The 54810-nt window shown below is 67.3% G+C and carries 68 protein-coding genes (1 of these 68 running past the window's edge); 43 read left to right on the forward strand and 25 right to left on the reverse strand.

The annotated features are described in order from the left end of the window. Nucleotides 1–135: 135 nt before the first annotated feature. The 8 genes from BW971_RS14805 to BW971_RS14840 form a co-directional block, all read right to left on the reverse strand. Nucleotides 136–873: a GntR family transcriptional regulator gene (locus BW971_RS14805; protein WP_076480942.1), complete on the reverse strand. Its 738-nt coding sequence runs from the start codon at nt 871–873 to the stop codon at nt 136–138. Next, nucleotides 870–2837: an alpha/beta hydrolase family protein gene (locus BW971_RS14810; RefSeq protein WP_234974415.1), complete on the reverse strand. Its 1968-nt coding sequence runs from the start codon at nt 2835–2837 to the stop codon at nt 870–872. The genes BW971_RS14805 and BW971_RS14810 overlap by 4 nt, the downstream gene beginning before the upstream one ends. Further along, nucleotides 2804–4594: an N-acetylglutaminylglutamine amidotransferase gene (locus tag BW971_RS14815; protein ID WP_076480946.1), complete on the reverse strand. Its 1791-nt coding sequence runs from the start codon at nt 4592–4594 to the stop codon at nt 2804–2806. Before BW971_RS14815 ends, BW971_RS14810 begins: the two co-directional genes overlap by 34 nt. A gap of 84 nt (nt 4595–4678) precedes the next feature. Beyond that, the gene (locus BW971_RS14820) at nt 4679–7264 is read right to left on the reverse strand and encodes a carboxylate--amine ligase/circularly permuted type 2 ATP-grasp protein (RefSeq protein ID WP_076480948.1); all 2586 of its coding nucleotides are present in this window, start codon (nt 7262–7264) and stop codon (nt 4679–4681) included. Nucleotides 7265–7327: 63 nt separating this feature from the next. Next, the gene (locus BW971_RS14825; protein ID WP_076480951.1) at nt 7328–7819 is read right to left on the reverse strand and encodes a hotdog fold domain-containing protein; all 492 of its coding nucleotides are present in this window, start codon (nt 7817–7819) and stop codon (nt 7328–7330) included. A gap of 35 nt (nt 7820–7854) precedes the next feature. After that, nucleotides 7855–9303: a DUF4153 domain-containing protein gene (locus BW971_RS14830; RefSeq protein ID WP_076480954.1), complete on the reverse strand. Its 1449-nt coding sequence runs from the start codon at nt 9301–9303 to the stop codon at nt 7855–7857. A gap of 180 nt (nt 9304–9483) precedes the next feature. Beyond that, entirely contained in the window at nt 9484–10551 is a 1068-nt protein-coding gene (locus BW971_RS14835) for a HAMP domain-containing sensor histidine kinase (RefSeq protein WP_234974416.1), read from the reverse strand. Further along, on the reverse strand, nt 10548–11270 hold the full coding sequence (locus BW971_RS14840) for a response regulator transcription factor (protein ID WP_076480957.1): 723 nt from the start codon (nt 11268–11270) through the stop codon (nt 10548–10550). The genes BW971_RS14835 and BW971_RS14840 overlap by 4 nt, the downstream gene beginning before the upstream one ends. Before the next feature lie 574 nt (nt 11271–11844). Between BW971_RS14840 and rpsJ the strand changes: the two genes are divergently transcribed. From rpsJ to rpsQ, 11 genes are read left to right on the forward strand one after another with little or no spacing between them, the layout of a single operon-like run. Then, nucleotides 11845–12150 carry a 30S ribosomal protein S10 gene (gene rpsJ / locus BW971_RS14845; protein WP_003938093.1) on the forward strand — a complete coding sequence of 102 codons (306 nt, stop codon included), beginning with the start codon at nt 11845–11847 and terminating at the stop codon, nt 12148–12150. 37 nt (nt 12151–12187) lie between these two features. Then, nucleotides 12188–12844 (forward strand): 50S ribosomal protein L3, encoded by a 657-nt coding sequence (rplC, locus tag BW971_RS14850; protein WP_076480960.1) that lies wholly within the window; start codon nt 12188–12190, stop codon nt 12842–12844. Continuing rightward, on the forward strand, nt 12841–13515 hold the full coding sequence (gene rplD, locus BW971_RS14855; RefSeq protein ID WP_076480963.1) for a 50S ribosomal protein L4: 675 nt from the start codon (nt 12841–12843) through the stop codon (nt 13513–13515). Before rplC ends, rplD begins: the two co-directional genes overlap by 4 nt. Before the next feature lie 2 nt (nt 13516–13517). Then, complete coding sequence (gene rplW, locus BW971_RS14860; protein WP_076480965.1) at nt 13518–13823, forward strand: 50S ribosomal protein L23; 306 nt, start codon at nt 13518–13520, stop codon at nt 13821–13823. Nucleotides 13824–13863: 40 nt separating this feature from the next. Further along, the gene (gene rplB / locus BW971_RS14865) at nt 13864–14700 is read left to right on the forward strand and encodes a 50S ribosomal protein L2 (protein WP_076480967.1); all 837 of its coding nucleotides are present in this window, start codon (nt 13864–13866) and stop codon (nt 14698–14700) included. 17 nt (nt 14701–14717) lie between these two features. Beyond that, nucleotides 14718–14999 (forward strand): 30S ribosomal protein S19, encoded by a 282-nt coding sequence (gene rpsS, locus BW971_RS14870; RefSeq protein ID WP_026917259.1) that lies wholly within the window; start codon nt 14718–14720, stop codon nt 14997–14999. A gap of 2 nt (nt 15000–15001) precedes the next feature. Continuing rightward, on the forward strand, nt 15002–15433 hold the full coding sequence (gene rplV / locus BW971_RS14875; protein WP_076480969.1) for a 50S ribosomal protein L22: 432 nt from the start codon (nt 15002–15004) through the stop codon (nt 15431–15433). Next, entirely contained in the window at nt 15433–16239 is an 807-nt protein-coding gene (gene rpsC, locus BW971_RS14880; protein WP_076480971.1) for a 30S ribosomal protein S3, read from the forward strand. The genes rplV and rpsC overlap by 1 nt, the downstream gene beginning before the upstream one ends. 2 nt (nt 16240–16241) lie before the next feature. Further along, a complete protein-coding gene (rplP, locus tag BW971_RS14885; protein WP_076480973.1) occupies nt 16242–16658 on the forward strand; it encodes a 50S ribosomal protein L16 in 417 nt (138 codons plus the stop codon). Beyond that, nucleotides 16658–16891, forward strand: a complete 234-nt coding sequence (gene rpmC / locus BW971_RS14890; RefSeq protein ID WP_076480975.1) for a 50S ribosomal protein L29 — start codon at nt 16658–16660, stop codon at nt 16889–16891. Before rplP ends, rpmC begins: the two co-directional genes overlap by 1 nt. Next, nucleotides 16888–17199, forward strand: a complete 312-nt coding sequence (rpsQ, locus tag BW971_RS14895) for a 30S ribosomal protein S17 (protein WP_076480977.1) — start codon at nt 16888–16890, stop codon at nt 17197–17199. Before rpmC ends, rpsQ begins: the two co-directional genes overlap by 4 nt. A 110-nt stretch (nt 17200–17309) precedes the next feature. Here rpsQ and BW971_RS14900 read toward each other — a convergent pair whose 3' ends face one another. From BW971_RS14900 to BW971_RS22090, 11 genes are all read right to left on the reverse strand, one after another. Further along, entirely contained in the window at nt 17310–17627 is a 318-nt protein-coding gene (locus BW971_RS14900) for a hypothetical protein (RefSeq protein ID WP_076480979.1), read from the reverse strand. Between the two features lie 151 nt (nt 17628–17778). Further along, nucleotides 17779–18891 (reverse strand): oxygenase MpaB family protein, encoded by a 1113-nt coding sequence (locus BW971_RS14905; protein ID WP_083710076.1) that lies wholly within the window; start codon nt 18889–18891, stop codon nt 17779–17781. Continuing rightward, on the reverse strand, nt 18884–19540 hold the full coding sequence (locus tag BW971_RS14910) for a TetR/AcrR family transcriptional regulator (RefSeq protein ID WP_076480981.1): 657 nt from the start codon (nt 19538–19540) through the stop codon (nt 18884–18886). Before BW971_RS14910 ends, BW971_RS14905 begins: the two co-directional genes overlap by 8 nt. Before the next feature lie 159 nt (nt 19541–19699). Beyond that, nucleotides 19700–20980 carry a competence/damage-inducible protein A gene (locus BW971_RS14915; protein WP_076480983.1) on the reverse strand — a complete coding sequence of 427 codons (1281 nt, stop codon included), beginning with the start codon at nt 20978–20980 and terminating at the stop codon, nt 19700–19702. Nucleotides 20981–21014: 34 nt separating this feature from the next. After that, on the reverse strand, nt 21015–21821 hold the full coding sequence (locus BW971_RS14920) for a heme ABC transporter ATP-binding protein (RefSeq protein WP_076481195.1): 807 nt from the start codon (nt 21819–21821) through the stop codon (nt 21015–21017). Beyond that, nucleotides 21818–22882, reverse strand: coding sequence for a FecCD family ABC transporter permease (locus tag BW971_RS14925; protein ID WP_076481198.1), 1065 nt, complete (start codon nt 22880–22882; stop codon nt 21818–21820). Before BW971_RS14925 ends, BW971_RS14920 begins: the two co-directional genes overlap by 4 nt. A 32-nt stretch (nt 22883–22914) precedes the next feature. Beyond that, nucleotides 22915–23907, reverse strand: a complete 993-nt coding sequence (locus BW971_RS14930) for a heme/hemin ABC transporter substrate-binding protein (protein ID WP_234974417.1) — start codon at nt 23905–23907, stop codon at nt 22915–22917. Nucleotides 23908–23942: 35 nt separating this feature from the next. Continuing rightward, nucleotides 23943–24476 (reverse strand): MTB12 C-terminal domain-containing protein, encoded by a 534-nt coding sequence (locus BW971_RS14935; protein ID WP_076481204.1) that lies wholly within the window; start codon nt 24474–24476, stop codon nt 23943–23945. Between the two features lie 117 nt (nt 24477–24593). Then, nucleotides 24594–25013: a PPOX class F420-dependent oxidoreductase gene (locus BW971_RS14940; RefSeq protein WP_076480985.1), complete on the reverse strand. Its 420-nt coding sequence runs from the start codon at nt 25011–25013 to the stop codon at nt 24594–24596. 33 nt (nt 25014–25046) lie between these two features. Beyond that, nucleotides 25047–25952 (reverse strand): CE1 family esterase, encoded by a 906-nt coding sequence (locus BW971_RS14945; RefSeq protein ID WP_159441871.1) that lies wholly within the window; start codon nt 25950–25952, stop codon nt 25047–25049. A gap of 195 nt (nt 25953–26147) precedes the next feature. Next, nucleotides 26148–26807, reverse strand: coding sequence for a DUF4190 domain-containing protein (locus tag BW971_RS22090; RefSeq protein WP_076480987.1), 660 nt, complete (start codon nt 26805–26807; stop codon nt 26148–26150). A gap of 135 nt (nt 26808–26942) precedes the next feature. On the opposite strand from BW971_RS22090, the gene BW971_RS14955 reads away from it, so the two are divergent. The 7 genes from BW971_RS14955 to BW971_RS14985 all read left to right on the forward strand — a co-directional run bounded on the left by BW971_RS14955 (nt 26943) and on the right by BW971_RS14985 (nt 31350). Then, nucleotides 26943–28037, forward strand: a complete 1095-nt coding sequence (locus BW971_RS14955; RefSeq protein ID WP_076480989.1) for an LLM class flavin-dependent oxidoreductase — start codon at nt 26943–26945, stop codon at nt 28035–28037. Then, on the forward strand, nt 28034–28711 hold the full coding sequence (locus tag BW971_RS14960) for an FMN reductase (RefSeq protein ID WP_076480991.1): 678 nt from the start codon (nt 28034–28036) through the stop codon (nt 28709–28711). The genes BW971_RS14955 and BW971_RS14960 overlap by 4 nt, the downstream gene beginning before the upstream one ends. Nucleotides 28712–29014: 303 nt before the next feature. Continuing rightward, nucleotides 29015–29383, forward strand: a complete 369-nt coding sequence (gene rplN / locus BW971_RS14965; RefSeq protein ID WP_076480993.1) for a 50S ribosomal protein L14 — start codon at nt 29015–29017, stop codon at nt 29381–29383. Nucleotide 29384: 1 nt separating this feature from the next. Then, nucleotides 29385–29702 (forward strand): 50S ribosomal protein L24, encoded by a 318-nt coding sequence (rplX, locus tag BW971_RS14970; protein WP_076480995.1) that lies wholly within the window; start codon nt 29385–29387, stop codon nt 29700–29702. A 1-nt stretch (nt 29703) separates the two neighbouring features. Next, on the forward strand, nt 29704–30282 hold the full coding sequence (gene rplE, locus BW971_RS14975; protein ID WP_076480997.1) for a 50S ribosomal protein L5: 579 nt from the start codon (nt 29704–29706) through the stop codon (nt 30280–30282). Nucleotide 30283: 1 nt separating this feature from the next. Further along, nucleotides 30284–30469 carry a type Z 30S ribosomal protein S14 gene (locus BW971_RS14980; RefSeq protein ID WP_076480999.1) on the forward strand — a complete coding sequence of 62 codons (186 nt, stop codon included), beginning with the start codon at nt 30284–30286 and terminating at the stop codon, nt 30467–30469. Nucleotides 30470–30678: 209 nt separating this feature from the next. Beyond that, on the forward strand, nt 30679–31350 hold the full coding sequence (locus BW971_RS14985) for a hypothetical protein (RefSeq protein WP_076481210.1): 672 nt from the start codon (nt 30679–30681) through the stop codon (nt 31348–31350). Here BW971_RS14985 and BW971_RS14990 read toward each other — a convergent pair. Both BW971_RS14990 and BW971_RS14995 read right to left on the reverse strand, forming a co-directional pair. Next, nucleotides 31347–32726 carry an AIM24 family protein gene (locus BW971_RS14990; protein WP_076481213.1) on the reverse strand — a complete coding sequence of 460 codons (1380 nt, stop codon included), beginning with the start codon at nt 32724–32726 and terminating at the stop codon, nt 31347–31349. The genes BW971_RS14985 and BW971_RS14990 overlap by 4 nt on opposite strands. Nucleotides 32727–32783: 57 nt before the next feature. Next, a complete protein-coding gene (locus tag BW971_RS14995) occupies nt 32784–33692 on the reverse strand; it encodes an SDR family oxidoreductase (RefSeq protein ID WP_076481215.1) in 909 nt (302 codons plus the stop codon). Nucleotides 33693–33797: 105 nt separating this feature from the next. On the opposite strand from BW971_RS14995, the gene BW971_RS15000 reads away from it, so the two are divergent. From BW971_RS15000 to BW971_RS15070, 15 genes are all read left to right on the forward strand, one after another. Beyond that, nucleotides 33798–34370 carry a TetR family transcriptional regulator gene (locus tag BW971_RS15000; protein WP_076481001.1) on the forward strand — a complete coding sequence of 191 codons (573 nt, stop codon included), beginning with the start codon at nt 33798–33800 and terminating at the stop codon, nt 34368–34370. A gap of 333 nt (nt 34371–34703) precedes the next feature. Continuing rightward, complete coding sequence (gene rpsH, locus BW971_RS15005) at nt 34704–35102, forward strand: 30S ribosomal protein S8 (RefSeq protein WP_076481003.1); 399 nt, start codon at nt 34704–34706, stop codon at nt 35100–35102. A 13-nt stretch (nt 35103–35115) separates the two neighbouring features. Continuing rightward, entirely contained in the window at nt 35116–35652 is a 537-nt protein-coding gene (gene rplF / locus BW971_RS15010) for a 50S ribosomal protein L6 (protein ID WP_076481006.1), read from the forward strand. Between the two features lies 1 nt (nt 35653). Then, nucleotides 35654–36067, forward strand: coding sequence for a 50S ribosomal protein L18 (gene rplR / locus BW971_RS15015; protein ID WP_076481008.1), 414 nt, complete (start codon nt 35654–35656; stop codon nt 36065–36067). A gap of 37 nt (nt 36068–36104) precedes the next feature. Beyond that, the gene (gene rpsE / locus BW971_RS15020) at nt 36105–36761 is read left to right on the forward strand and encodes a 30S ribosomal protein S5 (RefSeq protein ID WP_076481009.1); all 657 of its coding nucleotides are present in this window, start codon (nt 36105–36107) and stop codon (nt 36759–36761) included. A 4-nt stretch (nt 36762–36765) separates the two neighbouring features. Then, on the forward strand, nt 36766–36948 hold the full coding sequence (gene rpmD / locus BW971_RS15025; RefSeq protein WP_076481011.1) for a 50S ribosomal protein L30: 183 nt from the start codon (nt 36766–36768) through the stop codon (nt 36946–36948). Nucleotide 36949: 1 nt separating this feature from the next. Then, complete coding sequence (gene rplO / locus BW971_RS15030) at nt 36950–37390, forward strand: 50S ribosomal protein L15 (RefSeq protein ID WP_076481013.1); 441 nt, start codon at nt 36950–36952, stop codon at nt 37388–37390. A gap of 168 nt (nt 37391–37558) precedes the next feature. Continuing rightward, entirely contained in the window at nt 37559–38884 is a 1326-nt protein-coding gene (secY, locus tag BW971_RS15035) for a preprotein translocase subunit SecY (RefSeq protein ID WP_076481015.1), read from the forward strand. Next, nucleotides 38881–39441: an adenylate kinase gene (locus tag BW971_RS15040; RefSeq protein WP_076481018.1), complete on the forward strand. Its 561-nt coding sequence runs from the start codon at nt 38881–38883 to the stop codon at nt 39439–39441. Before secY ends, BW971_RS15040 begins: the two co-directional genes overlap by 4 nt. 3 nt (nt 39442–39444) lie before the next feature. After that, complete coding sequence (gene map, locus BW971_RS15045; protein ID WP_076481020.1) at nt 39445–40236, forward strand: type I methionyl aminopeptidase; 792 nt, start codon at nt 39445–39447, stop codon at nt 40234–40236. A 19-nt stretch (nt 40237–40255) separates the two neighbouring features. After that, the gene (locus tag BW971_RS15050; RefSeq protein WP_076481023.1) at nt 40256–40930 is read left to right on the forward strand and encodes a GOLPH3/VPS74 family protein; all 675 of its coding nucleotides are present in this window, start codon (nt 40256–40258) and stop codon (nt 40928–40930) included. A gap of 162 nt (nt 40931–41092) precedes the next feature. After that, the gene (locus BW971_RS15055; protein WP_200799450.1) at nt 41093–41977 is read left to right on the forward strand and encodes a carbohydrate ABC transporter permease; all 885 of its coding nucleotides are present in this window, start codon (nt 41093–41095) and stop codon (nt 41975–41977) included. A 59-nt stretch (nt 41978–42036) separates the two neighbouring features. Continuing rightward, a complete protein-coding gene (locus tag BW971_RS15060; protein ID WP_083710103.1) occupies nt 42037–42822 on the forward strand; it encodes a carbohydrate ABC transporter permease in 786 nt (261 codons plus the stop codon). Nucleotides 42823–42876: 54 nt separating this feature from the next. Continuing rightward, a complete protein-coding gene (locus tag BW971_RS15065) occupies nt 42877–44193 on the forward strand; it encodes an ABC transporter substrate-binding protein (RefSeq protein WP_076481030.1) in 1317 nt (438 codons plus the stop codon). A gap of 18 nt (nt 44194–44211) precedes the next feature. Next, a complete protein-coding gene (locus BW971_RS15070) occupies nt 44212–45294 on the forward strand; it encodes an ABC transporter ATP-binding protein (RefSeq protein ID WP_076481032.1) in 1083 nt (360 codons plus the stop codon). An 8-nt stretch (nt 45295–45302) separates the two neighbouring features. Here BW971_RS15070 and dtd read toward each other — a convergent pair whose 3' ends face one another. Beyond that, a complete protein-coding gene (gene dtd / locus BW971_RS15075) occupies nt 45303–45755 on the reverse strand; it encodes a D-aminoacyl-tRNA deacylase (protein WP_076481035.1) in 453 nt (150 codons plus the stop codon). A gap of 74 nt (nt 45756–45829) precedes the next feature. Then, entirely contained in the window at nt 45830–46219 is a 390-nt protein-coding gene (locus tag BW971_RS21950; RefSeq protein ID WP_234974418.1) for a hypothetical protein, read from the reverse strand. Nucleotides 46220–46646: 427 nt separating this feature from the next. Between BW971_RS21950 and BW971_RS15085 the strand changes: the two genes are divergently transcribed. The 4 genes from BW971_RS15085 (at nt 46647) to BW971_RS15100 (ending at nt 50603) form a co-directional block, all read left to right on the forward strand. Then, nucleotides 46647–47489, forward strand: a complete 843-nt coding sequence (locus tag BW971_RS15085; protein ID WP_076481041.1) for a class I SAM-dependent methyltransferase — start codon at nt 46647–46649, stop codon at nt 47487–47489. 104 nt (nt 47490–47593) lie between these two features. After that, nucleotides 47594–48469 (forward strand): LLM class F420-dependent oxidoreductase, encoded by an 876-nt coding sequence (locus BW971_RS15090; RefSeq protein WP_143690403.1) that lies wholly within the window; start codon nt 47594–47596, stop codon nt 48467–48469. A gap of 13 nt (nt 48470–48482) precedes the next feature. Further along, entirely contained in the window at nt 48483–48992 is a 510-nt protein-coding gene (locus BW971_RS15095) for a putative immunity protein (RefSeq protein WP_076481047.1), read from the forward strand. Between the two features lie 81 nt (nt 48993–49073). Then, nucleotides 49074–50603: an HNH endonuclease signature motif containing protein gene (locus BW971_RS15100; RefSeq protein ID WP_076481050.1), complete on the forward strand. Its 1530-nt coding sequence runs from the start codon at nt 49074–49076 to the stop codon at nt 50601–50603. Nucleotides 50604–50616: 13 nt separating this feature from the next. On the opposite strand, the gene BW971_RS15105 is transcribed toward BW971_RS15100, so the two are convergent. Together BW971_RS15105 and BW971_RS15110 are read right to left on the reverse strand one after the other, a co-directional pair. After that, nucleotides 50617–51066: a PPOX class F420-dependent oxidoreductase gene (locus BW971_RS15105; RefSeq protein ID WP_076481052.1), complete on the reverse strand. Its 450-nt coding sequence runs from the start codon at nt 51064–51066 to the stop codon at nt 50617–50619. A 9-nt stretch (nt 51067–51075) separates the two neighbouring features. Next, nucleotides 51076–51468, reverse strand: coding sequence for a phage holin family protein (locus tag BW971_RS15110; RefSeq protein ID WP_076481220.1), 393 nt, complete (start codon nt 51466–51468; stop codon nt 51076–51078). A 208-nt stretch (nt 51469–51676) separates the two neighbouring features. On the opposite strand from BW971_RS15110, the gene infA reads away from it, so the two are divergent. The 6 genes from infA to BW971_RS15140 all read left to right on the forward strand — a co-directional run. After that, complete coding sequence (infA, locus tag BW971_RS15115) at nt 51677–51898, forward strand: translation initiation factor IF-1 (protein WP_007616247.1); 222 nt, start codon at nt 51677–51679, stop codon at nt 51896–51898. Nucleotides 51899–51986: 88 nt separating this feature from the next. Then, nucleotides 51987–52100, forward strand: coding sequence for a 50S ribosomal protein L36 (gene rpmJ / locus BW971_RS15120; RefSeq protein ID WP_040515091.1), 114 nt, complete (start codon nt 51987–51989; stop codon nt 52098–52100). Between the two features lie 178 nt (nt 52101–52278). Continuing rightward, the gene (gene rpsM, locus BW971_RS15125) at nt 52279–52647 is read left to right on the forward strand and encodes a 30S ribosomal protein S13 (protein ID WP_076481054.1); all 369 of its coding nucleotides are present in this window, start codon (nt 52279–52281) and stop codon (nt 52645–52647) included. 3 nt (nt 52648–52650) lie between these two features. Continuing rightward, nucleotides 52651–53058 (forward strand): 30S ribosomal protein S11, encoded by a 408-nt coding sequence (gene rpsK / locus BW971_RS15130; protein ID WP_076481056.1) that lies wholly within the window; start codon nt 52651–52653, stop codon nt 53056–53058. Nucleotides 53059–53081: 23 nt separating this feature from the next. Continuing rightward, a complete protein-coding gene (gene rpsD / locus BW971_RS15135) occupies nt 53082–53687 on the forward strand; it encodes a 30S ribosomal protein S4 (RefSeq protein WP_076481059.1) in 606 nt (201 codons plus the stop codon). A 99-nt stretch (nt 53688–53786) separates the two neighbouring features. Further along, nucleotides 53787–54810, forward strand: the 5' portion of a protein-coding gene (locus BW971_RS15140) for a DNA-directed RNA polymerase subunit alpha (RefSeq protein WP_076481062.1). The gene runs 32 nt beyond the window's last position; 1024 of the gene's 1056 nt are visible here — the first part of the coding sequence; it begins with the start codon at nt 53787–53789; the stop codon falls past the right edge of the window.

The following is a 54810-nucleotide window of genomic DNA, read 5'->3' on the forward strand; positions in this document are numbered from 1 at the left end:
AACTCCCGGGGAATGGGCGACGCCGGTGTCCGGCTGTTGTAGAGCGGCCGGTGTCCGGCTTGGGGCAAATGTAGGCCCGCGTTGTTACCCGAGAATTACGCCGAACATATATTTTGGGCGGTTGCGCCGACCCGGTCATTCGTGCTCGGTGGACCGCTCTCCGTGCCGGTCGTCCCCGCGCCGGTTGTCGGTGCCCGCCCCGATGACCACCGACTCCAACCGCTCGTGGTGACGCCGGGCGGCGGCGACCAATGCCGCGGCGTCCCGCTCGGCCATCGCGGCGATCATCTTCTCGTGGTCGGCGTGGAGCTGTAACTGCATGGCCGTGGTGACGGTGCGCATCACCTGGAACGGCTCGGTGATGTTCCAGGTGGAGTCGAACATGGTCAGCAACCGGGGCATCGCGCACGGCGTGACCAGCGCGGTGTGGAACATCCGCGAATGGTGGTGATAGGCGACGCGGTCGTCGGTGATCGTCGCCTCCTGCAGGGCCTGGTGTTCCCGGCGCGCCGCGGCGATGTCGGCGTCGGTCACCGCGGACACCGCCTGTGACAACGCCGCCTGTTCCAGAATCCCACGCACGAAATAGATCTCGCGGAGCTCATTGATGGTCAGGTCGGAGACGAAGTAGCCGCTGTTGACCCGGTGGGTCACCAGGCCCTCGCCGATCAACGTCTTGAGCGCCTCACGCACAGGAATGGGGCTGACCCCGAACACCCGCGCGACCTCCCCGACCGGGATCCCTGAGCCGGGCGCGGCGGTGCCGGCCAGGATCACCCGGCGCAGTTCCTCCAACACGTCGGTCTGGGCGCTGCCCGAGTGGGTGCCCGCCAACTGGCCCACGATCCCGTGACCGCGACGATGGCCGGTCACGGCCGGTCCTCCGTCCGTGCGATGGCGTCGGACCAGGCGACCGCCCGGCGGATCATGGTCTGCTGGTTCTCCCACCGGACGATCTCGTGCCCCTCGTCGGGAAACATCAACAGTTCCGCCCGACCACCCTGGGCGACCACCTGCTCGACCATCCGCTGCGATTCGCTGACCGGCACGTTGGTGTCGTGGGCTCCGTGGATCACCAGCAGCGGCGCCACGATCCGGTCGATGCGGTGGATGGGCGACAGGTCACGCAGGAGTTCGCGATCGGTGTCGGGGTGGCCGTACTTGGTGTACGCCGCGACCGCGATCCACGGTTCGGTGTTGCGGTAGAACGCCTCGAGGTCGCTCATCCCGCAGATCGCCACTCCACCGGCGAACAGCGTCGGGTGGAACGTCAGGCACGCGAGGGTCAGGTAACCGCCGTAGGACCGGCCCGCGCAGAACACCCGATCCGGGTCGGCGACGGCCTCGTCGACCAGGAAGTCGACACAGTCGGCGGCGTCGTCGATACCCGCGTAGCGGCCGTACCGGTCGTCGGCGTGACCGAAGAGCCTGCCGAACCCACCCGACCCGCGCACGTTCGCCGCGAACACGGTGTACCCGGCCGCGACGAGCCCGTTGACGAAGAAGTTGTACTCGGGCCGGGCCTGCGCCTCCGGGCCGCCGTGGAAGTACAGGAACGTCGGCGCCGGCCCCTCGGGGTTCGCGGTCGGCCGGTGCAGCCAGCCCGACAGCGGCATGCCGTCGCGGGCGGAGAACTCCACCTGTATCGGTTCGGGCCGGGCATCGGTCGGCACGGCCTCGTCGTCGACCGGGGTCACCCGACCCAGACGGGTCTGCACCAGATGTACTCGCGGCGGTGAGTCGGGGGACTGCACGGTCAACGTGATCAGCGACCCGGCGGCGCTGATGGACAGTTCCGACGCCACCGCACCGGGCAATTCGATCGGCCCGAGGTTGGTCTGGTCGGGCAACGACAGGATCTCCAGTTCGGACCGCCCGTGGTTGTTCCACAACAACGCCACCGTGCTCTGGTCGTTGCTGACCGCGAACTCCTCGAGGTCGCAGTGCGTGCGCTCCGCCAGCACCTGGAAACGCACCCCACCACTGCTCACCTCCACACCGAGCAGGCGGGCGTACTTGGCGTCGAAGTCGCTGCGCACCAGAGCCTGCACGCTGTCGAGGTCGCGCAACTGTTGCAGATGCGGCGGCCGGGTGAACACCCGCGACGGGTGTGCGAACCCCTGGTCCAGGATGGCGCCGGCGTCGGTGGTCGCGCCGGGATCGTTGGGCAGCAGCTGGGTGACCCGGCCGCGCCGCGCCAACAGCATGTCGCGGTATCCGCGGGGACCCACCCGCAGCAGCGCGGCACCCTTCCACGAGTCCACCAGATGTCCACCGACCCGGGCGTCGAGGTCGATGGTCGCACCGGTCTTCGGGTTCACCTGCAGCGCGTGCGCGGTGCCGTCGGACTCGGTCGCGGTGATCAGCACCAGGTTCGCGTCCCAGCCGACCAACTCGACGGTGGCGTACGCGGTGCCGTCGGCCTGCACCGCGGCGATGCGGTAGGCGGTGTCGTCTTCCGCGTCGGTGGTGACCGCCCACACCTGATGGTGTTCACCGCCGCTGGGCGCGATCTCCACCGCCAGCCATCGACCGTTGGCCGAGTGCACCACGGTCCGCGCGGGCCCGGCCGCGGGGATCCGCACCCATCGCATGGGGCCGACCCCGGTCTTGCGGGACAGTGACCGCTGAGCCGCCCGCGGATATCCCGTGCCGTCGTCGACGATGTAGGCGAACGCGGAGTTGTCGGGCGATACCGAGGATCCGTAGGAACGCCAGGTCGGCGGTGCGTCCCCCGACCGGGCGTCACCGTCGGCGGCAGCGGCCGCGAGGTCGACGGATGCGCGGCCGGCGGCTGCGCCGGTCACGATCCGTTCGAGTCCATCGTCTGTAGCCACATCTCCAGCATCGCAACCTGCCACAGCGCATTGGACCCGAGGGTGGTGCGGATGCCGTTCGGATCGGCCATCAGCTCGGCCACCGCGTCGTCGGCGTACAACGCGCGGTCCTTGGCCGATCGCGAGGCCAGGGTGTCGGCGACCAGGTCGAACACCTCGCCCTCGAGGTGCCGGATCCCCGGCACCGGGAAGTGCCCCTTGGTGCGGTCGATGACCGCGGACGGCAGCAGCGATCGACTGGCCTCCTTGAGCACACCCTTGCCGCCGTGTGCGAGCTTGAGCTCCGGCGGGCAGGTCGCGGCGAGTTCCACGAACTCGTGGTCGAGGAACGGCACCCGCGCCTCCAGCCCCCAGGCCATCGTCATGGTGTCGACCCGCTTCACCGGGTCGTCGACCAGCATGATCGTGGTGTCCAGTCGCAGTGCCGCGTCCACCGCACTGTCGGCGCCCGGGGCGGACTGATGCGCGGACGCGAACTCCCAGCTCGGATCGTGGTCGAGGCGGTAGTCGGGCGTCAGCAGCCGGTTGACGTCGTCGTGCCCGCGGTCGAAGAACACCCGTGCGTACGCCTGGGTCGTCTCCGGTCGCGGCACCCCGGCCAGCGGCGGGTACCAGTCGTAGCCGCCGAGGATCTCGTCGGCGCCCTGCCCGGACTGCACCACCTTGATGCTCTTGCTGACCTCCTGGCTGAGCAGATAGAAGGCCACGCAGTCGTGGCTGACCATGGGTTCGCTCATCGCGGCGATCGTGTCGCCGATCGCGGGCAGCAGGCGGTCGGTGCCGATGTGGATCTTGTGGTGGTCGGTACCGAAAGTGTCGGCGACGAGATCGGAATATGCGTACTCGTCACCGGATTCGCCACCCGCGGAGTCGAATCCGATGCTGAACGTGGCCAGGTCGGACTGCCCCTGCTCGGCCAGCAGGGCGACCACCAGCGACGAGTCGATCCCCCCGGACAGCAGCACCCCGACCGGGACGTCGGCGACCATCCGTCGGCGGACCGCGGTGCGCAGCGACTCCATCAGCGCTGCCTGCCACTGCCGCGCATCCCAGTCCACGCGGTCCCGGTCGGGGGCGAACATCGGTGTCCAGTAGGTGCGTTCGGTGCTGCGGCCGTCGGGCTGGATCACCTTCACCGTGGCGGGCGGCAGTTTGCGGATGCCGTTGTAGATGGTGTGCGGCGCCGGGACCACCGAGTGGAAGGTCAGGTAGTGGTGCAGGGCCACCCGGTCGATGGAGGTGTCGACGTCACCACCCGCCAACAACGCGGGGATCGACGACGCGAATCGCAGCCTGCCGGGGGTCGCGGCCAGGTAGAGCGGTTTGATGCCCAATCGGTCGCGGGCCAACACGGTCACCCCGGTGTCGGTGTCGGTGATCGCGAACGCGAACATGCCGATCAGATGGTCGACACAATCGGGTCCCCAGGCGTGGAACGCCTTGATGATCACCTCGCTGTCGGCGTGTGAGAAGAAGCGATAACCCTTGGCCTGCAACTCGGTCCGGAGCTGTTCGTAGTTGTAGATGCAGCCGTTGAACACCAGCGACAGTGCCAGTTCGGCATCGATCATGGGCTGCGCACCGCGCTCGGAGAGGTCGATGATCCGTAATCGTCGGTGTCCCAACGCGACCCGACCGTGCGCGACGACGCCGGCTCCGTCGGGTCCGCGACGGTCCATCGTCGCGGTCATCGCGGCGACCGCGGCCACGTCGGGGGTGGCGGTGTCGAACCGGATCTCACCGCAGATGCCGCACATGGAGGTCTCCTGGTGTTCGGGTGGTGTACGAGGGCGGTGGGCGTGGCCCGGGCATGGGCTCTGGCGGTGGCGATGCTGCTGCGGTCAGGGGCTGCCGGTACCGAGGATCCAGGTGTCCTTGCCCCCGCCGCCTCGCGAGGAGTTCACGATGAGGCTGCCGGTGGGCGCGACCCTGGTCAGTGCGGCGGGGGCGACCGTCGCCGCCACCCGGTCACCCGTCCCCCGGAGGTGGACGAAGGCGCGCAGATCCACGTGGTGCGGCCAGAAGCCGTCGTCGTCGAAGGTCGGGTGGGTGGACAACTGCACCACCTCCTGGGCGACGAACCGTTCCGGATGGGTCAGCAACTCCTTGCGCCGCTCGTCGAGCACCTTGTCAGTGGCCTCCGGCCCGATGGTGATCCCCGACCCGCCCAGGCCGTCGATGGGTTTGACCACCAGTTCCTCCAATCGACTGAGCACGTGGTCGCGCTGCTCACGCTCGGCGCACAACCAGGTGGGCACCTGATCGAGCAGGGGTCGTTCGCCCAGGTAGTACTCGATCATCGCCGGTACGTAGGCGTAGACGGCTTTGTCGTCGCCGACCCCGTTGCCCAATGCGTTGGCGATGGTCAGTGTGCCCGCCTCGAGCGCCGAGACCACGCCGGCGCGCAGCGGTTGCTCGTCGACGCCGAACGACGACAGCAGCATGTCCTCGTCCATCCGCGCGTAGATGGTGTTGACCGGCGCCGAATGGCGGCCGCGGTGCAGGTGGACGCGGTCTCCGTCGGTGGACAGGTCCTCCGGCTGGGCCAGGTGCAGACCCGCGCCGTCGGCGACGAGCTTGTGTTCGAACCAGGCGCTGTCGGTCCACCCCGAACTCAGCAACACGTCGACCCCGTCGTCGGCGGCGTGCGGTGGTCGAGCCAGGGCGATGGTCTCGCCGATCATCGCCGGCACCCCATCGATGGGCAACACCGAGTCGGGCATCGGGATCTCGGGCAGGAACTGCGACATCAGGTCGCGGTTGGCCATCGCGTACGCCACCCCCGACGGGACCCGAAGGTTGTCCTCGAGCACCACGAACCGCCCGGGTTCGGTGGCGATCAGATCGGTACCGCAGATGTGGGTGCGCACCGGTTGTCGCCGGGGGAAGCCGCCGGACCGCCGATAACCGGGCGCGCGGTCGAGGACCTCCGGGGGCAGGATCCCGTCGGCGACGATCTGCTGGTCGGTGTAGATGTCGCAGAGGAAGGCGTTCAACGCCAGTGCCCGTTGTTTCAGCCCGCGCGAGGTCCGTTCCCAATCGCGGCCGTCGACGATGCGGGGCACCACGTCGAGCGGGAAGATCTGCGCACGGTCCTGTCCGCTCACCCGGAAGGTGACGCCGTCGATGCTCTGCTCGCGCTCGATCTGATACTGCCGATGCCGCAGCTCGGCGGCTCCCAGCGCGGCGGCGCCCGCCATGATGTCGCGGTAGTCGGGATGCACGGTGAGATCGGGGGAGACGGCCTCGTCGCAGGAGTCCGGTTCGTCGTCCGTCTCGGTGCGGGTGTACCCGAACAGCAGGGTGCCGTGCGGGTCCGGCCGGGAGATGATCGGTTCGATGCTGCCCGCGGTCTCGGCGACCAGCTTGTCCACCACCTCGGACAGCCTGCCGCGTTTGCGCAGGATACGACGCTGCCGGGACGAGGAACTGCCGTAGTCGACCGCGCGGGCGGCCAGTGATGAGATGGTGTCCCAATCGCCGCAGTCCTCGAGTTGGGGTCGCAGCGACGTCACCAGGTCGCCGACCACGCGTCGCGCCGGTTTCGGGGCCGCTGTCGGGATGTCGATCAGTGACCCCTCGAGACCGGACCGGGCCGCCTGCCAGATCGCCGCTCGATACAGCGCGGGCGCCGGTGTCGCGCGGGAGTCCGGTTCGGCGGCGGCCCGCAGGGCCAGTGCTCGGTAGAGTCCGGCGATCAGCGTGATGGTGTCCACCGACGGGCAGCTGTCGCAGACCCGCAACTCCAGCGTCCGCAGCCGCGCCGACGGTCGCACGTCGAAGTAGACCATCCCCGGGTCGGCGATGACCCCGCTGTGGATCAGGCGATGGATCTCGTCGTCGTAGTCCTCGGCGGTGCGCACGTCGGGGAACGGTCCGGTGGTCGGCCAGCGCTGCCAGACCAGGGTCCGGGCACTGGCGTAACCGGTGTCGGACCCATCGGACCAGAACGGCGAACTGCTGGACAGGGCGAGCAGGGTGGGCAGGTACGGCGAGATGCCGGCCGCGATGGTCACCGCCTCGTCACGGTCGGCCACGTCGACGTGCACCTGGGTGCCGCAGATGAGCTGCTCACGGGCCAGCAACTGGTAGTCGGCGAGCATCCGTCGGTATCGGGGGGTCTCGGTGACCTGCAATTCGGTGGGCACTGCCAGTGGCACCGACCCGGCGGCGACCACACCCATCCCCATGTCGCGGGCGGTATCGATGAGGATGTCGCGGTTGGCCCGCAGATCCTTGCGCAGCGCGTCGAGGGAGGTGAAGGCGCCACTGTTGGACTCGATGACGCACCGTTGCAGTTCCTCGACGTACGAGCCGGCAGGCAGTGCCGCCAACAACTCGGGTGCCCGCGGGGTGAGACGACGGGTCCGCAGGTCGATGAGATGGAATTCCTCTTCCACCCCGACCTTGCGCACCGGCTCTCCCATTCGGTGAGCCTATGTCCGGTTCGCGGTGTCGGCATCCCGAGCAGATGCGGCCGAGCCGTCGGGTCAGCCCGTGGGGGTCACCCAGGTCCGGATGTCGGCGTGCACCACCTCGACCCCGTCGCGGTCGGTCACCGACACCGGGACCACCACGTCGACCCCGGTGGTGATCGCGGTGAAATCCACGTCGTCGAGGACCGCGGTCGCGGTCAGTCCGGTGGTCGCCTTGGCCAGATACTGCGTCGACATGCCTTTGGGGATCCATCGGTGCGTGGTGGGCACCGTTGCCTCCATGAGCATGCCCATCGCCGTCTCGGCGAGGTTGCAGGCGGCGATGGCGTGGAAGGTGCCGAGGTGGTTGTAGACGCCGAACCACTTGGGGGCGGTGACCACGCAGCGCCCCGGCTCCATGGTCCGCACGTAGGGCAGGATGCCGCCGAAGTACGGCACCCGGGCGACCATGGCGACCGAGAAGATCGTCCTGCCGATCACGTTGTCGGGTAGGCGCGAGCGGACGCGATACGTCGGACTGGCCGGAGCGTGGTTCTGGGCTGCCATGTCTGCACTCTACGAACGTCGTCGCGGTCGGTCGTTCACGGACCGGGGCACACCACACCTTCGGCAGGGGTGATCGGCGTGTCCCGCAGGCTCCGCACCGCGTGGTCGCGGGCGAGATCGAATCCGGTCCACCCACGATCGGTCCGCGCCTGGGCGGCGATGTCGCGTACCGCGCAGCTGCGCAACGGCTCCGGCAGTCGCAGGAGCTGATCGGTGGCGTCCGGCGACAGGTTCGACAGATACCCGACGTCGATACGAGGCGCGCCGGGTGCGCCGGCCAGATATCGGTCGACATTGATGCGGGCGACCTGGGCGTCGGGGTTGTACGCGGCAAAGGCCAGCGCTGCGCCGATCGTCAACACGCCGACCACCCGCGCGAGGTGTCGCGTGCCCACACCGGCTCCGGCGATCAGCAGCGCGATGAGGACGGCACCCAGCCACCACTCCGTGGCCAGCACCGTGATCCGCAGCCGGGTGGCGCCGAAGGCGTCCATGTACAGGTCCATGCGGCTCAGCGCGGAGGCCACCACCGCCAGCGCCGACAGGCACAAACCACCGAGGATGACCCGCACCAGGATCCGGCCGCGCGAGGTGCTGCGGTCGGCGTGATGCCAACCGATGGTCACCGTCAGGATGGTCAGGATCGTCACGGCGAACAGTTGCCAGAACCCCGAGCGTGCGTACTCGGCGTAGGTGAGCCCCGAGGTGCGCTGCACGTAGTCGTCGCCGCCGAACATGGCGCGGGCCTGCGTGGCGAGGAATGCCAGGTAGAGCACGAGGACGGTGCCGGTCGGTACGGCCCACGTCCACGTCTGACCCGGTACCCGCGTCGGGCGGGCCGCCAATTGGGGGTGTGCCTGGAGGATGAAGCAGCCGAGCAGGGTGAACACCCCCACCACCAGGGCCACGACGAGATGCCACGACACGTCGACATCGCCGATCCGCGGGGTGAGATCACCCAGCAGCGAGGCGAAGGTGGCGTCCGCACCCGCGAACAGTGCGCCGAACACGAGCACCAGTCCGATCGTCAACAACCCGACACCGACCGCCCGAAGGGGGTGGGTGATGCGCCTAGCGGCACGGGCGGCGGGCACACCACGGCCCGTCCAGCGAACAGCCGGGATCAGCAGCACGACGGGACTGATCGCGGCGAACACCAACTCGCGTATCGAGCGGGCGCCGACCATCAGCGCGCCGGTGGTGACCGCGGCCAACGGCAGATACCACGGGGTCAGCCATTCCGCGCTGCGCCAGCCGGGCACCGAGGTCACCGCCACTATGCCCACGGCGGTGCTGATCTGACCCCACCCGGGGCGTCCGGGTGTGCAGGTGAACACCGCCACCAGCACGGCTGTCCAGGCGAGCGCGAGCCCGATACCGCTCAGCTCGACGGGCACCAGGACGGCTGCGGCGACCGCGACCACGGTGACTGCGACCAGGACCCGACCCGATGCGGCGGCGGACCGGTCGGGGTCCAGCGACATCCAGGGCGGACGCGGCGGAAGGTCGGCCGGGGGGAGCGGAGGCGGTGGCGGAAGAGTGCCCACCGGGTACGGGGGTGTTCCGGGCTGGGGTGACGCAGGCTGGGGTGTTTCGGACCGAGGTGTTTCGGGCATGGGGGTATCGCCTCTCCGTGCACGGTTGATCGCGGGTGGGGTGGTGGGTCAGATGGCCGGGCGGCGCGCCGGGAGTCGCACTCGGATACGGCAGCCGTGCGGGTCGTCGACGACCCCGATCTCACCGCCGTGCAGGTCGACCACCCACCGTGCGATGGCCAGTCCCAGGCCGGTCCCACCGTCGCGGGAGCCGCCGCGGGTGAATCGCTCGAAGATCCGGGTGCGCTCGTCCGGGGCGATCCCCGCGCCCTGGTCGGCGACCTCCACGACCACCGTCTCGCCGTCGCGGCGCGCTCCGACGCAGACGGTGCCTGCCGGGGGCGAATGACGGACCGCGTTGTCGAGCAGGTTCGCCAAGACCTGATGCAGGCGTGCCTCGTCGGCCTCCACCGCCAGATCGTCGTCGATCTCCACGTGTAGACGGATGTCGGCGCGGGAACCGGGCGTCCCCGTCGCGACACCGCTCGTCGCCGTGCCCCCGGTCGCCATACGCAGACGGCATTCGGCCACCGCGGCGTCGGCGAATGGACGCAAGGCCACGGGGCGGTGGTCCAGCGCCATCGCACCACCCTGCACGCGGGAGAGATCGAGCAGCTCGGTGATCAGCCGACCCAACCGATCGGTCTGATTGAGGGCGAGGGTCAGCGCATCCCGATCCGGGACGCGGACCCCGTCGACGAGGTTCTCCAGCACTGCGTGCAGCGCCGCGACCGGGGTCCGCAGTTCGTGGGCCACGTTGCCGATCACCTCGCGGCGGTAGCGGTCCTCGTCGGCCAGATCGTCGGCCATCTGATTGAACGCGGTCGCCAGGGTGCCGATCTCGTCCCGGGAGGTGGCACGGACGCGGATGGAGTAGTCGCCCTTGGACATGCGGCGGACGGCACCGGTCATCTCCCGCAACGGCGAGGTCATCCCGTGGGCCAGCACCCAGGTCACCACGAAGGCGACGAAGAGCGCCATCAACAGTGCGTACCGGAACTGCCATTGCGCGGTGATCCAGAACGACACGCTGGAGGTGAACAGCGCAGCGCCGACCACCACCGACGTCTTGAACTTGAACGAGTGCACGGCGTCCAGGGGGCGCGGGAAGGTCAGTCCGCGGGGTGCCGACGTCAACGGACCACCTCCAGCGCATACCCCACGCCGTGGACGGTGCGGATGTGGTGCGCGCCCACCTTCTGGCGCAACGACCGGATGTGGGAGTCGACGGTCCGGGTCTCACCGGCGTCCGGCCACTGCCACACGCTCTCCAACAACTGGGCACGGGTCAGCACCGCACCCGGTCGGCGGGCCAGCGACACCAGCAGGTCGAATTCGGTGCGGGTGAGGTGTATCGGTGAGCCGCTGACGAGCACCCGTCGCGCGGCGTGGTCGATCTGCACCTCTCCGAGGGTTTCGACCTCGGTCTCGGGCGCCGGGGGCCCGGCTGTGGCGTCGGGTGCATACCGCTCGGCACGGCGGATGAGTGCCCGGAGCCGCGCCACCAGCTCCCGCATCGAGAACGGCTTGGAGAGGTAGTCGTCGGCGCCTATGCCGAGCCCGATGACCAGGTCCGTCTCGTCCGCCCGGGCCGTCAGCATCAACACCGGGGTGGTGGTGTGGGTCTGCATCCGACGGCAGACCTCGAGACCGTCCATTCCCGGCAGCATCACGTCGAGGACCACGGCGTCGAACACCGTGCCCTGTTGCGCGGCCAGCGCCGCGGGACCGTCGTCGGCGGTGGTCACCGCGAACCCCTCGGCGCGCAGCCGATCGGCGATCGAGTCACGGATCAGGGGCTCGTCGTCCACCACCAGGATCGTGGGTGCGGCGGCGGGACCAGGATGTTCGGTCATGACGCCGACGGTAGTGACTGGATGTCGGTGAGCCCCGGAGATGGGGTGAGAGGAATGGGGAGAAGATGTGAAGAGACCGTGCAGGTCGCCGCGGCCGCGGTGGCCCGGCCGGGATTTGGCTCTGCGTCCGATCTGCTGCATACTGGTCGGGTTGCCCTGACCAGGGTGCGGTGTCTTTGCGGCCCATGGCCGGTGGGAGGCGCCGAGCACATTCCGGTCGGGCCACATCGCCACGACGGAGCAAGCGGTCGCCGAACTGCTCCGAGCACACGGCGGCGGTGGCACGAGCAGCACGAACGTTCGACCAGCACCCGTGAGGGTGTTCGGCCCCCGAGACGAGTGGGAAGCGTCCGCATTCTTGTGAATGCCGACTCGACACGCCCGACCTCGGGTGCCGGGGTTCGCGGTCCGCGGGGGCCGTGGGCACATGTACAGCGACGTATGAGATACGTCGGACAGATGAACAGCGTCGATCTCCACGGTTGGAGCATCTTCTGACCCACCGCCCTGCGGTGTGGCCGATGAGAGCGGTGTTCGTCTGTCATGAAGTCACACAGACGGAAGAGGACACAGCGTGGCGGGACAGAAGATCCGCATCAGGCTCAAGGCCTACGACCACGAGGCGATCGACGCCTCGGCGCGCAAGATCGTCGAGACGGTCACCCGTACCGGCGCACGCGTGGTCGGCCCGGTGCCGTTGCCCACCGAGAAGAACGTGTACTGCGTCATCCGCTCGCCGCACAAGTACAAGGACTCGCGCGAGCACTTCGAGATGCGCACGCACAAGCGACTCATCGACATCCTGGATCCGACGCCGAAGACCGTCGACGCGCTCATGCGCATCGATCTGCCGGCGAGCGTCGACGTCAACATCCAGTAGGCGAGCCAGCAGAGACGATTGTCGGAGTAGAGCAGAGATGACACAGAAGAACGTGAAGGGAATCCTGGGCACCAAGCTCGGGATGACCCAGGTCTTCGACGAGAACAACCGGGTTGTCCCGGTGACCGTCGTCAAGGCCGGACCCAACGTGATCACCCAGATCCGTACCGAGGAGAAGGACGGCTACACCGCCGTCCAGCTCGCCTACGGTGCCGTCGACCCGCGCAAGGTGACCAAGCCGGTCGCCGGCCAGTACGCCAAGGCCGGGGTGACCCCGCGTCGCCACGTCGCCGAGATCCGCGTGCTCGACACCTCGGATTACGAGGTGGGCCAGGAGTTGACCGCCGAGATCTTCGCCGACGGCACCGAGGTCGACGTGACCGGCACCTCCAAGGGCAAGGGCTTCGCCGGCGTCATGAAGCGCCACGGCTTCGCCGGCCTGGGCGCCAGCCACGGCGCGCACCGCGTGCACCGTGCTCCCGGCTCGATCGGTGGCTGTGCCACCCCGGGTCGCGTGTTCAAGGGCATGCGGATGGCCGGCCGGATGGGCAACGAGCGGGTGACCACCCAGAACCTGACCGTGCACAAGGTCGACAGCGAGAACGGGCTGCTGCTCATCAAGGGCGCGATCCCGGGTCGCAAGGGCGGCATCGTCGTCGTGCGCGAGGCCGTGAAAGGTGGTGTGAGCCAGTGAGTACCGATACCGAGAAGACCAACCTGACGCTCGACGTCAAGGCCGCCGACGGCAGCACCACGGGCACCGTGGACCTGCCCGCGGCGATCTTCGACGCCCCCGCGAACATCGCGCTGATGCACCAGGTCGTCGTGGCCCAGCAGGCCGCCGCCCGTCAGGGCACCCACGCCACCAAGACCCGTGGGGCGACCCGCGGTGGTGGCGCCAAGCCCTACCGTCAGAAGGGGACCGGCCGCGCCCGCCAGGGCTCGACCCGGGCGCCGCAGTTCGCCGGCGGTGGCACCGTCCACGGCCCGCAGCCGCGTGACTACAGCCAGCGCACTCCCAAGAAGATGAAGGCCGCCGCGCTGCGTGGGGCCCTGTCCGACCGGGCCCGCAACGCGCGCATCCACGTGATCACCGAGCTCGTCGCCGGACAGACCCCGTCGACCAAGTCGGCTCGGCTGTTCCTGGAGAGTCTGTCGGATCGTCGCAAGTTCCTGGTGGTCCTCGGCCGCGAGGACGAGGCCGGCTGGAAGAGCGTGGCGAACCTGGACAACGTCCTGCCGATCACGCCCGATCAGCTGAACACCTACGACGTACTCGACTCCGACGACCTGGTGTTCAGCGTCGAGACGCTGAACGCCTTCGTCGCGGGCACCCGCGTCGACTCCGCAGACAAGGAGGCCTGAGCATGGCCACCCACGCAGACCCGCGCGACGTCATCCTCGCGCCGGTGATCTCGGAGAAGTCCTACGGCTTGATCGAGGACAACGTGTACACCTTCGTGGTGCACCCGGATTCGAACAAGACGCAGATCAAGATCGCCGTCGAGAAGATCTTCGACGTCAAGGTCGCCAACGTGAACACCGCCAACCGCCAGGGCAAGCGCAAGCGCACCCGATTCGGTTACGGCAAGCGCAAGGACACCAAGCGCGCCCTGGTCACGCTGACCGCTGACAGCAAGCCCATCGAGATCTTCGGGGGCCCGGTCGGCTAGCCGATCGGATCTCGAGAAGAAGTAGAGGACAAGAAGACTCATGGCTATTCGTAAGTACAAGCCGACGTCGCCCGGTCGCCGTGGCGCCAGTGGCGCCGACTTCGCCGAGGTCACCCGTGACCACCCGGAGAAGTCGCTGGTCCGCCCGCTGCACGGCCGTGGTGGCCGTAACGCCTACGGACGCATCACCACCCGTCACAAGGGCGGTGGCCACAAGCGCGCCTACCGGCTGATCGACTTCCGTCGCAACGACAAGGACGGCGTCAACGCCAAGGTCGCGGAGATCGAGTACGACCCGAACCGCACCGCTCGTATCGCACTGCTGCACTATTTCGACGGCGAGAAGCGCTACATCATCGCGCCGCGCGGTCTGAAGCAGGGCGATGTGGTGGAGAGCGGCCCGACCGCCGACATCAAGCCCGGCAACAACCTGCCGTTGCGCAACATCCCCACCGGTACCCAGGTGCACGCGGTGGAGCTGCGGCCCGGTGGTGGCGCCAAGATGGCCCGCAGTGCCGGCTCGGCCGTGCAGCTGCTGGGCAAGGAGGGTCAGTACGCGACCCTGCGCATGCCCTCGGGTGAGATCCGTCGCGTCGACGTGCGCTGCCGCGCCACCGTCGGTGAGGTGGGCAACGCCGAGCAGAGCAACATCAACTGGGGCAAGGCCGGCCGTATGCGCTGGAAGGGCAAGCGCCCGACCGTTCGTGGTGTCGTGATGAACCCGGTCGATCACCCGCACGGTGGTGGTGAGGGCAAGACCTCCGGTGGACGCCACCCGGTCTCGCCGTGGGGTCAGCCGGAGGGCCGCACCCGCAAGAACAAGGAGAGCGACAAGCTCATCGTCCGTCGCCGTCGCACCGGCAAGAACAAGCGCTGAGTAAGGAGGAATAGGTAATGCCACGCAGCCTCAAGAAGGGCCCGTTCGTCGACGACCACCTCCTGAAAAAGGTGGACGTGCAGAACGAGAAGGGCACCAAGCAGGTCATCAAGACCTGGTCGCGTCGTTCGACCATCATCCCCGACTTCATCGGGCACACCTTCGCCGTCCACGACGGTCGTAAGCACGTGCCGGTGTTCGTGTCGGAGTCGATGGTCGGTCACAAGCTGGGCGAATTCGCCCCGACTCGCACCTTCAAAGGTCACATCAAGGACGACCGGAAAGCGAAGCGCCGGTAATCATGGCTACTGATACAACGAAGACGGGCACGACGAAAACAACCCCTGTCAATCCCCAGGCGCGGGCGACCGCGCGATTCGTCCGGGTGACCCCGATGAAGGCGCGTCGCGTCATCGACCTGATCCGCGGCAAGAACGTGGACGAGGCGCTGGACATCCTGCAGTTCGCACCGCAGGCCGCCAGCGAACCGGTGTACAAGGTGCTCGCCAGCGCGATCGCCAACGCCGAGAACAACCTCGACCTGGACCGTCGCACCCTGGTGGTGTCGACCGCGTTCGCCGACGAGGGTCCGACCATGAAGCGTTTCCAGCCGCGGGCCCAGGGCCGTGCGTTCCGGATTCGCAAGCGCACCAGCCACATCACCGTGGTCGTGGAGTCCGTCGCCGAGAAGGCTTCGGCGGGCGGCCGCAACCGCAGGAAGGGAGCTCGCTAGTGGGCCAGAAGATCAACCCGCACGGCTTCCGTCTGGGTATCACCACCGACTGGAAGTCGCGGTGGTACGCCGACAAGCAGTACGCGGACTACGTGAAAGAGGACGTCGCCATCCGCAAGCTCCTGTCCACCGGACTGGAGCGGGCAGGTATCGCGAAGGTGGAGATCGAGCGCACCCGGGACCGGGTCCGCGTCGACATCCACACCGCGCGTCCGGGCATCGTCATCGGCCGCCGCGGCGCCGAGGCCGACCGCATCCGCGGTGACCTCGAGAAGCTCACCGGCAAGCAGGTGCAGCTGAACATCCTCGAGGTGAAGAACGCCGAGTCGGAGGCGCAGTTGGTGGCACAGGGTGTCGCCGAGCAGCTCTCCAACCGTGTGGCCTTCCGCCGGGCGATGCGCAAGGCCATCCAGTCGGCCATGCGTCAGCCCAACGTCAAGGGCATCCGGGTGCAGTGCTCGGGGCGCCTCGGCGGTGCGGAGATGAGCCGTAGCGAGTTCTACCGCGAGGGTCGCGTCCCGCTGCACACGCTGCGCGCGGACATCGACTACGGCCTGTACGAGGCGAAGACGACCTTCGGCCGCATCGGCGTGAAGGTGTGGATCTACAAGGGTGACATCGTCGGTGGCAAGCGTGAGCTCGCCGCGGCGACCGCGCCCACCGAGGACCGTCGGGCCCGGCGTCCGAGCCGTCCGCGTCGCAGTGGTGCCTCGGGCACCACCGCCACCAGCACCGAGGCGGGTCGTGCCGCCGAGGCGCCGGCGACCGCCTCCGCGGGCGCGGCCACAGAGAATCAGGAGGGCTAGCCATGTTGATCCCTCGCAGGGTCAAGCATCGCAAGCAGCACCACCCGAGCCTGAAGGGTCAGGCCAAGGGCGGCACCAAGGTGACGTTCGGTGACTACGGCATCCAGGCACTGGAGAGCGCGTACATCACCAACCGGCAGATCGAGTCCGCTCGTATCGCCATCAACCGGCACATCAAGCGTGGCGGCAAGGTCTGGATCAACATCTTCCCGGACCGCCCGCTGACCAAGAAGCCTGCCGAGACCCGCATGGGTTCGGGTAAGGGTTCGCCGGAATGGTGGGTCGCCCCGGTCAAGCCGGGTCGGGTGCTCTTCGAGATGAGCTACCCCAATGAGGAGACCGCTCGCGAGGCGCTGCGCCGCGCGCAGCACAAGCTCCCCATCAAGAGCAGGATCGTGACCAGGGAGGAGCAGTTCTGATGGCACTCGGAATCGCTGCCGCCGAGCTCCGCGAGCTCAGCGACACTGAACTGGTCGACCGCCTGCGCGAGTCGAAGGAAGAGCTGTTCAACCTTCGTTTCCAGATGGCCACCGGCCAGCTCGACAACAACCGCCGTCTGCGGGTGGTCCGCCGGGAGATCGCCCGCGTGTACACGGTGATGCGCGAGCGTGAGCTGGGTCTGGCGTCGGGACCGGACGGTGATGACGCATGAGTAAGGACGAGACAGTGACCGCAACCAAGAGCGGCAAGACTCCGCGTATCGAGAAGCCGCGCAACAGCCGTAAGGAACGTATCGGCTACGTGGTGAGCGACAAGATGCAGAAGACCATCGTGGTCGAGCTGGAGGACCGTAAGAGCCACCCGCTCTACGGCAAGATCATCCGGACCACGAGCAAGGTCAAGGCCCATGACGAGGCCGAGACCGCCGGTGTCGGCGACCGCGTGCGGATCATGGAGACCCGCCCGTTGTCGGCCACCAAGCACTGGCGTCTGGTCGAGGTGATGGAGAAGGCCAAGTAAGGCCGACCTCTTCGCCCGGATCCACCGAAACGGCCCGTTCCCCCGACTGAGGGGAACGGGCCGTTTCTGGTGGGATGGGTGTGCGGTGGGATGGTCGGGAAGCGCCGGGCCTACCGCGCCGAGATCAGCCGATGGATGTCATCGATCTTCCGGTCGATGTCCGGGATCCGCTCGATTGCGGCCAGGTGGGTCTTCAACTCGGCCAGCAGATCTTTGACTTCGTTCAGCGTGGTCGTGGTCTGCGCGAGGGTGGCGCTCACGTCGGTCAGTGTGGTCTCGACCTGGTCCAGTGTCGCGTCGACCGTTCCCAGGGTCCCGCTGACATTGGTCAGCGTGGCGTCGACCCGGTGCAATGTCGCGTCGGCACTTTCCAGCGTCTTGTCGGCCCGGCCGATGACCGCGCCGGGATTCTTGGGGATCATGCCCATGGGCGTCCTCCTCGATTCGAAGAGATGGGATTCGGAGAGATGGGAGTCGGGAGAGACGGTCGGCGAACGAGCGAGCGTCTCTCCCGACCACGTGTCTGCATCAAACAGTGTGCGCCACCGCCGGTGAGGGCGGTGGCGCAACGTGCGGATATCAGACGGCGGTGCGGGGCTCCATGGCACCGATGTGCTGCTGGGACTCGATCAGGCCCTCGTCGCTGGGGCGTTCGCCCTTGTCGAACACACGGTCGTACTGTTTGGCCCGCATGCCCAGGTGTGCCTGCGCCGGCTCGTCGAAGCCGTATTCCCGCTGCGCCTGCCGCGGCGTCATCGTGATGTCGTTCTCGGCCGGGATGCCGAGCACCACCGGGGCGACGACCGGCAGTGCCTGCGGCGCGAGCACGGCCATGAGAAAGACCCGCGCGAAGAGCCAGCGGTCGAGCAGCGTGTGCAACGCGCGCAGCGGCGGGGTGACGAGGGCATCCACCAACGGACTCTGCTGCACGTTGAGGAGGTCGCGCATGTATTTCGGGTAGGTCGCGACCACACCCTTCGACAGCAGGGTGGTCAGCGGCTTGAACAGCAAGCGCTGCCGCGCGGACATCTGGGGCGGCAACGCCACCTCGAGGTTGAGGATGAAGTGCACCATGTCGGCGGCGGCCTCGGAGGCGGCGAGATGGGGTCGCCAGTCGTCGAAATAGGCGATGACCTCCTCGCGGCTGCGAGGGACCGTGGCCGGGTCGATGGTCTGCAGCTCGGCGGCGCGGGCGCACTCGGTCCAGTACTGGGTCTCCTCCCCCGCCGACAACCGGCCCGGGCCGAATTTCTCGTAGCAGTAGAGGATGGAATGCCAGGCCGTCATGTGGATCCACAGTTGCGACGACGGCTTGTTCGCGTCGTAACGCCCCCCGGTGACCGGATCGTTGCCGATGGCCTTGGAGTGCACCTTGACCAGCACGTCGGCGGCCTTGGCCGTCGGGCGGGTGGCGCCGAAAGCGACCTGCCCGAAGTAGGTGAGGGTGCGGCCGTATCGGGTGTGCGGGCGGTACTTGACGCCACCGGAGGTGACCACGGCCGCGGTCAGGTTGGGATCGAGATGCTCGATGGTCACCGACCGGGCAAAACCGAGGATGTAGGAGGTCGGGTACGCCCAGACCTTCCAGGTCACCGTTCCCGGGCCGAAGAACCCGTTGTCCTCGTGCGGGCCGTACTGCTCCGCCAGACGCTTGCGCGTATTGACGATCGGGACCTTGGGCCATTCATACATCGATGTTCTCCTCTGCGAAAGCGGTCGGGATCGGTTGTTCGGTGAGTTCGGGTGGTTGGTGGCCCCGCAGGACCGGTATGGCGACGCGCAGGATGAGGTCCGCACTGTGGTCGACGGATCGGGTCGGAAGAATGGCGTGTGAGACGAGTACGCGGACCATCGTGTCGGCGTAGGCGTGGGCGTCCGCATCGGTGATACCCGGCATCGCCTTACGCACGATCGGAACGAATTCGCTCGCGGCGCGGCTGATCATGCGTTCGCCGTTGGTCGTCACGACGGGCAGCAGGGCCGCCGTCGCGCGATCGCTGGCGAGAACCGCGGTGATCACCGGATTCTTGGCCAGTTCCACTAGTACGGACCGAAGTCCTTCACGCAGCGCCCGTTCGGGGTTGTCGGGATGCCGGTCGATGGCCGCCTGCGCGACCTCGATCATGATGTCCACCTCGCGGTCGAGGTAGACCTTGGCGAGTTGGTCCTTGGAGCTGAAGTGTTTGTACAGGGTCGGTTTGCTGACGCCCACGCGTTCGGCGATGGCGTTCATCCGCAGGTTTGCCCAGCCCGCAGTTCGGACGAGATCCAGGGTCACGTCCACGACCATGTCCTTCAGCAGACTGTTGGCACGTCCGACGAATGCCTCATCGCGTGACATCGACCACCTCCCGGCTGTTGTGTGTCGCACGACCTCGCCACGCATCAGTGGCAAGGTTTACGACCTGGCGCCAACGGTAAAGCAAAATGACGATCACTGTCCAGCGTCAGTTTTCCTGACCGTAGAGCGTGTCGTGTCACCTCGGTGCGCGAGTGGCCGTCAGCCGCGGTTCCCCAGAAGTGCTCGGCGCAGCAGGTGCAGAGCCACCGTGGTGGATCGGTCTCGGACGTCGGCGCGATCACCGGGGATACGCCGGGTAACGGCACGGGTGGTGCCGTCCGCGAGTGCGATGCCGAAACACACCGTGCCCACGGGCTTGTCCCGGGTTCCACCTCCGGGCCCGGCGATACCGCTGGTGGACACGGCGATGTCGGCGTCGAACCGTTCCCGCGCGCCGCGGGCCATCGCCTCGGCGACGGGCTCGGACACCGCACCGTGAGTGGCGATCAGCGCCGGGTCCACACCCAGCAACCGGACCTTCACCTCGTCGGCGTAGGCGACGACGCCGCCGGCCACATACGCCGACGACCCGGCCAGATCGGTCAGTCGGGCGGCGACCAGGCCCGCGGTGCACGACTCGGCGGTGGCGACCTGCTTTCCGGCGAGCAGGGCGGCGACCTGGTGGTCGACCGTCGCGCCGTCGGTGGAGAAGATGCGGTCGGTGTACTGGTCGGTGAGCAGCGCGACGACGGCGTCGTTGGCGGCTGCCGACGACGGTTCGAACCGGGTCACCATCTCCACCTCGCCGCGACGCTGACAGGTGGTGATCTCCAGGGCGTCGAAACCGTCGACGTCATGCTCGGCAGCGCGCAGGGATTCGGCCAGTTCGGCCTCGACCACGCCGTACATCCGCAGCGTCTGCTGCCGGTACTCGGCGTGTCCGGTGATCGCGCGTCGAACGGCCGTCGTCGCGACCGCTGCAGGCCACATGGCCTGCAGTTCCCGCGGCGGTCCCGGCAGCACCAGCACCGTGGGGGTTCCGTCACCGGCGACGACCACCCCCGGTGCGGTACCGGTGGGGGCGACCCACTCCGCACCGACCGGGATGGTCGCCTGTTTGCCGATCGCGTCGGAGATGGCGTCGACATCCGGATCACTGCCGCGACGGGTAGCCCAGGCGCGGATGATGGCCGTGATCCGTGCGTGCAGGTCGGGGTCGACCATCAGCTCGCGACCACAGAACTGCGCGACCGTCGCGACCGTGAGGTCGTCGGCGGTGGGGCCGAGGCCGCCGCTGGTGATGATGAGGTCGACGTGGGTGTCGGCGAGGAAATGCAACTGGGCGAGCAGGTCGTCGGGCCGGTCTCCGCAGATGGTGATGTGGGCCAGCTCCACGCCCAGGTCGAGCAGTCGGTCCGCCAACCACGGACCGTTCTCGTCGGCCACCCGGCCGGTCAACACCTCGGTGCCGGTGACCACGATTCCCGCGCGCACACTCACGGGTCTCGAGCCTACGCAGCGGCGCCGTCCGGACCTACCCGGATGGCGGTGGCGACGATCTGCGATCGCGTCGAGGCATGACGACCCGCTGCCCGTCGACCGTCCGCGAGATCATCGGCAGTCCGTAGGTCGCGGTGAGCAGATCGTCGCGCAGGGTGTCCGCGGGTGGTCCGGCGGCGACGATCCGACCCTCGGCGAGCACCACCACGGTGTCGGCGTAGGCGGCGGCCAACCCGAGGTCGTGGACCACCGCGACCACCGCGGCGCCGTCGGCCACGCGTTGGGACACCTGTGCCATCACGGTCTCGCCGAAATGCGGGTCCATTGCGGCGGTGGGTTCGTCGAGCAGCAACACCGGTGTCGACTGGGCCAGCACCCGGGCCAAGGCCACCCGTGCCCGTTCGCCACCCGACAGGGTGGCGAACGGGCGGTCGGCGAACGAGACGACGTCGCACCGGGTCATCGCGTCGGCGACCACCGCGTCGTCGTCGGCGTTGGCTGGGGTTCGATTCCACGGATAGCGCGCCATCTGCACCACCTCGCGGCAACTGAACGTGCCGCTGACCACGTGGTCCTGAGGCAGCACCGCGCGCCGTCGCGCGGCCGCGACGGTCGAGAGGGTGTCGATGGGGTCGCCGAGCAGGCTCACGGTTCCGGCGTCCACCGGCAGAGACCCGGCCAATGCGGACAACAGCGTCGACTTGCCCGCACCGTTGGGGCCGACCAGGCAGACCAGTTGTCCCGGGTGGACCGCGAGGTCGACGCCGGCGACCACGCGTCGTCCGTCGCGGCTGACGTCGACCCCCGCCGCGCTGATCAGCGGGTCGGCGGGCCGGGTCATGTCCACCCACCCTGTCGGGACCGGGTGCGACGCAGCAGGAGAAGGAAGACCGGACCGCCGACCAGACTGGTCAGCATCCCGATCGGGAGGTCCGCATACCCGACGATGGTCCGGGCGGCGAGATCGGCGAGGACCAGGAGGACGGCCCCGGCCAGCAGACTGGCCGGGATGAGCACCCGATGCGTCGGTCCCACGACCATCCGCATCAGGTGGGGGATGACCAGGCCGACGAACAGGATGATCCCGCAGAACGCGACCGCCGCGGCGGTCAGTACCGCCACGACGACCACCGCGATCCGACGCAACCGCTCGACGTCGACTCCCAGGTGCCGTGCCGAGTACTCGCCGAGAGCCAGCAGATCCATCTGTCGGGCGATGACCAGTGACGCGACCGCCCCGATCACCACGAAACCCACCACCAGATACACCTGGTCCCAGCTCGCCCGGTTCAGGCTGCCCAGCTGCCAGAACACGATCTGGTCGCGCGCGGTGGGCGCCGCCCGGAAAGTGAAGAAGGCGATCAGTCCACCCGCGAACGCGTTGACCGCGATGCCGGTGAGGATCAGCGTGATCACCTCGGTGCGACCCGCGGACCGCGACATCAGATAGACCAGTGCGGTGGTGACGAGCCCCCCGAGAAAGGCGCCGCCGGCCACCGCATAACCGGCGACGCCGAGCCCGCCGACGAGGATGACCCCGGTCGCTCCCGTGGCCGCGCCCGACGAGACGCCGATGATCCCCGGTTCGGCCAGGGGGTTGGCGAAGATGCCCTGCAACACCGCACCCGCACAGCCGAGGGCAGCGCCGACCAGCAGCGCCAGCATCACACGGGGCAACCGAACGTTCCACAGCGTGTCCTCGCCCACCTGGTCGGGCAGGGGGCCCCACGGGACGTGGAGATGGTGTAGCAGCGACCCCAGCACCTGCAGCGGCGGCACCTCGTTCTGACCGATCCCTGCCGCGACGATCGTCACCAGGAGCAGCGCCGCGATGCCCACGGGTACGACGACGCCGAGTCCGACACGCCGCAACCGGGGTGGTCGCGCTGGCACCGAGGCCATCGGGTGCTCCAGGTCGGGGTCGGGTGGTCGGGTCATCGCGGGCCGTACAGCGCGCGGCTCAAAGCCATCGCCACGTCACCGGTGCGGGCACCGAACGAGAGCAGTTCGCCGTCGTCCATGTCGATCACTCGACGATTCCGTCCCGCGGGGGTCTCGGCGACACCGGGCACCTTGAGCAAGCCGTCGACACCGCCGACGGAGGCGAGTCCGTCGCTCATCATCAGCAATACGTCCGGTGCGGCCTTGATCAGCCCCTCGGACGTGAGCGAGGTGAACGCGTCGGTGAGACCGGCGGCGGTGCCCGCATCGCGACCGCCGATCGCGTCGATGAGCGAGTCGGCGCCGGACCCCGGGCCACCCAGGATGAGCAGACCGGTGCCGCGGGCGTAGACGAACGCGATCCGCGGCCGGTCCGCGTCGGGCGGTATCGCTCGCTTCGCGTCGGCGAGTTGCGTGTCGACGCGGTGGGTCAACTGGTCGCCCGGACCCGGAACCCCCAGCGCCGCCGCGGTGAACCGCAGCAGCGCATCGGTACCGGCGACGGTGCGGTCCGCGTCGCCCACGACCACCAGGATGCCGGTGCTGGTGAGCTGCCGCTCGAGGACGGCGGCGTTGGGCAGCGAGGCATCGGTGAGCACCACGGTGGGCCGTTGGGCGATGATCGCCTCGACGTTCGCGTCGGTGCCCCCCGGGGTCATCAACGGCACCGCTGCCGCGGCCGGGAACTTGGTGGCGATGTCTCGGCCGACGAGGTTGCGGCCGAGACCGAGCGCGAAGACTGCGGTGCCGTAACTGCCGTAGCGGTCCAGGGCGACGATGCGGCTGACGTCGGTCACGGTGACCGTGTGTCCGTCGTGGGTGCGCACGGTTGCGGGTAGTCGCGGGGTGGGGGACTCGGCCACCGGAATCGGATCCGCGGACGGGATGGTCGCGGTGCGAGGCCCGGTCGCGACGGCTGCGGTGGTCGCGTGCCCGACGTCGAGCGGGGCGGTGGAGCACCCACTCGCCCAGAGCGTCGCCGTCACCAGCAGGGCAAGTGTGACAGCCGGACGACGAATGCTCAGTGTGGGCCGTTCGCCATCGACAACAGGGAGTTCACCGCGTCCTTGGACACCTTCCAGGCGCCCTCGACCTTGGTGAACGTGTACGGGACCGCCACCGGCTGTGGTGCGTGCGGGCTGGCCACCTCGACGGTCACCGTGGCGTTGTTCTCGTCGGTCGCCTCGACCGACTTCACGGTGAACTTGTCCGGTGTGTATCCGCCCTGGCTGGCGCCCTTGGCGAATCCGTTCAGCTTCTGGCCGATGCCGGGGTCGTTGTCGTCGACCAGTCCGGCGACGGTCTCCGGTGTGCTGTTCGGGTCGATCACCGTGCGCAGGATCTGCTGGGCCTTGGCGGTGTCGAGATCGGCAGGTGCCGACGCCACCGACGACTCGGCCGCGGAGGCGGACGATGATGCGGAGGTGGTCCCCGCGGCCGAACTGCTCGACGACGCCCCCGAGTCGGAGTCGCTGCAGGCCGCGGCGCCGGTCAGCGCGGCTGCGCACAACGCGGCGGCGGCGATCGAGCGGCTGACGGGGTGACGGAGACGCATGGATACTCCTCGGGTGCTCGCGGACGCCCACGGGGCGCGTCCAAGTCTGGTCGGTGGTTGCTAAGGCGATCCTAACTTGTGGCGTCGAATGGCCTACCCACCGCCCGGTGTCGCCGATCAGTTGTCGAGCGTGACCACCACGACAGCCGTGGGTTGGGCCTTGCCGCGAGTGACGACGGTGCGCACCGCGTCCAGGACCGGGTTGGAGATCAACTTGGCCAACAGGCCGTACTCGTCCTTGATCGCGGACTTCACCTCGTCGACCCGCGGGCCCTCGGTGAACACCTCGGCGGTGCCGTGGAACACCTCGGCATCGGAGGCGACGTTGCCGCGTCGGTCGCAGACCCGCAGGTCCACCTTGTCGTTGTTGCGCAGTCGCTTGACCTTGCCGGTGGTCGCCCCGGTGGTGAAACCGAAGGTGCCGTCGGGTAGCGCGGTGAACCACACCGGGCTCCCGACGGCCAGGCCGGTCTTGCGAAAGGTCGTGAACTGGACGTACGTCGCCGAGGCGAGCGTGGCAGCAGCGTTATCGGTCACGCGTCGAGCCTAGCCGTGTGCGGCGCGACCAGGTCACCGACGATCGGACAATCGGTGTCGCCCGAAGAAGGACCACATGAGAGCGGTTGCCGACACCTGGGTGGTCTCCACACCCGGTCCGCTGGGGAGTGATGAACCGGGCCAGGTGTGTCCGCCACCGTCGATGACGTAGTGCACCACCTCGGCGTTGTGTGCACAGTTCGGCCAGTCGAATTCGGTGACCATCGGTGACACCCGCGTTCGGATGGGACCACCGCCGCAGCGGTCGCGCACCGCCCAGCGGGTGACCCACGACTCGACGGGCGTGTAGCGGGAGCCGAACTCGACACCCCCGCTGTACGCGACAGTCGTGTCACCGGTCCCGTGGAACTCGACGATCGGCACCTCGGGGGAGTGGTCGGTGCAACCGCGTTCGGTGTTCTCGTAGTAGGCGCCTGCTACGGGCGCCACGGCGGCGATACGGTCCGGCAGGGCGCAGGCCAGCAGCGCGGCCATGCCGCCACCGTTCGACAACCCGGTGGCATACACCCGATCGGGGTCGACGCAGAATCGCCGAGACATCTCGTCGATCAGATCGGCGGCGAAGTGGACATCATCGACACGCGATGCGTACGGAGCTCCCTCCCAGGCGGTTCCGAGGGGGCCGACCGCGGCCTGGGGATAGACCACGAGCGCAGGCAGAGTCGACAACCCGGTGATGGCCGCGAACACCACGTCGGGCAGGTTGCGGCCGTGGAACGCGAGGATGAGCGGCGTGGGTCGGCGTGTCCGCGCGGCGGCCGGGACCGACGCCACGTAGTCGCGCGGTGTGCCGTCGATGCGGATTCGGCCGGCGATCCAGTCGGTCGAACCCAGCGCCGCGACGGCGGTCGAACCGACGCCCGGTGTGCATGCCGACGTCTCGGCGTGTGCGACGACACCGGACAGCGTTGTTGCCACGCCGGTCACGATGAGGAAGACGATCAGAATGGCCGTCCGGGAACGTCGGCGGCAGGTGTGCACTCGGCGAGCCACATCGGTCCTGTCTGTCAGGAACGGGCCGACCCTCGGCTCGGGCTCAAATTAGCAGCACGGGGCGTGAGCACGGCGCTGCTTTGTGAACCGAGTGCAGCCGCCACCGGATCCGGTACGGCGTCAGGTGGTGGACAGGTTGGCGTAGGCGCCCGATCCCACGATCAAGGCGATCCAGACCACGGCGATGACGATGGACGCCGCGGCGCAGATGATGCCGGCCAGGGCCATCGTGGCGCCGGTGTATCGCTGCGGTTCACGGTGGATCTGACTGCGTCCGATGAAGCCGGTGATGAATGCGGCAATGCTCAGCGGGATGAACAGGAAGCACAAGAACACCCCGGGTATGGCCAGGATCCCCGCCACCAGTGACACGATGGCCAACGTGTTGCGCTGCGGAGGTCCGCTGATCCCGTCGGCACCGTAGGGGAATTGTGGGTAGCCCTGCTGCGGATACGGCTGACCGTAACCCTGCGGATACCCGCCCTGTGAGGGGTATCCGCCGCTCTGCGGGAACCCACCCTGCTGGGGATAGCCACCCGGCTGGGGGTAACCACCCGGCTGGGGATAGCCACCCGCCTGGGTGTGAGGACCCGGCTGATAGCCGCCCTGGCGCGGGTACTCACCCGGCTGCCCGTATCCCGGTTGTCCGCCGTAGGGCGACTGCCCTGACGACGGGGCGTTGGGATCCGGCTGTTGGTGCGGGTACGGCTGCTCACCCGGCCCCGTCTGCCACTCGTCGTGGGGGCCCTTGTTCAGGTTCGGGCCGTCGGGGTCACTCATCAAACCTCCAGGGTTGCGCCGTATCGGGTTGGCCCCGACCCTAGGGCATCGAGGGCGCACCCTTGGTCGGGAATTAAACGGACCGTGGTCCGGTTGACTCCGGTACACCACCGCTCGACCAGGAGGTACAGCGTCATGCAACTCGGACTGTTCAGCGTCGGCGACATCACCGTCGACCCGACCACTCACACTGCTCCCACGGAACACGAGCGCATCACGGCGATGGTCGCCATCGCGAAGAAGGCCGAGGACATCGGCCTGGACGTCTTCGCCACCGGCGAACATCACAACCGACCGTTCGTGCCGTCCTCGCCGACCACCCTGCTCGGCTACATCGCCGGGCAGACCAGCACCCTGCAGCTCTCCACCGCGACCACGCTGATCACCACCAACGACCCGGTGAAGATCGCCGAGGACTTCGCGATGCTCCAACACCTCGCCGGGGGTCGGGTGGATCTCATGCTCGGCCGCGGCAACACCGGCCCGGTGTACCCGTGGTTCGGCCAGGACATCCGACAGGGCATCCCGCTGGCCATCGAGAACTACCACCTGCTCCATCGGCTGTGGACCGAGGACGTCGTCGACTGGGAGGGCAGGTTCCGCACCCCGCTGCAATCGTTCACGTCCACCCCGCGACCGCTCGACGATGTGGCGCCGTTCGTCTGGCACGGGTCCATCCGCAGTCCGGAGATCGCCGAACAGGCCGCGTACTACGGGGATGGCTTCTTCGCCAACCACATCTTCTGGCCGACGGAACACTTCCAACAGCTGATCGGCTTCTACCGCGAGCGCTACGAGCACTACGGCCACGGAACCGCCGAACAGGCGATCGTCGGCCTGGGCGGTCAGTTCTTCATCCGACCCAACTCACAGGACGCGGTGCGTGAGTTCCGTCCGTACTTCGACAATGCGCCGGTCTACGGTCACGGGCCGTCGCTGGAGGAGTTCACCGAGCAGACCCCGCTGACCGTGGGCAGCCCGCAGGAGTTCGTGGACAAGACGCTGTCGTTCCGTGAGCACTTCGGTGACTACCAACGACAGCTGTTCCTCGTCGACCATGCGGGCCTGCCGTTGAAGACGGTGCTCGAACAACTCGATCTGCTCGGGGAGGTGCTGCCCGACCTGCGTCGCGGGTTCGCCGAGGGGCGGCCGGCGTCGGTGCCGGACGCACCCACGCATGCCTCGCTGGTCGCGGCGGCCGCCGAGCAAGCCGCGGAGCTGGCGTCGTGACATCCCTCGTCGTCGTCAACGCGGGGCTCGGCGAACCGTCGTCGACCCGACTGCTCGCCGACCGGCTCACCGCGAGCACCGTCCGACAGCTCGAATCCGCGGGGTGTCGGGTCGAGGTGCAGGTCATCGATCTGCGCGATCTCGCGGTGGAGTTGTCGCGGAGCCTGATCGGCGCATTCCCGATCGGAGCGGTCCGCGAGGCCGTCGACCGGGTGGTCGGCGCCGACGCGGTGATCGCCGCGACGCCGGTGTTCAACTCGTCGTACAGCGGACTGTTCAAGATGTTCTTCGACGTCGTCGCACAGGACGGCCTGATCGGCACCCCGGTGCTGATCGCGGCGACCGGTGGCAGTCCGCGGCATGCGATGGTGCTCGACCACGCGATGCGGCCGTTGTTCGGCTATCTGCGCACGGTGGTCGTACCCACCGGTGTCTACGCGGCGTCGGAGGACTGGTCGGGTGTCGGCGGTGACGTCACGCCGCTGCGCGACCGTGTCGACCGTGCCGCGGGTGAGCTCACCGCACTCCTGATCGGTGCGCGGGAACGGGCTCGACTCCGGGTGGTGCCGGACCCAGAAGCGCCGTCGGGGCGCGCCGGGGGAGACCCCGACACGACCGCCGCCGAGCGCGACGGCATCGCGACGTTCGCCCGGTTGCTCGGCGAGCAGGCCTGAACCCGGCCAGACGGTGACCGGGCAGACCAGGCTGAGCGGGCAGAAGGGGCGTCCGGGTCGAGATGTGCGGTCGACGAGACCGGATCGGCGAGCAGCCCGATCGGTGGCCCGTCCGGAATTTGTGTCCGACCTGCGCTTTCCCCTACACTTGACCGGTTGCCCGCGACGAGACAACGTCGCACATCGGCGCACGAACCCACTGAGGTCTACAGAAGTCCCAGGCAGGCGTGCGTCCGACGGCAACAGGCCGTGTGCGTCGGGTCGGTAATCCGGCGCACATCCAGACCAGGTCAAGGAGAGAAAGTGATCCAGCAGGAGTCACGCCTGCGGGTCGCCGACAACACCGGTGCCAAGGAGATCTTGTGCATCCGCGTGCTCGGTGGCTCGTCGCGGCGCTACGCCGGCATCGGTGACGTCATCGTCGCCACCGTCAAGGATGCGATCCCGGGTGGGAACATCAAGCGCGGCGAGGTCGTCAAGGCCGTCATCGTGCGCACCACCAAGGAGCGACGCCGTCCGGACGGTTCCTACATCCGCTTCGACGAGAACGCCGCGGTGATCCTCCGCAGCGAGACCGACCCCCGCGGAACCCGCATCTTCGGCCCGGTGGGGCGCGAACTGCGTGAGAAGAAGTTCATGAAGATCGTCTCGCTGGCCCCGGAGGTGCTCTGACATGAAGGTCCACAAGGGCGACACCGTCATCGTCATCTCGGGTAAGGACAAGGGCGCCAAGGGCAAGGTCATCCAGGCCTACCCCAAGGAGAGCCGCGTCCTGGTCGAGGGCGTCAACCGCATCAAGAAGCACACCTCCGCCTCGCAGAACGAGCGCGGCGCCTCCTCCGGCGGCATCGTCACCCAGGAGGCCCCGATCCACGTCTCCAACGTGATGGTCGTCGACTCGGACGGAGCCCCGACCCGCGTCGGCTACCGCACCGACGAGGAGTCCGGCAAGCGGGTGCGGATTTCCCGCAAGAACGGGAAGGACATCTGAGATGAGCACTGCCGAGAAAATCCAGCCTCGCCTGAAGACTCGCTACCGCGAGGAGATCAAGGGCGCGCTGAACAAAGAGTTCGACTACGCCAACGTGATGCAGATCCCGGGCGTGGTGAAGGTCGTCGTCAACATGGGTGTCGGCGACGCCGCCCGCGACGCCAAGCTGATCAACGGGGCGGTCACCGACCTGGCCAAGATCACCGGCCAGAAGCCGGAGATCCGTCGCGCCCGCAAGTCGATCGCCCAGTTCAAGCTGCGTGAGGGCATGCCCATCGGTGCCCGCGTCACCCTGCGTGGCGACCGCATGTGGGAGTTCCTCGACCGCCTGGTCTCGATCGCCCTGCCGCGTATCCGTGACTTCCGTGGTCTGTCGGACCGTCAGTTCGACGGCAACGGCAACTACACGTTCGGCCTCAACGAGCAGTCGATGTTCCACGAGATCAACATCGACAACATCGACCGGCCGCGCGGTATGGACATCACCGTCGTCACGTCGGCCACCACCGACGACGAGGGCCGGGCGCTGCTGCGCGCCCTGGGCTTCCCGTTCAAAGACAACAGCGTGAAGGACAACTGAGATGGCAAAGAAGGCTCTGATCAACAAGGCCAACAAGAAGCCGAAGTTCGCCGTGCGCGCCTACACCCGCTGCAACAAGTGCGGTCGGCCGCACTCGGTGTACCGCAAGTTCGGCCTGTGCCGTATCTGCCTGCGCGACATGGCGCACGCCGGCGAACTGCCGGGTGTGCAGAAGTCGAGCTGGTAACACACAGCGTTCGGTGACCGAAGCCCGGTGACGACCCACGAGTCGTCACCGGGCTTCGTCGTTTCCGTGGTTGCCTGATGTCACCCGGCACGACCCCGTCGGCGGGTGCGGTTGGGCGCGTCGGCTCAGACCACCCGCAGAGCAGGAGCCGCGGGGAACAGATCGACCGCTTCGACGGACTCCAGTGTCCGGTCGTCTACGTTCTCCTCATGCCGAAGCTCATGTACGCGGTCTGGGGCGAGCGGGCCGCAACCGTACTCCGCGCGTCCGACCTGCGAACACGACTGGCCGACGCGGGTGTGGTGCGGATGCAGCTCAACCTCACCGACGATCCGCGCCTCGGGGCAGCCCCGCGCGCGTCCGTCTTCGATCCGCCGGTCGATGCGGTGGTCAGCATCTGGTCGGGCGACGGCGCCGATGCGCTCACCCCGTTGATCGGGGATCGGGTGGACCGGGTGGCCGGGTGGGTGGTCGACGAACGTCGGTCGGTGGAGCCACCGGAGCGGTGGGACGGGTCCGCGGCCCCCGAACTCGCCGAGATCACCTTCCTGCGGCGGCCCGACGACGTGCCCCGTACCGAGTGGTTGCGGCGGTGGCTCAACGACTACACGCCCGCTGCTATCGATGCCCTGTCGCTGCTCGGCGAGCTGCAGAGCGTGGTGGTGTCGCCGCTCGTCCCCGACGCCCCGAGGATCAGTGCCATCGTGGAGGACCTGTACCCGTTCTCCGTGGTCGGCGACGAACGCATCCGCTTCCGCAGCGAACGGCCGGACGGCTGGACCGAGCAACGCGCCGCGGTCGGATACGAGGACAACGTCGACGTGATCCCGACGGTGCGCTACCTCGACGACCTGCGCTCGACGAGGTCGCTGAACCGCTAGCGACCCAGGAATCCGCCGAGGGCGCCGCCGACTCCGGACTGGTCGCCACTGCCGCTGCCGGCGATCAACCCGCCCGGCGGCATCTCCGAGGGCTGCACGATCACGAATCCCTGACCGCTGAACGACAGCGTGAACCGTTCGCCGGTGCTGCGGCCGATGAGGGTGCCAAGGTTGAAGTTGTCGTTGCTCTTCACACCGGTCGACAGGCTCGACGACCACGCCACCGCGGCCTGCGGGTCCGCGTAGGTGGGTTGGTCCACGGTGAGCACCACCGGACTGCCCTCGGTGGTGATCGCGATGCGTCCCCGACCGGTGAACACGCAGTTGAACAGTCCGGCGTTGCTCATCGCGCCGGCCCCGCGCACGCGGGCGATGTCGTACCGCAACGACGACTCGAAGGCGAGCACGTTCGCGCCGTTGATGGTGAGCCCGTCGCTGCCGTCGAGGTCGATGAGGTGCACGTCGGCGGCGGCGTTGGCCAGGAACAGGTCCCCGCGGCCGCTGACCTTCATCAGCGGCACACCCTCACCGGACATCGCCTGTCGGATGGCCCGTCCGATGCCGCCCGCGCCCTGCGCCTCGAACCGCATGTCGCCCTGGTAGGCCACCATCGATCCGGCGCGGGCCATCACCTCACCGTTGAGGCCGACCCGGCACATCTTGCCGCCCTGCTTCTGGATCCCGGCCCCGGAGACCTCGGCGTGGGCGGGGGCGAAGAGATCGCTCTGCATGGCGGGAACTCCCTGTGCTGGTCCGGGCTGTGAGGTGGCGGGTGCGGGCGTCGGGGGACTCGGCGGTGCCTGGGTGACGGGTGCCCGCGGTGGCTGCGGATCGGGCGTCGCCTGTCGAGCGGCGGCGGGCTGAGCGGCGGCGGGCTCGTCGTCGACGACGATGCCGAAGTCCTCGGCGAGACCGGCGAGACCCGAGTCGTACCCCTGTCCGACGGCGCGCACCTTCCACCCGTCGCCGCGCCGGTACACCTCCAGGCAGACCACCGCGGCCTCCGTGCTCAGACCCGGTACCACGAACTCCACCTGGGGTTCACCGGCACCCGTCCCCACGGTCGCCCGCAGGGTGCCCGCGGTCGCGAAGGTGGCGGGCCCGGTACCGTCCAGGCTGGCGGTGACCGCGATGGTCTCGATATCGGCGGGGACCCGCGCCGGGTCGATGTCGACCAGGTCAACCCCTTGTCCGGCGCGATAGGTCACCCCCGGCCCGGACGGCTGGTTGTAGAACACCAGGTCGGCGTCGGATTGGACCCGTCTCGCGCCCGTCAGCAGCACCGCCGAGGTGTTCACCGGCGACGCACACGACACCGAGACCGCTACCGTGCCCGTGGGCAGCGGAGCGTTCTCACCCGGGGACAGCTGCTTCATGGCCACCATTGTTCCAGGTGCCGGCCATCACCCGGGTGGGTTCACCCCCGGGCGCCGTCAGCCGATCGTGGCCGGATCCCGGAAATACGAATCGGTGGCCAGGTCGTCGAGCAACCCGGGGCCGGCCGGGGTCCAGTTCAACGTCTCCCGGGTGACGTCACTCGACGCGGGGAGATCGAGGGAGAAGAACCCTCCGATCCACCCGAAATGATCGGTGACGTCGTCGGGCGCGATCGAGGCAACCGGGACATCCAGACCTCGGCCGATCGCGGTGGCGATGTCGCGTGCGGTGATCGCCTCCTCGTCGACGGCATGGACCACGCCGCCGACCGGTGGACGTTCCAGCGCCAACCGCACCAGTCGGGCGGCATCGGACCGATGTACCGCGGCCCAGCGATTGCCACCGTCGCCCACGTGACCGGACACACCGCGCTGCCGAGCCACCTCGACTAGGGTCTTGATGAATCCGTGGTCACCGTCACCGTGCACCGAGGGCGCAAAGCGCAGGCTCACCGGGCGTACGCCGTGCTCGGCGTAACTCAGTGCCAGCTCCTCACCCCCGCCGCGCGGGGAATCGGGTCCGGACACAGGCGTGGGGTCGTTCTCGGTCACCACCTGACCCGGTTTGACCAGAAGGCCCGCGGCGAACAGCAGAGGCTTCCCGGAGTCGCGCAATGCGTCGCCGAGCGCGGTGATCACCGCCCGCTCGGTGTGACCTGCGCCGACGAAGTCGGAGAAGTCGTGGTTGAACGCGAGGTGCACCACACCGTCGGCGGCGGCAGCAGCAGCGGCGAGACCCTCCGGGTCGTCGATGCTGCCGCGGTGTACCCGGGCTCCGGCGGCCGCGATCGCGGTGGCCGAGGCGTCGGAACGGGCCAATCCGACCACCTCGTGACCGGCCTGCACTAACTCGGGGACGACGGCCGAGCCGATCCAGCCCGATGCCCCGGTGACGAATACGCGCATGAGACTCTCCTTCACGATGTCAGCCACTGACGTCAGCGGCTGACATCACAGTACAACCGATGTCAGTTTGTGTCATCGCTTCTGGGTCCCGACTACACTCGGACTGTGGGACGTTGGGAACCGGACGCGCGTGGGCGTATGCAGCGCGCCGCGCTCGAGCTCTACTCCGAACGCGGTTTCGAGCAGACGACCGTGGCCGACATCGCCGAGCGCGCCGGGGTCACCGAGCGCACGTTCTTCCGGCACTTCGCCGACAAGCGGGAGGTGCTGTTCGACGGTTCGGCAGCCCTGCAACAGGCGGTGGTCGACGCGATAGCGGACGCGCCGGACGACGCGTCACCCGTCGACGTCGCCACCGCGGGGATGCTCGCCTGCGCCGGTGTACTGGACGCCCATCGCGACTACCCGCGACGACGCGCGCAGGTCATCGCCGACAACCAGGATCTGCAGGAGCGTGAACTGCTCAAGATGGCCACCCTGTCGACCGCCGTCTCGGCCGCACTGCGCGACCGTGGGGTCGCCGCACTGGCCGCGGACCTCGCCGCCGAGGTGGGGGTGACGATCTTCAAGGTCGGTTTCGACCGCTGGGTCGGCGGCGACGACGGTGCGGATCTTGCGGAGTGCATGCGCATCGCCCTCGGCGAACTCCGGGCGGTGACCGCGTCGTCCGCGGGCTGACCCGCCGCGAGTCACCCCGTGGGCTGGGATTTGGCCCTGACGACGGGCTTCTCTACACTAGAACGGTTGCCCGGGCTCCGGCGTGTCCACGTGCCGCCACGATGCCCCGGTGACGACGACTTTTTCTCGCTCTTCAGCTGGAAAAGCCTGCAGTGCGACCACGGGACGTGGTTCGGATTGCCGGAGCACGACCCCTCACCGGCAACAGTCGGTGAGGACATGTAACTCGTTTCGTCGTAGGCCCACGACGTTACGTACCAGGCCCGCCGACCAGCGGGAACCGGTGCGGACGTGCTGTATGGGAACCGCCACGAGAAAGGTTGACGGTCACCCATGACCATGACTGACCCGATCGCAGACTTCTTGACCCGTCTGCGTAACGCCAACTCGGCGTTCCACGACGAGGTGACGCTCCCGTCGTCGAAGATCAAGGTGAACATCGCCGAGATCCTCAAGCGCGAGGGCTACATCACCGATTTCCGTACCGAGGACGCCGAGGTGGGCAAGAGCCTCGTGGTGAACCTCAAGTACGGCCCCAGCCGTGAGCGGAGCATCGCCGGCCTGCGCCGCGTCTCCAAGCCTGGTCTGCGGGTCTACGCGAAGTCCAACAACCTGCCGAAGGTGCTCGGCGGTCTGGGCGTGGCGATCATCTCCACGTCGTCGGGCCTGCTGACCGACCGTCAGGCAGCCAACCAGGGCGTGGGCGGCGAAGTCCTCGCTTACGTCTGGTAAGGGGCCAACAACTATGTCGCGAATCGGAAAGCACCCCGTCACTATCCCTGCGGGCGTGGACGTCAAGCTCGACGGCCAGCTCGTCACGGTCAAGGGCCCGAAGGGTGAGCTCAGCCTCACCGTGTCCGAGCCCATCGCCGTGGCCAAGGAGGACGACAGCCTCGTCGTCACCCGTCCCAACGACGAGCGTCGCAACCGTGCCCTACACGGTCTGAGCCGCTCCCTGATCAACAACCTGGTGGTCGGCGTGACCCAGGGTTACACCACGAAGATGGAGATCTTCGGCGTCGGTTACCGCGTGCAGGCCAAGGGCCGAGACCTCGAGTTCGCCCTGGGCTACAGCCACCCGGTGCCCATCGAGGCCCCGGAGGGCATCACCTTCGCGGTCGAGTCGCCCACCAAGTTCTCGGTCTCCGGTATCGACAAGCAGCAGGTCGGCCAGATCTCGGCGAACATCCGCCGCCTCCGCCGTCCCGACCCGTACAAGGGCAAGGGCGTGCGGTACGAGGGCGAGCAGATCCGTCGCAAGGTCGGAAAGACGGGTAAGTGACATGAGTGACACCACAGCAACCACCACGGCACCGCGGCGCAAGCCGGTCGGCACCGACGTCTCGACCGCGCGCCGCGCGGGCAAGTCGCGCCGCCACTTCCGCCTGCGCAAGAAGATCAGCGGAACGCCCGAGCGTCCCCGTCTGGTGGTCAAGCGCAGCTCCCGGCACATCCACGTGCAGCTCGTCGACGACCTGGCGGGCAACACCCTGGCCGCCGCGTCCTCCATCGAGGCCGACGTCCGCGCCGCGGGTGGCGACAAGACCGCGCAGAGCGCGAAGGTCGGAGAACTGATCGCCGCGCGTGCCAAGGCCGCAGGCGTCGAGGCCGCGGTGTTCGACCGGGGTGGCAACGACTACCACGGTCGTATCGCCGCACTGGCCGACGCCGCCCGCGAGGGAGGCCTGAAGTTCTGATGACCACAGCGACCTGTTTCAACGAAGGGACCATCTGATGCCCGGACGTCAGCGGCGTGACGGCGGAAGCGGACCCGCCGGACCGAACGACAACGCCAACAACAGCAACAACAACAACGATCGCCGCGGCGGTGGTGGCGGTCGCGACCGTCGCGACAACCGCGGTGGCCGTGAGCAGGACAAGAACCAGCTCGAGCGCGTGGTCGCCATCAACCGCGTGTCGAAGGTGGTCAAGGGTGGACGTCGGTTCTCCTTCACCGCCCTCGTCATCGTCGGCGACGGCCAGGGCATGGTCGGCGTCGGCTACGGCAAGGCCAAAGAGGTGCCCGCCGCGATCCAGAAGGGCGTCGAGGAGGCTCGCAAGAACTTCTTCCGTGTCCCGCTGATCGGTTCCACCGTGACCCACCCCGTCCAGGGTGAGGCGGCGGCCGGTGTGGTCATGCTGCGTCCGGCCTCGCCCGGTACCGGTGTGATCGCCGGTGGCGCGGTGCGTGCCGTGCTCGAATGTGCGGGCGTGCACGACGTGCTGGCCAAGAGCCTCGGCAGCGACAACGCCATCAACGTGGTCCACGCCACCGTGGCCGCGCTGAAGATGTTGCAGCGTCCCGAAGAGGTTGCGGCGCGCCGCGGCCTGCCCATCGAAGACGTCGCACCCGCGGGCATGCTGCGGGCGCGAGCCGGCCAAGGAGCGTAGCGGCATGGCAGAGCTGAAGATCACCCAGATCAAGGGCACGATCGGCACCAAGAGCAACCAGCGCGACAGCCTGCGGACCCTCGGACTGAGGAAGATCCGTCAGACCGTCACCCGTGAGGACAACGCCGTCAACCGCGGCCTGATCAACACGGTGCGCCACCTCGTGACAGTCGAAGAGGTTCAGTGACATGACCATCAAACTCCACCACCTTCGCCCGGCTCCCGGGTCGAAGACCGACAAGACCCGTGTGGGTCGCGGTGAGGGGTCCAAGGGTAAGACCGCGGGTCGCGGCACCAAGGGCACCAAGGCACGCAAGAACGTGCCCGCCGCCTTCGAGGGCGGCCAGATGCCGATCCACATGCGGCTGCCGAAGCTCAAGGGCTTCACCAACCGCAACCGGGTCGAGTACCAGGTCGTCAACGTGGGCGACATCGCTCGGCTGTTCCCGGAAGGCGGCACCATCGGTGTCGACGACCTGGTGGCCAAGGGTGCCGTCCGCAAGAACCAGCTGGTCAAGGTGCTCGGCGACGGCGACCTCTCGGTCGCGGTGCAGTTGACCGCGGACAAGTTCTCCGCGGCGGCGACCGAGAAGATCGCCGCCTCCGGCGGCACCACCACCGTCAAGTAGCACTCGACGCAGCGGTCGCCTCGCGATCCCGCGGGAATCAAACCCCGACCGGGTCGCGGAGCGGCCGCTGTTAGAGTCGATCTCGCCCGGCTCCGGCCGGGCGACAACCACGAACCGATGCGACCGAGTGCACGCGCAGCAGCGTGCTGGTTCGGTAGGAGGAGTTAGTTGAGTTCCGCCCTCGTCTCGGCCTTCAGGACACCCGACCTGAGGCGGAAGATCCTCTTCGTCCTGGGCATCCTCATCCTGTACCGCCTGGGCGCCACGCTCCCGTCCCCCGGTGTGGACTACACCAAGGTGCACACCTGTCTCGACGAGATCTCGCACAACCAGTCGGCAGGTATCTACAGCCTGATCAACCTGTTCTCCGGCGGTGCGTTGCTGCAGCTGTCGGTGTTCGCGATCGGCATCATGCCGTACATCACGGCGAGCATCATCGTGCAGTTGTTGACCGTGGTCATCCCGCGGTTCGAGGCCCTGCGCAAGGAGGGTCAGTCCGGTCAGGCCAAGATGACGCAGTACACCCGCTACCTCACGGTGGCGTTGGCATTGCTGCAGTCCACCGGCATCGTCGCCCTCGCCGACCGCGGTCAGTTGCTGCAGAACTGCTCCACCAGCAGCGAGATCCTGCGTGACCAGTCCATCTTCGGCCTGACCATCATCGTGCTGGTGATGACCGCGGGTGCCTGCATCGTGATGTGGTTCGGCGAGCTGATCACCGAGCGCGGCATCGGCAACGGCATGTCGTTGCTGATCTTCGCCGGCATCGCGGCGCGCCTGCCGTCCGAGGGCAAGCAGATCCTCGACAGCCGCGGCGCCATCGTCTTCACCCTGGTCATCGTGGCCGCACTGCTGATCATCGCGGGTGTGGTGTTCATCGAGCAGGGCCAGCGACGGATCCCCGTGCAGTACGCCAAACGCATGGTCGGACGCAAGATGTACGGCGGGTCGTCGACATATCTGCCGCTGAAGGTCAATCAGGCAGGCGTCATCCCGGTGATCTTCGCGTCGTCGTTGCTGTACCTGCCCAACCTGCTGGTCCAGCTGACCAGTGGCAGCGGTGGGGCGACCTCCGGCTGGCAGAAGTTCGTGCAGACCTACCTGGTCGACCCGAGCAACTATGTCTACATCATCGTGTATTTCGCGATGATAATCTTCTTCACGTACTTCTACGTCGCGGTGACCTTCAACCCTGAGGAACGCGCCGACGAGATGAAGAAATACGGGGGCTTCATCCCGGGTATCCGGCCAGGGCAGCCCACCGCCGACTACCTGGGTTATGTGCTCAGCCGGATCACCCTGCCGGGTTCGATCTACCTTGGTGTGATCGCGGTGTTGCCCAACCTGTTCCTGGAGATCGGCAACAGCGGAGGCGTGCAGAACATACCGTTCGGTGGCACCGCGGTGCTGATCATGGTCGGTGTCGGCTTGGACACCGTCAAGCAGGTCAACAGTCAGTTGATGCAACGCAAATACGAAGGGTTCCTGAAGTGAGACTCGTGATCTTGGGCCCCCCGGGGGCAGGTAAAGGTACTCAGGCAGAGAAGTTGTCGGAGAGCCTCGGGATCCCGCACATCTCCACCGGCGACCTCTTCCGCGCGAACATCTCCGAGGGCACCGCGGTCGGCATCGAGGCCAAGCGGTATCTCGATGCCGGTGACCTGGTGCCGTCCGAGATCACCATCGACATGGTGCGTGCACGGGTCAAGGAACCCGACGCCACCAACGGCTTCATTCTCGACGGTTTCCCGCGGTCGGTCGGGCAGGCGGATGCGCTGGCCGACATCCTCGACGACCTCGGCGCCGCCCTCGATGCCGTGCTGTCCTTCTCCATCGACGAGGATGTGGTGGTCGAGCGGATGCTGGCTCGCGGTCGCGAGGACGACAACGAGGATGTGATCCGCAACCGGATGAAGGTCTATCTCGAGGAGACCTCGCCGTTGCTGGAGTACTACCAGAAGAGCAGCACCGAGGGCACTGTGAAGACCATCGACGCCGTGGGCGATGTGGAAGAGGTCCACCAGCGCGTGCTGCGGGCCCTCAACGCCTGAGCCATGTCCTTCCGCAAACCCCGACCCGTTCCGTTCCGGACCGCGGGTGAGCTCGAGGCGATGGCCGCGGCCGGTGCGATCGTCGGCGCGGCGTTGGTGGCCGTGCGTGACGCCGCCCGTGTCGGGGTGTCCACCCTCGACCTCGACGAGGTCGCCGAAGCGGTGATCCGTGAGGCGGGGGCGGTGCCGTCGTTCAAGGGGTACCACGGATTCCCCGGCTCCATCTGCTCCTCGGTCAACGATGTGGTGGTGCATGGCATCCCGTCGAAAGATGTGGTCTTGGCCGATCATGACCTGGTGTCCATCGACTGCGGTGCCATCCTCGACGGTTGGCATGGTGACTCCGCCTGGACCTTCGGGGTGGGCGAGTTGAGCCAGGCCGATGCCGATCTCAACGAGGCGACCCGTATCACCCTGGACGCCGGTATCGCGGCGATGGTCGACGGGGGACGACTCACCGACATCTCCCATGCCGTGGAGGTGGCCACCCGTGAGGCCGAGGAGAAGTTCGGCCGGTCGTTCGGCATCGTGTCCGGATACGGCGGTCACGGCATCGGCCGCGAGATGCATCTCGATCCGTTCTTGCCCAACGAGGGCAAACCGAACCGCGGTCCCGCCCTGGTGGTCGGCAGCACCCTGGCCATCGAACCGATGCTGACGCTGGGCACCACCGAGACCTCCGTGCTCGAGGACGACTGGACCGTGATCACCGACGACGGCACGCGGGCGTCGCATTGGGAGCACACGGTCGCGGTCACCGCCGACGGACCGCGGATCCTGACCACGCGTCCGTGACGGCGCTACTGTCGATGCCGTGACGAACAGCGCACAGACAGTCCTCAGCCTCCCGCAGGCCTTCACGGTGGTGGCGCATCGCCCCGACGGCCGCCGGCTGTCGCAGTCCGCCGCCTTCGATTACGGCTTGGTCGGCGCGGCACTCACCGAACTCGCCACCGCGGGGCGGATCGACGTGGTCGACGGGAAGATCGTCGTGCGTGACTCCCGGCCGGTCGACGACCACGCCGCGTCGATCACCTTGCGTACTCTCGCCGAGAGTCGGTCGACGCGCTCGGCGAAACGATGGGTCCGCAAGCTGAAGTCGCGTTCGGTGAACCAGGCCTGTCTGGATCAGCTCCTCGAACGGCAGGCCTACACAGCGGAGAGTGGGCGGGTCCTGGGGTTGTTCCCGACCACCCGCTATGTCCTGCGAGCCCCGGACGACCGTGATGCGTTGATCGTCAGGATGCGGACCGTCGCGGAATCGGGTGTTCCCGAGAAGGACACCTATGCCACCGCCTTGCTGGCGGTCGCGGACGCGAGCGGACTGGCCCGCAAGCTCCTGCCCGGGGTGCACCGGAAGGCCATCAAGGCGGTGATCGCGGGGGACTGGGCCGCACCGGCGGTCCGCAGTGCGATCGCCGCCGCCAACGCCGCGGTCAACGCGGCCGTCTTCGCCGCGGTGAGCAGCAGCAACAGCGGCAGCAGCTGACGCGGCGGTCGGTCGCCGCCGGAATCGGACACCGGCCACTCACTGTTCACCCCCGGCACGGATCCGGTACACGAACCGTTCGATGAACACGTGCACTCTGCCCGAGTGCCCGCAGCCGTCGATCGAACCCTCCCGGAGACCTCCGGATCGGGCTCCAGGGGACTGCTGCACCGCCCGTGGCGTGACTACCTGCTGTTCCTCGCCATCGTGGGGCCGAACCTGGTGCTGCTCGGTGTCTTCACCTATCGGCCGCTGATCGAGAACATCCGCCTGTCGTTCTTCGACTGGAACATCTCCTCCGACGACATCACGTTCATCGGACTGTCGAATTACCGCGAATGGTTCACCCGCGACGACACCTGGGTGATCGTCGGCAACACGGTGATCTTCACCGTGGCCGCGGTGGTCGGTTCGATGGTCATCGGGCTGGCGCTGGCCCTGCTGCTCGACCGGCAGCTGCGGGGCCGGAATCTGGTGCGGTCGGTGGTGTTCGCGCCGTTCGTCATCTCCGGCGCGGCCATCGGCATCGCGTTCCAGTTCGTCTTCGACCCGCACTTCGGGTTGGTCCAGGATCTGATGACCCGGTTCGGTCTGGGCAACGCCCCCGACTTCTACCAGGATCCGCACTGGGCGCTGTTCATGATCACGGTGACCTACCTGTGGAAGAACGTCGGTTACGCCTTCGTCATCTACCTCGCGGCACTGCAGGGTCGGCGCCAGGATCTCGCCGAGGCGGCACAGATCGACGGGGCCTCCCCGGTGACCTACTTCCGTCGGGTGCTGCTCCCACAGTTGCGGCCGACCACGTACTTCCTGTCGATCACGGTGTTGCTGAACTCGTTACAGGTCTTCGACATCATCAACGTGATGACCCGCGGCGGGCCCCTGGGCAACGGCACCACCACGATGGTCTACCAGGTCTACGAGGAGTCGTTCCGCAACTTCCGGGCCGGTTACGGTGCCACCGTCGCGACCATCATGTTCGTGATCCTGCTGATCGTCACCGTCGCGCAGGTGCGGGTGATGGACCGGGGGACTGCGACGTGAACCGAAAGAGGGACGTGAGCCGACAGATCCGTTGGGGTCACGTCTTCGGGTATGTGGCGATGGTGTTGGTGGTGCTCACCATAGCGCTGCCCCTGGCCTGGGTGCTCCTCACCTCGTTCAAGGTGCGCGGCGACATCTATGTCCAACCCGCCATCTGGTGGCCGCGGGTGTTCGAGGCGTCGAACTATCACGATGCGACCACCAGCGTCCCGTTCTGGCGGTTCTTCTCCAACTCGGTGATCGTCACGGGCGTGTTGGCCGTGGTGAAATTCGTCCTGGGCATCCTCAGTGCCTACGGACTGGTGTTCCTGCGCTTCCCGTTCAAGCGCATCGTGTTCCTGGTCATCATCGCCGCGCTGATGGTGCCCAACCAGATCACGGTCATCGTCAACTACTCGTTGGTAGCGCAGCTCGGGTACCGCAACACCCTGCTGGGCATCATCGTGCCGCTCGCGGGGGTGGCCTTCGGAACGTTCCTGATGCGCAATCACTTCCTGTCCATCCCGACCGAGATCATCGAGGCGGCTCGGATGGACGGCGCCGGCCACCTCCGGCTGCTGTGGCGCATCGTGTTACCGGTGTCCGGTCCGACGATGGTCGCCTTCGGCATCATCACGGTGGTCAACGAGTGGAACGAGTATCTGTGGCCGTTCCTGATGGCCGACGACTCCTCGGTGGCCACGTTGCCGGTGGGGCTGACCCAGCTGCAGAACAACGACGGGTTGACCAACTGGGGTCCGGTGATGGCCGCGACCGTGCTCGCGATGATCCCGATCCTCGTCGTCTTCCTGATCCTGCAGCGCCACATGATCAAGGGCCTCACCTCGGGCGCGGTCAAAGGCTGACCGACTCCCATCCGTCCACTCGATTTCCAGCTCGTATCCGACAGGAGAACCACGATGGTCGAACTCTCACGCCGCAATTTCCTGGCCGCGGGTATCACCGCGGCCGCCGGTGCCGCCCTGACCGCCTGCGTCGGCTCGGGCAGCACGTCGAACTCCTCCTCGGGTGGTGGTGACTCCAACACCATCGTCTGGTGGTCGAGCCACCCCGGTAAGTCCACCGACGTGGAGAAGGAACTGATCAGCCGGTTCGAGAAGGCGAACCCGTCGTTGAAGGTGCAATTGGTCGACGGCGGCAAGAACTACGAGGAGATCGCGCAGAAGTTCAACGCCGCGCTCTCCGGCGGATCGCTGCCGGACGTCGTGGTGCTCTCGGACGTCTGGTGGTTCAATTTCGCCCTGCTCGACGCGATCGAACCGCTCGACGATCACTTCTCGAAAGCCGGTGTGAACACCGCCGATTACGTCGACTCGCTGTTCAACGACTATGCGTGGAACAACAAGCACTGGGCGCTGCCCTACGCCCGGTCGACACCGCTGTTCTACTACAACAAGGCCCTGTGGCAGCAGGCCGGTCTGCCCGACCGCGGCCCCGCCAGCTGGCAGGAGTTCGACGAGTGGGGTCCCAAGCTGCAGGGTGTGGTCGGCGGCGGGAAGCTGGCCCATGGATGGGGTAACGCCACCGACTATCTGGGCTGGACGTTCCAGGGCCCGGTCTGGACCTTCGGTGGTGCGTACTCCGACAAGTTCGACCTGAAGTTCACCGATCCCAAGACCATCGAGGCTGCGACCTATCTGCGCGACTCGATCCACACCAAGAAGTACGCGGCGATCTCCAACGACATCGCCAACGACTTCGGTGCCGGGATCATCGCGTCCACCATCGCGTCCACCGGCGACCTGTCCGGTATCGCCAAGAACGCCAAGTTCGAGGTGGGCACCGCCTTCCTTCCCGCGCCCAACGGACCGGGTTGTCCGACCGGTGGTGCCGGACTGGCCATCCCGAAGAAGATCAGCGATGACCGGAAGCTGAACGCGCTGAAGTTCATCGACTTCATCACCAATGCCCAGAACACCGCGTACTTCTCCCAGAAAGTCGGGTACATGCCGGTCCGCACGTCGGCGCTCACCGATCCCGCGACGGTGAAGTTCCTCGATGGCAATCCGAACTTCCGTACCGCGGTCGACCAGTTGCCCAAGACCGCGCCGCAGAACTATGCCCGGGTCTTCGTCCCGGGTGGTGACAAGATCATCGGCACCGGCTTCGAGGAGATCGGTCTGCGTAACGCCGACGTGAATGCGACCATGTCGTCGGTGCAGTCGCAGCTGCAGACGATCATCGATCGGCAGATCACGCCGAAACTGCCGAAATAGCAGGGGGATCGGAACAACATGGCGACGGTGTCCTTCGACGCGGTGACCCGCGATTTCGGCGGGTCACGACCTGCCGTCGACAAACTCGACCTGGAGATCGCCGACGGCGAGTTCCTGGTGCTGGTCGGGCCGTCCGGGTGCGGCAAGTCCACCAGTCTGCGGATGCTCGCCGGTCTGGAACCGACTCAGGGCGGCCGAGTGCTCATCGACGGTCAGGACGTCACCGGGGTGGCACCCAAGGCGCGGGACGTGGCGATGGTGTTCCAGAACTATGCCTTGTACCCGAACATGACCGTCGCCGACAACATGGGGTTCGCTCTGCGCAACGCCGGGATGAGCAAGTCGGACAGCAGGAAATCCGTCGCCGAGGCCGCCGAGATGCTGGAGCTCACCGAGCTGCTGGACCGCAAGCCCGGTGCGTTGTCGGGTGGGCAGCGGCAGCGGGTGGCCATGGGGCGGGCGATCGTCCGGCGGCCCAAGGTGTTCTGCATGGACGAACCCTTGTCCAACCTGGACGCCAAATTGCGGGTCAGCACCCGTGGGCAGATCGCCGGCCTGCAGAAACGGCTCGGTACCACCACCCTCTACGTGACCCACGATCAGGTGGAGGCGATGACGATGGGGGATCGGGTCGCAGTGCTCAAACAAGGTGTGCTGCAGCAGGTCGCGAGTCCCCGGGAGTTGTATCTGGACCCGGTGAACACCTTTGTCGCCGGGTTCATGGGGTCACCGTCGATGAACCTGTTCGACGAGGTCACAGTGGTGGATCGGTCGGCCACGTTGGGCGGCCACCGGATCACCGCGCCGAACGCGGTCGACGTCGCCCGGGTGGTGCTGGGGGTGCGGCCGGAGTCATGGGAGATCGTCTCGGCGGAACATCCTGAGGCACTGTATGCCCGGATCGAGCTGGTGGAGGAGCTCGGGGCCGAGCAGTTCGTGCATGCGGTGCCCCAGAACACCACGGCGACGGTGCGGGGTGACAGGGTGATCGTCCGGGTGGATCATCGCCGCAGTTTTGCCGTCGACGAGACGATCGGACTGCAGGCGCGTCCCGAGGAAACGTACTGGTTCGCGCCGGACTCGGGGTTGCGGCTGCACTGAGCGAGGGTTCAGACCTCGATCAGGATGGTCACCGGACCGTCGTTGACGAGTTCAACGGCCATGTGTGCGCCGAACACGCCGGTGGCGACCCGGGCACCGGCGGCGCGCAGTGTCTCGACGACGGCATTCACCAATGGTTCCGCCACCGGACCGGGCGCCGCGGCGTTCCACGATGGACGGCGCCCCTTGGCGGTGTTGGCGTAGAGGGTGAACTGGCTGACCACGAGGATCGGGGCGCCCACGTCGGCGGCACCGCGTTCGCCGTCCAGGATGCGGAGCCGCCAGATCTTGTCGGCCAGCTTTGCCGCGTCGGCGACGGTGTCGTCGTGGGTCACGCCGATGAGCGCGACCAATCCCTGCGTCGCCGTATCCGGACCAACTCCACCCAGGTCGAGTGCGCCGACCACCTCGCCGTCCACCGACACCGACGCCGCGGTGACCCGCTGCAGGATTGCTCGCATGAATATCACGTTATCGGTCCGTGTTCAGCCACTGTGCACATGTCGTGCCCGCACGGGAGTCAATGCCTGCACGGCTAACCGGGTGGCGGTCCTGACGTCGTTGTGTCGTCGACAGTGCACGCGGCGGTTGCGAGCCATCGGTATATCACTGGCGTGAGGTCTGCGGTGCTGGCGGGCGTGCCGGCCGGGATGTGGAGCAACGAGCGAGCTCCGTAGAGCCGATCGAACAACAGCCCCTCGAGCAGACTGAGTAGATCGTGTGCATCGCCTGCAGGATCCGCTGCACCGAGGAAGGCCATCAGGTCGCGCGCGGCGGTCAGCGAGAACAAGCACCCCGCCAGCGCGGAACGAAGTGTGACATCGCTGGCAGCGTCGGCGGCCAATGCGTAGCGTGCGAGCACATCTCGGCGCCTGTCGTGCAGTAGGTGATCCACGTGCGCCGAGATGAACACCGCGGCGCTCATGACCGAATCGGTCTCGTCCCATTGCGTCGTGGCGAGCGCGGATTGGAACACGTCCCGCGAAGTCCGACTCAGATGGGCGATAGCAGACTCCAAGAGATCCTGTCGTGTTCGGTAGTAGTACGAGGTCGAGCCGCGCGCGATCCCCAGTCGACTGTCAATCGCGTGATGAGTGACTGCCCGGTTACCGCCACCCGCCGCCAGATCGAGCGCTGCCTCGCAGATCTGACGCCGCCGCCGTGCGCCTCGTCTGTCTGCTCCTGCAGTCTCCGTGGTCATGGGTCCAGCATCCCCCGCCCGCAGACACATACCCATTTCGCGCACGTGACGTGGCATGTGACACATCGGTCGCGCACTTTCAACGGTCTTACTCTATAAGTATAGAGGGCAGGCGTCGAACGCTGGCCCAGCTGAGAGAGGTGAATCTGCGATGTCCGGTGAACCACTGGTAAGTCATGTGTCCGATACGGCGCGATGGGTCGCGGTGCGTCGTGCAGTCGAGTCAAACCGATCGGACGCGTTGTTCCGGGATCCGCTGGCGGCGATGCTCGCGGGTGACCGCGGACAGGGGATCGCCCGCGCGGCACATCGCGAGATTGCCGACGACTGGTTCCTGGTCACTCGTACAAAGCTCATCGACGATCACATTGCGAATGCAGTCGCGGGCGGTTGCAACGTCGTGGTCAATCTCGGAGCGGGGCTCGACACGCGGCCCTACAGGATGAGTCTGCCTGCGACGCTGACATGGACCGAAGTCGATCTTCCGCAGATGATCGAAGAGAAGGCGGCTCTGCTTGCTGGCAAGCCTGCCCGATGCCGACTGCAGCGGGTGCCGCTCGATGTCACCGATCAAACGGCCGTGGGCCAATTCCTCGACGATCACCTTGGCGATGGTGACGGCGCGTTGGTCGTGAGTGAAGGCCTGGTGATGTATCTGGATGAGGCCACAGTGCGTGCCCTGGCATCAGCACTGCGGCGACCCGAGATCCGCGGATGGTGTCTCGACTTCAGCTCGTCCGGTGTCGGACAGCTCATGGCGAGACGCAATACGGGTCTGCTGCGAAACGCGCCGTGGACCTTCCTCCCCGACAACGGAGTCGCGTACTTCGAAGACATCGGCTGGAACGTTCACGAGCTCGAGTCGATATTCACGGCAGCGGGACGTCTGGACCGGTTGCCGCCTGCTGCGAGGGTTGCGCTTCGCGGTCCTCAACCGGACCCTCGTTCACCGGGTGTGCAGCCGTACAGTGCAGTGGCCGTCCTGGCTGCATAGGGGCAATTCGACGAAGCCGGTGCCAGGCAACAACATGGGACTTGTGACTGCGCCGTCAAGGACGAGCACGTTCAGGTCGACGGGAATGACGCGGTGATCGGGGAATGACCGGAGACCGGGGCGTGGTTGCACGGGCCATGGGTGACTTCACACAGACGAGTCTCGGACGTAAGGGCGTGTGGGCGGGATACCCCGCCATCTCGCCGGAGCAGGCGGCCCAGATCGAGAACCTCGGTTACACGGCCATCTGGTTGGGCGGCTCGCCTAAGGATTTGTCGCCGGTGCGGCGGTTGCTGGACGCGACCTCGACCATCACGCTCGCGACCGGCATCACCAACATCTGGAACACTGACCCCGCGGCGATCGCTGCTGAATACCTGCAGGTAGAAGCTGACCATCCGAACCGATTCCTGTTGGGCGTCGGCGCCGGTCACCCGGAGGCCACCGCCGAATACCGCAAACCCTATGACGCGGTGGTGGACTACCTGAACGTCCTGGACGACGGGGGAGTACCCGCGCATCGACGCGTTCTCGCGGCGCTCGGGCCGCGCATGTTGCGGCTGTCGGCCGACCGGGCGCTGGGTGCGCACCCGTACCTGACGGTGCCGCAGCACACGGCCGAGGCTCGCGAGATCCTCGGGCCCGACGCGTTGTTGGCACCGGAGCAGAAGGTCGTTCTGAACACCGATCCCGCACAGGCAAGGGCGATCGGTCGCCCGCCGGTGGATACTCCCTACCTGCATCTACGTAACTACACCAACAATCTCAAGCGTCTCGGTTATACCGACGCCGACATCGCCGATGGTGGTTCCGATGCCCTGATCGACGCGCTGGTCGCCCACGGTTCCGCGGCCGACATCGTCCGCAGGCTGGACGAACATCTGGATGCCGGAGCCGATCACGTCGGGGTGCAGGTGCTGTCGAGCGATGGTCAGGATCTGATCGGTGTGTTGGAACAGATTGCGGCGGAGTGGGAATGACGCGAGCGCGGCGATGATCCTGCCGGCGGTGCGGGATCCACGGATGGTGACGATTCGCCGCGGCGGGTCGTTGACCGACCCCGATCACGCACTGCTGGCGGTCTGGGCGGCCGCGTGTGCGGAGCACGTGCTGGACCTCTTCGAAACCGATTGCCCACGCGACCCTCGGCCGCGAGAGGCTGTCGATGCGGCACGAGCTTGGGCCGCAGGCGATCTGGCGATGATGAAGGCGCGTGCCATCGGTGGTCACGCCATGGGTGCCGCTCGGCCGCTGTCGGGCGCAGCCAGATTCGCGGCGTATGCCGCCGGGCAGGCCGCGTGCGTGGGCCATGTGGCCGAGCACGACCTCGGGGCCGCCGCATACGCCATCAAGGCACTACGTTGTGCACGCCCCGGTGACGATGGTGCCGGACGAGATGAGCGTGACTGGCAACGGGATCGGCTACCGCCCGAGATTCGCGATCTCGTGATCGATGATCAGCAGCGACGCAACAGCATCTGTTGGTTCGTGTTCGCCGACTGACCGGGAGCCGTTCCTTCGCCGACGATGTCAGCCGGTGTTCGATCGGAGTGAATGTCAGACCCCGTCTCTACACTCGAACTCATGAGCGAGAGTCGTTGGGCGGGTGAGCCACCGGCAGCATTTGGGTTGCTCGGTGACCTCGATGGTGCCCCCGTCAACGACCTGTTGGGCGAGATGGTGCACACCACCCAGGGGCAGTCGTTTCTGGAGTGGCGGCGGTATCGCATTGCCGCGGAGTTAGAATCTCAGCTGGTCGATGACGGCGCCGTATCCGACTACCGGGTGATCGACGCCACCGCCCTGTGTGCGACCCGGATCGCCACGGTGTTGTCCATCAGTCAGATGGCCGCCGAAGGCCTGTTGGCCGGGGCGGTCGCCTTGCGGGACCGGTTGCCGCAGGTCGCCTTGTGTCTGCGGGACGGGCAAGTCTCACCCCAGCATGTGCGGACCATCGTCTCCCGGACCGAGCTGGTCACCGACCCACAGATCGCTGCCATTGTGGATAGGGAGATCGCCGACTGCCTGCGACGGCGCGGTTCCTGGTCGACCACCCGCCTGCGGGACATGGTCGACCGGGTCGTGTACACCCACGACCCGGACGGGGTACGGGAACGCCGCCGGGCCGCCACCGACGCGCGGTCCTTCTGGACCGAGAACGACGCCGACGGCATGGGCGTCGTCGGGGCCAGCATGACCGCCGAGAACACCCTGCTGTTGGCGCAACGCGTGCACGCCGCCGCCGAGCACGTGTGCGCGAACGATCCGCGGACGAAGGCGGCGCGGCGGTCGGACGCTTTGCTGGCGTTGACCACCGGCATCCCCTGGGCATGTTTGTGCGACGACCCGGACTGCACCGCACCGGACGGGTGGGATGCCACCCCGTCATGGCCGGCCACCACCGCGGTGATCCACGTGGTCACCGACACCACCACCGCCACCGCGAAGGTGGAACACGGTGGTCAGCCCGGGTTCCTGCCGGGTTACGGGGTCATCTCCGCCGACCACATCCGCGACCTCGTCCACCGCCCGGACACCGTCATCCGCCCCGTCCCGACCACCGCACCCGCAGCACAACCCGGCGACCCGTACCGACCGTCCGCCGCGTTGGCGAGGTTTCTGTGGATGCGCGATCAGTACTGTGTGTGGCCCGGTTGCAACCAACCCGCCACCAGATGCGACGCCGACCACGTCGAAGAATACGACCTTGACCACCCGTCTCAGGGCGGTCAGACCACCGCCGACGACATGAACTCCAAATGCCCGTTCCATCACGGCGTGAAGACGTTCACCGAGTTCCTCGACGACCAAACCGTCGACCAGAACGGCCGTCCCGAGGTCGCCATCACCACCCCCGAAGGGCTGATCGTCGGCGGTCCGGCGCACACCGGCTACGACCTGCACCCCGAACTCGACACCATCGAGTTCACCGCACCCCCCAACGGGCCACCGCGACCACCGGCACCCGACGAACCGACCAGGCGACGCCCTCGCCTGGAAGACAAACACGCCCGCCGGCGCCAGGAACGGGACCGCAACCGCCGCACACGCGGCCACGACCGCTGGGCACGCGAGCACGACGACGACCACCAGACCGACCCACCACCGTTCTGACCGACGGCGTCGGTCAGCGTGGCGCCTGGCCGTACACGTGGTCGAAGGAGATGTGCAGGACCTGGCGACGGTCGGTGATCATCGCGCGGGTGTAGTCATCCCAGTCGGGGTGCTCTCCGGCGACCGCGCGGTACAGGTCGACCAATTCCTCGATTCCCGAGTCACCGGGTTCCGACGCGACCGGACCGAGCTCAGCATCGCCGTCGGCCACCGCATACGACCAGAAGTCGGCACTGGTGACGTGCAGCGTGACCCGTGGATCGCGAGCCACGTTGCGGGTCTTCACCCGGTCCGCCGTGACCGAGATCCGCGCCGTTCGAGTCACCGGATCGAACGCGTGATTGACGTTGGACACCTGCGGCCTGCCGTCCCGGCGCTGGGTGATCAGTATCGACCGGTTGATCTCGGCGAACAACGCATAGAGGGCGTCGTCACGCCCGTCGGTCGGGTCGGCTGTGCTCATCTCGGTCTCCTACCTTCTGTTCTTGGCCCGGACGTCGCCCGTCAACGCGGACAGGATCGCACTCACCACCGAGACGATGATCGCCCCGACGAGCGCGGTCCAGAAGCTGTTCACCCGCAGACCCCACGATCCGTGGTCGGTGATCCACGCGGTGAGCATCAACATCAGTGCGTTGACCACCAGATGGAACAAGCCCAGCGTGATCAGGTAGAACGGTGCGGACAACAAGGCGACGATCGGCTTGACCACGGCGTTGACCAGCCCGAAGATCACTGCGACGGCCAGCACGACGCCGACCTTCTCCACGGTGTTCTCGGCGCCGACGATCTGCATACCCGACAGCACGACGGTCGCCACCCAGAGGGCGACTCCGGAGATGACCACTCGCCACAGGAAGCCCACATCCACGATTGTGCCAGCGCACCGATCGCGAGGTGTCGGTCGCGGCAGCGAGCACATTTGTCCTGGAACGGCCTCGAAGCGTAAGATCGAACGCTGGTGCCGCGCGCGCCCGCGTTCTCGTGTCCGGCTCCAGTCGGGACTTCCACGATGAACCGGAGTCGTCGCGTGCGCCACACGGTAACCGACAACTCCTGAGATTGTGGAGGACATGGCCAAGAAAGACGGCGCCATCGAGGTCGAGGGTCGCGTGGTCGAGCCCCTGCCCAATGCGATGTTTCGCATCGAGCTGGAGAACGGACACAAGGTCCTTGCCCACATCAGCGGCAAGATGCGGCAGCACTACATCCGCATCCTGCCCGAGGATCGCGTGGTGGTGGAGCTCTCGCCCTACGACCTCGCCCGCGGACGCATCGTTTACCGCTACAAGTAAGACTTCCCGGGCGACCTGCCTGGGAGATCCAACACCCTCGCACGCGGCGTGCTGCCGTGCGCGCGGGGCGACGAGCAGGAGATTTGACGTGAAGGTTCAGCCGAGCGTCAAGCCGATCTGCGAAAAGTGCAAGGTGATCCGCCGTAACGGGCGGGTCATGGTGATCTGCGACAACCTGCGTCACAAGCAGCGTCAGGGCTGATCAGCGCCTTTCCAGGTTGCTTGAGAACAACACAACTGAACACGGGATAGAAGAGAACCTCCCAGCACCAGCGGTGACAGACGCGTCGCCGCCCACCTCCGGATCAGAGGCCGGAGCCCGACAAGAGATTCGGGGCGGACCGGGAGCAGACCTCTGACAACGAGAAGGAAACCGCCACATGGCACGTGTTGCTGGTGTCGACCTCCCGCGCGAGAAGCGCCTGGAGATCGCACTGACCTACATCTACGGAGTCGGTCGCACCACATCGAAGGAGATCCTCGCGGGTACCGGTCTGAGCGCCGACCTGCGGGCCAAGGACCTGACCGATGCGGACGTCGCGAAACTGCGTGAGTACATCGAGAACTCGGTGAAGGTCGAGGGTGACCTGCGTCGCGAGGTGCAGGCCGATATCCGTCGCAAGATCGAGATCGGCTGCTACCAGGGTCTGCGCCACCGTCGTGGCCTGCCCGTCCACGGACAGCGCACCAAGACCAATGCCCGCACTCGCAAGGGCCCCAAGAAGACCATCGCCGGGAAGAAGAAGTAATCCATGCCTCCGAAGTCACGCAGCGCAGGCCCCAAGAAGGGCACTCGTCGCAGGGACAAGAAGAACGTCCCGCACGGCAGCGCGCACATCAAGTCCACGTTCAACAACACGATCGTCTCGATCACCGACCCCGCAGGCAACGTGATCAGCTGGGCGTCGTCGGGCCACGTCGGCTTCAAGGGGTCGCGTAAGAGCACCCCGTTCGCCGCGCAGCTCGCGGCCGAGAACGCCGCCCGCAAGGCGCAGGAACACGGCGTCAAGAAGGTCGACGTGTTCGTCAAGGGCCCGGGTTCCGGTCGTGAGACCGCCATCCGCTCCCTGCAGGCCGCCGGCCTCGAGGTCGGCACCATCTCCGATGTCACCCCGCAGCCGCACAACGGTTGCCGTCCGCCCAAGCGGCGTCGGGTCTAGCGGGAAAGGAAGGAACCGAACTCATGGCTCGTTACACCGGCCCCGCAACCAAGAAATCGCGTCGCCTTCGCGTCGACCTCATCGGAGGCGACCAGGCATTCGAGCGTCGCCCCTACCCGCCCGGCCAGCACGGTCGCGCGCGGATCAAGGAGAGCGAATACCTGCTGCAGCTGCAGGAGAAGCAGAAGGCCCGCTACACCTACGGCGTGCTGGAGAAGCAGTTCCGCCGCTACTACGCAGAGGCCAACCGCCGCACCGGCAAGACCGGTGACGAGCTGCTGCGCCTGCTGGAGACCCGCCTGGACAACGTCGTGTATCGCGCCGGACTGGCCCGCACCCGTCGTCAGGCTCGCCAGCTGGTCAGTCACGGCCACTTCACCGTCAACGGCGTGAACGTGAACATCCCCAGCTACCAGGTCAGCCAGTACGACATCATCGATGTCCGGCCGAAGTCGCTGCAGACCGTGCCGTTCCAGATCGCCAAGGAACTGCAGGGCGACCGACCGGTCCCCGGTTGGCTGCAGGTCGTGCCGTCGACCCTGCGCATCCTCGTGCACTCGGTGCCCGACCGCGCGCAGATCGACGTCCCGCTGCAGGAACAGCTCATCGTCGAGTTCTACTCGAAGTAATCACCAGGGGCCTCGCCCCCTCGATACCGAACCGCAGCAGCGGCTCGGTCCGCTTCTAGGTCGTCATATAGCGGTCGACCACAAGGAGAAGAAACAAGAATGCTCATCTCACAGCGACCCACTCTGTCCGAAGAGGTCATCGCCGACGACCGGTCCCGGTTCGTCATCGAGCCGCTCGAGCCCGGCTTCGGGTACACCCTGGGCAACTCGCTGCGTCGTACCCTGCTGTCGTCCATCCCCGGCGCGGCCGTGACCAGCATCCGCATCGACGGCGTGCTGCACGAGTTCACCACCGTCCCCGGGGTCAAGGAAGACGTCACCGAGATCATCCTGAACCTCAAGGGTCTGGTCGTGAGCTCGGAAGAGGACGAGCCGGTCACCATGTACGTGCGCAAGCAGGGACCCGGCGCGGTCACCGGTGCCGACATCGTGCCGCCTGCGGGTGTCACCGTGCACAACCCGGATCTGCACATCGCCACCCTGAACGACAAGGGCAAGCTCGAGGTCGAGCTGGTCGTCGAGCGCGGTCGCGGCTACGTCCCCGCCGTGCAGAACAAGGCGTCCGGTGCCGAGATCGGCCGTATCCCGGTCGACTCGATCTACTCTCCGGTGCTCAAGGTGACCTACAAGGTCGAGGCCACCCGTGTGGAGCAGCGCACCGACTTCGACCGCCTGGTGCTCGACGTGGAGACCAAGAACTCCATCACCGCCCGGGATGCGCTGGCTTCGGCGGGCAAGACCCTGGTGGAGCTGTTCGGACTGGCCCGTGAGCTCAACGTCGCGGCCGAGGGCATCGAGATCGGACCGTCGCCCGCCGAGGCCGATCACATCGCCTCGTTCAGCCTGCCGATCGAGGACCTGGAGCTGACCGTCCGGTCGTACAACTGCCTCAAGCGCGAAGGTGTGCACACCGTGGGTGAGCTGGTCGCCCGCACCGAGTCGGACCTGCTCGACATCCGCAACTTCGGGCAGAAGTCGATCGACGAGGTCAAGGTCAAGCTGCACGCGCTGGGGTTGTCGCTCAAGGACTCCCCGGCCAGCTTCGACCCGTCGCAGGTTGCCGGGTACGACCCGGCCACCGGCACCTGGAGCGAAGAAGTCGCCTTCACCGACAGCGATGCCG

Source organism: Williamsia sterculiae, from assembly GCF_900156495.1.
GTDB classification, from domain to species: Bacteria; Actinomycetota; Actinomycetes; order Mycobacteriales; family Mycobacteriaceae; genus Williamsia_B; species Williamsia_B sterculiae.

Coding starts and splice junctions, on each gene's coding strand:
- BW971_RS14815 (WP_076480946.1), bottom strand. CDS start 4,594: ATGTGCGGCATCTGCGGTGAGATCCGGTTCGACACCGCCACCCCCGAC.
- BW971_RS14820 (WP_076480948.1), bottom strand. CDS start 7,264: ATGGGAGAGCCGGTGCGCAAGGTCGGGGTGGAAGAGGAATTCCATCTC.
- BW971_RS14825 (WP_076480951.1), bottom strand. CDS start 7,819: ATGGCAGCCCAGAACCACGCTCCGGCCAGTCCGACGTATCGCGTCCGC.
- BW971_RS14830 (WP_076480954.1), bottom strand. CDS start 9,303: ATGTCGCTGGACCCCGACCGGTCCGCCGCCGCATCGGGTCGGGTCCTG.
- BW971_RS14840 (WP_076480957.1), bottom strand. CDS start 11,270: ATGACCGAACATCCTGGTCCCGCCGCCGCACCCACGATCCTGGTGGTG.
- rplC (WP_076480960.1), top strand. CDS start 12,188: ATGACACAGAAGAACGTGAAGGGAATCCTGGGCACCAAGCTCGGGATG.
- rplW (WP_076480965.1), top strand. CDS start 13,518: ATGGCCACCCACGCAGACCCGCGCGACGTCATCCTCGCGCCGGTGATC.
- rplB (WP_076480967.1), top strand. CDS start 13,864: ATGGCTATTCGTAAGTACAAGCCGACGTCGCCCGGTCGCCGTGGCGCC.
- rpsS (WP_026917259.1), top strand. CDS start 14,718: ATGCCACGCAGCCTCAAGAAGGGCCCGTTCGTCGACGACCACCTCCTG.
- rplV (WP_076480969.1), top strand. CDS start 15,002: ATGGCTACTGATACAACGAAGACGGGCACGACGAAAACAACCCCTGTC.
- rplP (WP_076480973.1), top strand. CDS start 16,242: ATGTTGATCCCTCGCAGGGTCAAGCATCGCAAGCAGCACCACCCGAGC.
- rpmC (WP_076480975.1), top strand. CDS start 16,658: ATGGCACTCGGAATCGCTGCCGCCGAGCTCCGCGAGCTCAGCGACACT.
- rpsQ (WP_076480977.1), top strand. CDS start 16,888: ATGAGTAAGGACGAGACAGTGACCGCAACCAAGAGCGGCAAGACTCCG.
- BW971_RS14900 (WP_076480979.1), bottom strand. CDS start 17,627: ATGGGCATGATCCCCAAGAATCCCGGCGCGGTCATCGGCCGGGCCGAC.
- BW971_RS14905 (WP_083710076.1), bottom strand. CDS start 18,891: ATGTATGAATGGCCCAAGGTCCCGATCGTCAATACGCGCAAGCGTCTG.
- BW971_RS14910 (WP_076480981.1), bottom strand. CDS start 19,540: ATGTCACGCGATGAGGCATTCGTCGGACGTGCCAACAGTCTGCTGAAG.
- BW971_RS14920 (WP_076481195.1), bottom strand. CDS start 21,821: ATGACCCGGCCCGCCGACCCGCTGATCAGCGCGGCGGGGGTCGACGTC.
- BW971_RS14925 (WP_076481198.1), bottom strand. CDS start 22,882: ATGGCCTCGGTGCCAGCGCGACCACCCCGGTTGCGGCGTGTCGGACTC.
- BW971_RS14935 (WP_076481204.1), bottom strand. CDS start 24,476: ATGCGTCTCCGTCACCCCGTCAGCCGCTCGATCGCCGCCGCCGCGTTG.
- BW971_RS22090 (WP_076480987.1), bottom strand. CDS start 26,807: ATGAGTGACCCCGACGGCCCGAACCTGAACAAGGGCCCCCACGACGAG.
- BW971_RS14955 (WP_076480989.1), top strand. CDS start 26,943: ATGCAACTCGGACTGTTCAGCGTCGGCGACATCACCGTCGACCCGACC.
- rplX (WP_076480995.1), top strand. CDS start 29,385: ATGAAGGTCCACAAGGGCGACACCGTCATCGTCATCTCGGGTAAGGAC.
- rplE (WP_076480997.1), top strand. CDS start 29,704: ATGAGCACTGCCGAGAAAATCCAGCCTCGCCTGAAGACTCGCTACCGC.
- BW971_RS14980 (WP_076480999.1), top strand. CDS start 30,284: ATGGCAAAGAAGGCTCTGATCAACAAGGCCAACAAGAAGCCGAAGTTC.
- BW971_RS14985 (WP_076481210.1), top strand. CDS start 30,679: ATGCCGAAGCTCATGTACGCGGTCTGGGGCGAGCGGGCCGCAACCGTA.
- BW971_RS14990 (WP_076481213.1), bottom strand. CDS start 32,726: ATGAAGCAGCTGTCCCCGGGTGAGAACGCTCCGCTGCCCACGGGCACG.
- BW971_RS14995 (WP_076481215.1), bottom strand. CDS start 33,692: ATGCGCGTATTCGTCACCGGGGCATCGGGCTGGATCGGCTCGGCCGTC.
- rpsH (WP_076481003.1), top strand. CDS start 34,704: ATGACCATGACTGACCCGATCGCAGACTTCTTGACCCGTCTGCGTAAC.
- rplF (WP_076481006.1), top strand. CDS start 35,116: ATGTCGCGAATCGGAAAGCACCCCGTCACTATCCCTGCGGGCGTGGAC.
- rplR (WP_076481008.1), top strand. CDS start 35,654: ATGAGTGACACCACAGCAACCACCACGGCACCGCGGCGCAAGCCGGTC.
- rpsE (WP_076481009.1), top strand. CDS start 36,105: ATGCCCGGACGTCAGCGGCGTGACGGCGGAAGCGGACCCGCCGGACCG.
- rpmD (WP_076481011.1), top strand. CDS start 36,766: ATGGCAGAGCTGAAGATCACCCAGATCAAGGGCACGATCGGCACCAAG.
- rplO (WP_076481013.1), top strand. CDS start 36,950: ATGACCATCAAACTCCACCACCTTCGCCCGGCTCCCGGGTCGAAGACC.
- map (WP_076481020.1), top strand. CDS start 39,445: ATGTCCTTCCGCAAACCCCGACCCGTTCCGTTCCGGACCGCGGGTGAG.
- BW971_RS15060 (WP_083710103.1), top strand. CDS start 42,037: ATGGTGTTGGTGGTGCTCACCATAGCGCTGCCCCTGGCCTGGGTGCTC.
- BW971_RS15065 (WP_076481030.1), top strand. CDS start 42,877: ATGGTCGAACTCTCACGCCGCAATTTCCTGGCCGCGGGTATCACCGCG.
- BW971_RS15070 (WP_076481032.1), top strand. CDS start 44,212: ATGGCGACGGTGTCCTTCGACGCGGTGACCCGCGATTTCGGCGGGTCA.
- dtd (WP_076481035.1), bottom strand. CDS start 45,755: ATGCGAGCAATCCTGCAGCGGGTCACCGCGGCGTCGGTGTCGGTGGAC.
- BW971_RS21950 (WP_234974418.1), bottom strand. CDS start 46,219: ATGAGCGCCGCGGTGTTCATCTCGGCGCACGTGGATCACCTACTGCAC.
- BW971_RS15085 (WP_076481041.1), top strand. CDS start 46,647: ATGTCCGGTGAACCACTGGTAAGTCATGTGTCCGATACGGCGCGATGG.
- BW971_RS15090 (WP_143690403.1), top strand. CDS start 47,594: ATGACCGGAGACCGGGGCGTGGTTGCACGGGCCATGGGTGACTTCACA.
- BW971_RS15095 (WP_076481047.1), top strand. CDS start 48,483: ATGATCCTGCCGGCGGTGCGGGATCCACGGATGGTGACGATTCGCCGC.
- BW971_RS15100 (WP_076481050.1), top strand. CDS start 49,074: ATGAGCGAGAGTCGTTGGGCGGGTGAGCCACCGGCAGCATTTGGGTTG.
- BW971_RS15105 (WP_076481052.1), bottom strand. CDS start 51,066: ATGAGCACAGCCGACCCGACCGACGGGCGTGACGACGCCCTCTATGCG.
- infA (WP_007616247.1), top strand. CDS start 51,677: ATGGCCAAGAAAGACGGCGCCATCGAGGTCGAGGGTCGCGTGGTCGAG.
- rpsM (WP_076481054.1), top strand. CDS start 52,279: ATGGCACGTGTTGCTGGTGTCGACCTCCCGCGCGAGAAGCGCCTGGAG.
- rpsK (WP_076481056.1), top strand. CDS start 52,651: ATGCCTCCGAAGTCACGCAGCGCAGGCCCCAAGAAGGGCACTCGTCGC.
- rpsD (WP_076481059.1), top strand. CDS start 53,082: ATGGCTCGTTACACCGGCCCCGCAACCAAGAAATCGCGTCGCCTTCGC.